47 protein-coding genes and 1 tRNA gene are annotated in these 56285 nt (G+C 74.1%); 19 read left to right on the top strand and 29 right to left on the bottom strand.

Annotation, left to right across the window (positions count from 1 at the left end; translation table 11 throughout):
- Positions 1–27: 27 nt before the first annotated feature.
- Positions 28–990 carry an ATP-binding cassette domain-containing protein gene (locus tag ABZ621_RS09450; protein WP_360602388.1) on the top strand — a complete coding sequence of 321 codons (963 nt, stop codon included), beginning with the start codon at positions 28–30 and terminating at the stop codon, positions 988–990.
- Between the two features lies 1 nt (position 991).
- Here the strand turns inward: ABZ621_RS09450 and ABZ621_RS09455 are convergent, their stop codons facing one another.
- Positions 992–2104, bottom strand: coding sequence for an alpha/beta hydrolase-fold protein (locus tag ABZ621_RS09455; protein ID WP_360602390.1), 1113 nt, complete (start codon positions 2102–2104; stop codon positions 992–994).
- Between the two features lie 160 nt (positions 2105–2264).
- Between ABZ621_RS09455 and ABZ621_RS09460 the strand changes: the two genes are divergently transcribed.
- From ABZ621_RS09460 to ABZ621_RS09485, 6 genes are all read left to right on the top strand, one after another.
- A complete protein-coding gene (locus tag ABZ621_RS09460) occupies positions 2265–4109 on the top strand; it encodes a phosphatidylglycerol lysyltransferase domain-containing protein (protein WP_360602393.1) in 1845 nt (614 codons plus the stop codon).
- Positions 4110–4146: 37 nt separating this feature from the next.
- Entirely contained in the window at positions 4147–5010 is an 864-nt protein-coding gene (gene folP / locus ABZ621_RS09465; protein ID WP_360602395.1) for a dihydropteroate synthase, read from the top strand.
- Positions 5007–5492 (top strand): nuclear transport factor 2 family protein, encoded by a 486-nt coding sequence (locus ABZ621_RS09470; protein WP_360602397.1) that lies wholly within the window; start codon positions 5007–5009, stop codon positions 5490–5492. The genes folP and ABZ621_RS09470 overlap by 4 nt, the downstream gene beginning before the upstream one ends.
- Before the next feature lie 110 nt (positions 5493–5602).
- The gene (gene folB / locus ABZ621_RS09475; RefSeq protein WP_015034453.1) at positions 5603–5962 is read left to right on the top strand and encodes a dihydroneopterin aldolase; all 360 of its coding nucleotides are present in this window, start codon (positions 5603–5605) and stop codon (positions 5960–5962) included.
- The gene (folK, locus tag ABZ621_RS09480) at positions 5959–6558 is read left to right on the top strand and encodes a 2-amino-4-hydroxy-6-hydroxymethyldihydropteridine diphosphokinase (protein ID WP_360602399.1); all 600 of its coding nucleotides are present in this window, start codon (positions 5959–5961) and stop codon (positions 6556–6558) included. Before folB ends, folK begins: the two co-directional genes overlap by 4 nt.
- A gap of 48 nt (positions 6559–6606) precedes the next feature.
- On the top strand, positions 6607–7086 hold the full coding sequence (locus ABZ621_RS09485) for a DUF3180 domain-containing protein (RefSeq protein ID WP_360602401.1): 480 nt from the start codon (positions 6607–6609) through the stop codon (positions 7084–7086).
- Between the two features lie 18 nt (positions 7087–7104).
- Here ABZ621_RS09485 and folE read toward each other — a convergent pair whose 3' ends face one another.
- From folE to dacB, 6 genes are all read right to left on the bottom strand, one after another.
- A complete protein-coding gene (gene folE, locus ABZ621_RS09490) occupies positions 7105–7710 on the bottom strand; it encodes a GTP cyclohydrolase I FolE (protein WP_360602403.1) in 606 nt (201 codons plus the stop codon).
- Between the two features lie 100 nt (positions 7711–7810).
- On the bottom strand, positions 7811–9823 hold the full coding sequence (gene ftsH / locus ABZ621_RS09495; RefSeq protein WP_360602405.1) for an ATP-dependent zinc metalloprotease FtsH: 2013 nt from the start codon (positions 9821–9823) through the stop codon (positions 7811–7813).
- A 191-nt stretch (positions 9824–10014) separates the two neighbouring features.
- Entirely contained in the window at positions 10015–10554 is a 540-nt protein-coding gene (hpt, locus tag ABZ621_RS09500) for a hypoxanthine phosphoribosyltransferase (RefSeq protein ID WP_067161225.1), read from the bottom strand.
- A gap of 41 nt (positions 10555–10595) precedes the next feature.
- Positions 10596–11612 carry a tRNA lysidine(34) synthetase TilS gene (tilS, locus tag ABZ621_RS09505; RefSeq protein WP_360602407.1) on the bottom strand — a complete coding sequence of 339 codons (1017 nt, stop codon included), beginning with the start codon at positions 11610–11612 and terminating at the stop codon, positions 10596–10598.
- 240 nt (positions 11613–11852) lie between these two features.
- Positions 11853–12992 (bottom strand): zinc-dependent metalloprotease, encoded by a 1140-nt coding sequence (locus ABZ621_RS09510; RefSeq protein WP_360602409.1) that lies wholly within the window; start codon positions 12990–12992, stop codon positions 11853–11855.
- 82 nt (positions 12993–13074) lie between these two features.
- Positions 13075–14499, bottom strand: a complete 1425-nt coding sequence (gene dacB, locus ABZ621_RS09515; protein ID WP_360602411.1) for a D-alanyl-D-alanine carboxypeptidase/D-alanyl-D-alanine-endopeptidase — start codon at positions 14497–14499, stop codon at positions 13075–13077.
- Positions 14500–14601: 102 nt separating this feature from the next.
- On the opposite strand from dacB, the gene ABZ621_RS09520 reads away from it, so the two are divergent.
- Together ABZ621_RS09520 and ABZ621_RS09525 are read left to right on the top strand one after the other, a co-directional pair.
- Positions 14602–15093, top strand: a complete 492-nt coding sequence (locus ABZ621_RS09520; protein ID WP_360602413.1) for an inorganic diphosphatase — start codon at positions 14602–14604, stop codon at positions 15091–15093.
- 133 nt (positions 15094–15226) lie between these two features.
- Positions 15227–16882: a threonine/serine exporter family protein gene (locus ABZ621_RS09525; RefSeq protein ID WP_360602996.1), complete on the top strand. Its 1656-nt coding sequence runs from the start codon at positions 15227–15229 to the stop codon at positions 16880–16882.
- An 8-nt stretch (positions 16883–16890) separates the two neighbouring features.
- Here the strand turns inward: ABZ621_RS09525 and ABZ621_RS09530 are convergent, their stop codons facing one another.
- Positions 16891–18060 (bottom strand): VTT domain-containing protein, encoded by a 1170-nt coding sequence (locus tag ABZ621_RS09530; RefSeq protein ID WP_360602415.1) that lies wholly within the window; start codon positions 18058–18060, stop codon positions 16891–16893.
- Positions 18061–18232: 172 nt separating this feature from the next.
- Here ABZ621_RS09530 and ABZ621_RS09535 point away from each other — a divergent pair, with 172 nt between their 5' ends.
- From ABZ621_RS09535 to ABZ621_RS09545, 3 genes are all read left to right on the top strand, one after another.
- Positions 18233–18601, top strand: a complete 369-nt coding sequence (locus ABZ621_RS09535) for a YbjQ family protein (RefSeq protein ID WP_189980198.1) — start codon at positions 18233–18235, stop codon at positions 18599–18601.
- Between the two features lie 159 nt (positions 18602–18760).
- Positions 18761–20038, top strand: coding sequence for an ion channel protein (locus ABZ621_RS09540; protein ID WP_360602417.1), 1278 nt, complete (start codon positions 18761–18763; stop codon positions 20036–20038).
- A 91-nt stretch (positions 20039–20129) separates the two neighbouring features.
- A complete protein-coding gene (locus ABZ621_RS09545; protein ID WP_360602419.1) occupies positions 20130–21551 on the top strand; it encodes a glutamate decarboxylase in 1422 nt (473 codons plus the stop codon).
- On the opposite strand, the gene ABZ621_RS09550 is transcribed toward ABZ621_RS09545, so the two are convergent.
- The 7 genes from ABZ621_RS09550 to ABZ621_RS09580 form a co-directional block, all read right to left on the bottom strand.
- A complete protein-coding gene (locus ABZ621_RS09550) occupies positions 21545–22768 on the bottom strand; it encodes a sialidase family protein (protein ID WP_360602421.1) in 1224 nt (407 codons plus the stop codon). The genes ABZ621_RS09545 and ABZ621_RS09550 overlap by 7 nt on opposite strands.
- A 150-nt stretch (positions 22769–22918) precedes the next feature.
- Positions 22919–23683 (bottom strand): ABC transporter permease, encoded by a 765-nt coding sequence (locus tag ABZ621_RS09555; RefSeq protein ID WP_360602423.1) that lies wholly within the window; start codon positions 23681–23683, stop codon positions 22919–22921.
- Positions 23680–24636 (bottom strand): ATP-binding cassette domain-containing protein, encoded by a 957-nt coding sequence (locus ABZ621_RS09560; RefSeq protein WP_360602425.1) that lies wholly within the window; start codon positions 24634–24636, stop codon positions 23680–23682. Before ABZ621_RS09560 ends, ABZ621_RS09555 begins: the two co-directional genes overlap by 4 nt.
- 87 nt (positions 24637–24723) lie before the next feature.
- Positions 24724–25356 (bottom strand): PadR family transcriptional regulator, encoded by a 633-nt coding sequence (locus tag ABZ621_RS09565; RefSeq protein ID WP_360602427.1) that lies wholly within the window; start codon positions 25354–25356, stop codon positions 24724–24726.
- A 42-nt stretch (positions 25357–25398) separates the two neighbouring features.
- On the bottom strand, positions 25399–25950 hold the full coding sequence (locus tag ABZ621_RS09570; protein WP_360602429.1) for a DinB family protein: 552 nt from the start codon (positions 25948–25950) through the stop codon (positions 25399–25401).
- Between the two features lie 91 nt (positions 25951–26041).
- A complete protein-coding gene (locus tag ABZ621_RS09575; protein ID WP_360602431.1) occupies positions 26042–27499 on the bottom strand; it encodes an aldehyde dehydrogenase family protein in 1458 nt (485 codons plus the stop codon).
- A 94-nt stretch (positions 27500–27593) separates the two neighbouring features.
- Entirely contained in the window at positions 27594–28451 is an 858-nt protein-coding gene (locus tag ABZ621_RS09580; protein ID WP_360602998.1) for a helix-turn-helix transcriptional regulator, read from the bottom strand.
- Positions 28452–28826: 375 nt separating this feature from the next.
- Between ABZ621_RS09580 and ABZ621_RS09585 the strand changes: the two genes are divergently transcribed.
- Positions 28827–29324 (top strand): ATP-binding protein, encoded by a 498-nt coding sequence (locus ABZ621_RS09585; protein WP_360602433.1) that lies wholly within the window; start codon positions 28827–28829, stop codon positions 29322–29324.
- Positions 29325–29403: 79 nt separating this feature from the next.
- On the opposite strand, the gene ABZ621_RS09590 is transcribed toward ABZ621_RS09585, so the two are convergent.
- The 3 genes from ABZ621_RS09590 to ABZ621_RS09600 form a co-directional block, all read right to left on the bottom strand.
- Positions 29404–29616, bottom strand: coding sequence for a DUF397 domain-containing protein (locus ABZ621_RS09590; RefSeq protein WP_030219358.1), 213 nt, complete (start codon positions 29614–29616; stop codon positions 29404–29406).
- A 289-nt stretch (positions 29617–29905) separates the two neighbouring features.
- Positions 29906–31969, bottom strand: a complete 2064-nt coding sequence (locus ABZ621_RS09595; RefSeq protein ID WP_360602434.1) for an FUSC family protein — start codon at positions 31967–31969, stop codon at positions 29906–29908.
- 59 nt (positions 31970–32028) lie between these two features.
- On the bottom strand, positions 32029–33177 hold the full coding sequence (locus tag ABZ621_RS09600; RefSeq protein WP_360602436.1) for a DUF2786 domain-containing protein: 1149 nt from the start codon (positions 33175–33177) through the stop codon (positions 32029–32031).
- Positions 33178–33361: 184 nt separating this feature from the next.
- Here ABZ621_RS09600 and ABZ621_RS09605 point away from each other — a divergent pair, with 184 nt between their 5' ends.
- Both ABZ621_RS09605 and ABZ621_RS09610 read left to right on the top strand, forming a co-directional pair.
- Positions 33362–34135, top strand: coding sequence for an ABC transporter ATP-binding protein (locus ABZ621_RS09605; RefSeq protein ID WP_360602438.1), 774 nt, complete (start codon positions 33362–33364; stop codon positions 34133–34135).
- Positions 34129–36204 carry an ABC transporter permease gene (locus ABZ621_RS09610; protein WP_360602440.1) on the top strand — a complete coding sequence of 692 codons (2076 nt, stop codon included), beginning with the start codon at positions 34129–34131 and terminating at the stop codon, positions 36202–36204. Before ABZ621_RS09605 ends, ABZ621_RS09610 begins: the two co-directional genes overlap by 7 nt.
- 207 nt (positions 36205–36411) lie before the next feature.
- On the opposite strand, the gene ABZ621_RS09615 is transcribed toward ABZ621_RS09610, so the two are convergent.
- Complete coding sequence (locus ABZ621_RS09615; RefSeq protein WP_360603000.1) at positions 36412–37338, bottom strand: NADP-dependent oxidoreductase; 927 nt, start codon at positions 37336–37338, stop codon at positions 36412–36414.
- Between the two features lie 171 nt (positions 37339–37509).
- On the opposite strand from ABZ621_RS09615, the gene ABZ621_RS09620 reads away from it, so the two are divergent.
- Entirely contained in the window at positions 37510–38757 is a 1248-nt protein-coding gene (locus ABZ621_RS09620) for a LuxR C-terminal-related transcriptional regulator (RefSeq protein ID WP_360602442.1), read from the top strand.
- Between the two features lie 73 nt (positions 38758–38830).
- Positions 38831–40534 carry a bifunctional 3'-5' exonuclease/DNA polymerase gene (locus tag ABZ621_RS09625; protein ID WP_360602444.1) on the top strand — a complete coding sequence of 568 codons (1704 nt, stop codon included), beginning with the start codon at positions 38831–38833 and terminating at the stop codon, positions 40532–40534.
- A gap of 30 nt (positions 40535–40564) precedes the next feature.
- Here ABZ621_RS09625 and ABZ621_RS09630 read toward each other — a convergent pair whose 3' ends face one another.
- Positions 40565–41905, bottom strand: coding sequence for a hypothetical protein (locus tag ABZ621_RS09630; RefSeq protein WP_360602446.1), 1341 nt, complete (start codon positions 41903–41905; stop codon positions 40565–40567).
- 80 nt (positions 41906–41985) lie between these two features.
- On the bottom strand, positions 41986–42495 hold the full coding sequence (locus ABZ621_RS09635) for a SigE family RNA polymerase sigma factor (protein ID WP_360602448.1): 510 nt from the start codon (positions 42493–42495) through the stop codon (positions 41986–41988).
- A gap of 185 nt (positions 42496–42680) precedes the next feature.
- Here ABZ621_RS09635 and ABZ621_RS09640 point away from each other — a divergent pair, with 185 nt between their 5' ends.
- Positions 42681–43064 (top strand): DUF6479 family protein, encoded by a 384-nt coding sequence (locus tag ABZ621_RS09640; RefSeq protein ID WP_360602450.1) that lies wholly within the window; start codon positions 42681–42683, stop codon positions 43062–43064.
- Between the two features lie 12 nt (positions 43065–43076).
- Entirely contained in the window at positions 43077–43847 is a 771-nt protein-coding gene (locus tag ABZ621_RS09645; protein ID WP_360602452.1) for a sigma factor-like helix-turn-helix DNA-binding protein, read from the top strand.
- Here the strand turns inward: ABZ621_RS09645 and ABZ621_RS09650 are convergent.
- From ABZ621_RS09650 to ABZ621_RS09685, 8 genes are all read right to left on the bottom strand, one after another.
- Entirely contained in the window at positions 43844–44518 is a 675-nt protein-coding gene (locus ABZ621_RS09650) for a pyridoxamine 5'-phosphate oxidase family protein (protein WP_360602454.1), read from the bottom strand. The genes ABZ621_RS09645 and ABZ621_RS09650 overlap by 4 nt on opposite strands.
- A gap of 66 nt (positions 44519–44584) precedes the next feature.
- Positions 44585–44658: transfer RNA gene (locus ABZ621_RS09655), tRNA-Thr, on the bottom strand.
- A gap of 96 nt (positions 44659–44754) precedes the next feature.
- Positions 44755–46314, bottom strand: coding sequence for an alpha/beta hydrolase (locus tag ABZ621_RS09660; protein ID WP_360602456.1), 1560 nt, complete (start codon positions 46312–46314; stop codon positions 44755–44757).
- A gap of 192 nt (positions 46315–46506) precedes the next feature.
- A complete protein-coding gene (locus ABZ621_RS09665; protein ID WP_360602458.1) occupies positions 46507–47709 on the bottom strand; it encodes a DNA polymerase III subunit delta' in 1203 nt (400 codons plus the stop codon).
- A gap of 163 nt (positions 47710–47872) precedes the next feature.
- Positions 47873–51118 carry a dTMP kinase gene (gene tmk, locus ABZ621_RS09670; protein WP_360602460.1) on the bottom strand — a complete coding sequence of 1082 codons (3246 nt, stop codon included), beginning with the start codon at positions 51116–51118 and terminating at the stop codon, positions 47873–47875.
- 126 nt (positions 51119–51244) lie between these two features.
- Positions 51245–54076, bottom strand: coding sequence for a type I DNA topoisomerase (gene topA, locus ABZ621_RS09675; RefSeq protein ID WP_360602462.1), 2832 nt, complete (start codon positions 54074–54076; stop codon positions 51245–51247).
- A 214-nt stretch (positions 54077–54290) separates the two neighbouring features.
- Entirely contained in the window at positions 54291–54488 is a 198-nt protein-coding gene (locus ABZ621_RS09680) for a hypothetical protein (protein WP_360602464.1), read from the bottom strand.
- Positions 54489–54638: 150 nt separating this feature from the next.
- A complete protein-coding gene (locus ABZ621_RS09685; RefSeq protein WP_360602466.1) occupies positions 54639–56192 on the bottom strand; it encodes a methyltransferase in 1554 nt (517 codons plus the stop codon).
- Positions 56193–56285: the final 93 nt, after the last annotated feature.

Raw genomic sequence — 56285 nt, forward strand, 5'->3', positions numbered from 1 at the left:
CGGATGACGAGGGGACACAATGGGCCCATGATCCGGTTCGAACAGGTGACCAAGCGCTATCCGGACGGCACCACCGCGGTCGACGACCTCTCCTTCGAGGTCGCCGAAGGTGAGCTCGTCACGCTCGTGGGCCCCTCGGGCTGCGGCAAGACGACCACGATGATGATGGTGAACCGGCTGGTCGAGCCGACCGCCGGCCGCGTCCTCGTCGACGGCCACGACATCGCCGGGGTGGACCCCGTCGCCCTCCGCCGCAAGATCGGCTACGTCATCCAGCAGGTCGGGCTCTTCCCCCACCGCACGGTCCTCGACAACACCGCGACCGTCCCCGCCCTCCTCGGCTGGAAGAAGGCCGCCGCACGCGCGCGTGCCGCCGAACTCCTCGAACTCGTCGGCCTCGACCCCGCCGTCCACGGCACCCGCTACCCCGCGCAGCTCTCCGGCGGACAGCGCCAGCGCGTCGGCGTGGCCCGCGCGCTCGCCGCCGACCCGCCGGTCCTCCTCATGGACGAGCCCTTCGGCGCCGTCGACCCCGTCGTCCGCGAACGGCTCCAGAACGAGTTCCTCGCCCTCCAGGCCACCGTCCGCAAGACCGTCCTCCTCGTCACCCACGACATCGAGGAGGCCGTCCGGATGGGCGACCGCATGGCCGTCTACGGACAGGGCCGCATCGAGCAGTTCGACACCCCGGCCACCGTCCTCGCCTCCCCCGCCACCCCGTACGTGGCCGACTTCGTCGGCGGCGACCGCGCCCTCAAGCGCCTCGCCGTCACCCCCGTCACCGCCGACGACCTCGACCCGCTGCCGGACGACGCGGCGCGGGACGGGGACCCCCGCTCCGTCCCCCTCGGCGGCAGCCTCAAGGAGGCGCTCGCGCTGCTCCTCCAGGACGACTCCGGACACCTGACGGTCACCGGCGCGGACGGCCGGGCGCTCGGCACCCTCACCCCCGCCGGAGTCCACCGCGCCCTGCGCCGCAGCACCGCGTAGGTCAGTCCGCCCGCAGCTTCCCGCTCATCCACACCAGGCCGGGCGGGATCTCCCGGTTCCACGTGGTGAAGTTGTGCCCGCCGCTCTCCAGCGTGATCGAGGAGACCCGCGCCGGGCTCTTCACCTTGCGGACGAACTCCCGGGTCCCCTTCAGGTTCCCCTCGCCCTGCTTCGACGTCGTCACCAGGAACGACGACGCCGGCTGCGGCCGGTGGTCCAGGCTCCACAGCAGGTCCGACCGGCGCCTCAGCTCCCGGTCCCCGTGGAAGAGGTCACCGGTCGTCACGTCCTCCGCCGCCCGGTAGTACGCCGAGAACCCCGCCCCCGCCACGAACCGGTCCGGGTGGTGCAGCGCGATCTTCAGCGCGCAGTAACCCCCCGTCGAGTTCCCCATGAACCCCCAGTTCCGCGGCTTCGACCCCACCCGGTACGACTCCGAGACCGCCCGCGGCAGATCCTCCGCGAAGAAGGTCTCCGTCTTCGGGCCGCCCGGCACGTCCACGCACTCGGTGTCCCGCGGCGGCGCCACCGTCGGGCGCAGCATCACCAGGACCATCGGCTGCATCCGCCCCTCCTTCGCCTGGAGGTACGCCGTCCGGGGGTACTTCAGCCCCTTGATCAGGTTCTCCGCCGTGCCCGGATACCCCGTCAGCACCACCGCCGCCGGGAACGACCGCTTCGCGTACCGCTCCTGGAAGTACTCCGGCGGCAGATAGACGAAGGCCGGCGAGGTGATCCCCGACCGGTCGCCCCGCACCACCACCTCCTGGATCTGCCCGCCCACCGCGGGCCGCGCCCCGCCCGGCACGTCCACGGCCCGCGTCCCCACCACCCGGACGTCCTTCGCGGCGGCGCCGTGGTCGACGACCACCCCCATCTCCTGCTCCTGGCCGAACAGATCGGCCCAGGAGCCGTAGAAGAGGAAGGAACGGTTCGCCGCCAGCCCCACCGCCGCGAACAGCGCCAGCTGCGTCGCGAACAGCAGCCCCACCCTGCCGAGCACCGGCCGCCACCCCCGGCGGGCCAGCCGCGGCCACAGCACCACCGTGACCGCGAACAGCGCGAGGGCCGCCGCCACCGCCGTGACCAGCGCCGCGCCACTCGTCAGACCCATCAGACGTCCGCACCTTCCCGCATACGACTTCCCGGACGTCCCGACGACTTCCTGAGAATTTCCTGTGCCCGAATGAACCCGCCCCCGCGCAGCCCCGTCCTAAGGAGCGCCCCGAACAGGGCCGAAAACGACCACGGAAGCACGGGAAGCGCAGGAAGCGATGTCTGTCACGGTAGATGGGGACAAAACATCATCGGTTCCGGTTCGGGTCCGCCGAATTCTCCGCGGCCCACGACCGGAACGGGTCCCCTCCCTCATCGGCACGGCCTGCACCCTCGTCGGACTCCTCGACATCGCCGCCGGAGTCTTCCCCCGCTTCCGCGCCAGCCGCGTCCACGCCCTCGCCGAAGTCCTCCCCGGCACCCTCGGCCCCCTCTCCGCCGCCGTCTCGCTCTCCGCCGGCGTCCTCCTGCTCCTCCTCGCCCACGGCCTCAAACGCCACAAACGCCGCGCCTGGCGCGCCGTCGTCCTCCTCCTGCCGCTCGGCGCCGTCGCCCAGTTCGTCTGGCGCCACTCCGTCCTCGGCTCCCTGCTCTCCCTCGCCCTGCTCGCCCTGCTGCTGCGCCACCGCGACCAGTTCGCCGCCCTCCCCGACCCCCGCAGCCGCTGGCGGGCCCTCGCCAACTTCGTCGTCCTGGGCGCAGGTTCCCTCGCCCTCGGCCTCGTCGTCGTCAGCGCCCACCCCCGCCGCGTCGTCGGCGACCCCAGCCTCACCGACCGCCTCGAACACGTCCTCCTCGGACTCGTCGGCGTCGAAGGCCCCGTCGCCTACACCCACGGCGTCGACTGGACCGTCGGCTACTCCCTCGGCGCCCTCGGCATGCTCACCGCCCTCACCACGCTCTACCTCGCCCTCCGCCCCGAACACCCCGCCGCCCGCCTCACCGCCGACGACGAGACCCGGCTCCGCGCCCTCCTCGACCGCCACGGCGACCGCGACTCCCTCGGCCACTTCGCCCTCCGCCACGACAAGGGCGTCGTCTTCTCCCCCAGCGGCAAGGCCGCCGTCTGCTACCGCGTCGTCTCCGGCGTCATGCTCGCCAGCGGCGACCCCATCGGCGACGTCGAAGCCTGGCCCGGCGCCATCGAACGCTTCATGGACGAGGCCCGCGCCCACTCCTGGACCCCCGCCGTCATGGGCTGCTCCGAGACCGGCGGCCAGGTCTGGACCCGCGAGACCGGACTCGACGCCCTCGAACTCGGCGACGAGGCCGTCATCGACGTCGACGCCTTCTCCCTCTCCGGCCGCGCCATGCGCAACGTCCGCCAGATGGTCAAGCGGATCGAACGCGGCGGCTACACCACCCGCGTACGCCGGGTCCGCGACCTCTCCGACGACGAACTCGACCGCATCCGGAAAGCCGCCGCCGCCTGGCGCGGCACCGACACCGAGCGCGGCTTCTCCATGGCCCTCGGCCGCATCGGCGCCCCCGGCGACGGCGACGCCGTCATAGCGACCGCCCACCTCGCCGACCCCGACCGGCCCGACGGCCCCTACGGCGACCTCAAAGCCATGATCCACTTCGTGCCCTGGGGCCCCGACGGCATGTCCCTCGAACTCATGCGCCGCGACCGCTCCGCCGACCCCGGCATGAACGAACTCCTCATCGTCGCCGCCCTCCAGGCCGCCCCCGGCCTCGCCATCCGCCGCGTCTCCCTCAACTTCGCCATGTTCCGCTCCGCCCTCGCCCGCGGCGAACGCATCGGCGCCGGACCCGTCCTCCGCCTCTGGCGCGGCCTCCTCCTCTTCCTCTCGCGCTGGTTCCAGATCGAGTCCCTCTACAAGTTCAACGCCAAGTTCCAGCCCCGCTGGGAACCCCGCTTCGTCGTCTACCGCGCCGGCCGCGACCTCCCCCGCATCGGCCTCGCCGCCATGCAGGCCGAAGGCTTCCTCACCCTCGCCCTGCCCCGCCCCTTCACCCGCCGCCGCCCCGCCAGGACCCCCCGCCCCTGCGCCCACGTCGTCCCCCAGCGCACCGCCCGCGAAGAGGTCGGCGCCGCCTGAGACCGCCCCCGCCCCCGCCGGGCCCTACGCTGGTCGTATGAGTACGACGATCGACCGGGGCGCTCCCCTCGGCCTCCCCGAGTGGGACCGCTGCGCGGTCATGGGCGTGGTCAACGTGACCCCGGACTCCTTCTCCGACGGCGGCCGCTGGTTCGACACCACCACCGCCGTCAAGCACGGCCTCGACCTCGTCGCCCAGGGCGCCGACCTCGTCGACGTCGGCGGCGAGTCCACCCGCCCCGGCGCCACCCGCGTCGACGAGGAGGAGGAGCTCCGCCGGGTCGTCCCCGTCGTCCGCGGCCTCGCCGCCGAAGGCGTCACCGTCTCCGTCGACACCATGCGGGCCTCCGTCGCCGCCGCCGCCGTCCAGGCCGGCGCCGTCCTCGTCAACGACGTCAGCGGCGGCCTCGCCGACCCCGGCATGGTCCCCGCCGTCGCCGCCGCCGAGGTCCCCTTCGTCGTCATGCACTGGCGCGGCTTCAGCGAGAACATGAACAGCCTCGCCGTCTACGACGACGTCGTCACCGAGGTCGTCACCGAACTCCGCACCCGGATGGAGGCCGTCGTCGACGGCGGCGTCGCCCCCGAGCGGATCGTCCTCGACCCCGGCCTCGGCTTCGCCAAGCTCGCCCCCCACGACCTCGCCCTCGTCGCCCACCTCCCCGAACTGCGCGCCCTCGGCCGCCCCCTCCTCGTCGCCGCCTCCCGCAAACGCTTCCTCGGCCACGTCCTCACCCGCGGCCCCGGCGCCACCCCGCCGCCCGCCCGCGAACGCGACGCCGCCACCGCCGCCGTCTCCGCCCTCGCCGCCCACGAGGGCGCCTGGGCCGTCCGCGTCCACGAGGTCCGCGCCACCGCCGACGCCGTCCGCGTGGCCCGCGCCGTCGAAGGAGCCCGGTGACCACCGGACGCGAAGCCGACCTCGCCGCCGTCGAGGCCGTCAACACCGCCTTCTACGCCGCGATGGAGGAAGGCGACTTCGACCGCCTCGAAGACCTCTGGCTCGACGACGGCGCCACCGGGATCTCCTGCGTCCACCCCGGCTGGCCCGTCCTCACCGGCCACGGCGAGGTCCTCCGCTCGTACGCGCTGATCATGGCGCACACCGACTACATCCAGTTCTTCCTCACCGACGTACGGGTCTCCCTCGCCGGCGACACCGCCCTCGTCACCTGCACCGAGAACATCCTCAGCGGCGGCCCCGCCGAGGACGGCGCCGAGCTCGGCCCCCTCGTCGGCCAGCTCGTCGTCGCCACCAACGCCTACCGCAGGACCCCCGAAGGGTGGCGGATCTGGTCCCACCACGCCTCCCCCGTCATCGCCGAAGCCGACGCCGGCACGCCCCCCGCGGCCCCCGACGACGACACCGGACCCTCCATCTGACGGCCCCGACAGCAAGCGCTGTCGGTGCCCGCAGGTAGATTCGATGGAGGACACCCGGCCGTCCGCACCCGGCTGCGTGCCCGCCACCTACGACAGCAGGAGTGATTCGCGTGGATCGTGTCGCGCTGCGCGGCCTCAAGGCCCGAGGTCACCACGGCGTCTTCCCCAAGGAGCGCGAGGAGGGGCAGACCTTCATCGTGGACCTGGTCCTCGGCCTGGACACCCGCCCGGCGGCCGCCGACGACGACCTCACCAAGACCGTCCACTACGGCGTCGTCGCCGAGGAGGTCGTCGACGTCGTCCAGGGCGAGCCCGTGGACCTGATCGAAACCCTCGCCGAGCGCATCGCCCAGCAGTGCCTCAGCCACGCGGGCGTGCAGGAGGTCGAGGTGGTCGTCCACAAGCCGGACGCCCCCATCACCGTCCCCTTCGACGACGTCACCATCACGATCACCCGGAGCCGACGATGAAACCGAGCCAGAGCGACCCCACCGTCCAGCCCGTGCCGGCCTCCGTCGTCGCGACCGTCGACGCCGCCGACACCACCCTCTCCAACCCCCGATGGGCCGTCGTCGCCCTCGGCGCCAACCTCGGCAACCGCCTGGAGAACCTCCAGGGAGCCGTCGACGCCCTCGCCGACACCCCCGGCCTCCGCGTCAAGGCCGTCTCCCCGGTCTACGAGACCGCGCCCTGGGGCGTCGAGCCCGGCAGCCAGCCCTCGTACCTCAACGCCGTCGCCGTCGTACGGACCACCCTGCCGCCCTCCTCCCTCCTGGAGCGCGCCCAGGCCGTCGAGGAGGCCTTCCACCGCGTCCGCGACGAGCGGTGGGGCGCCCGCACCCTCGACGTCGACATCGTCACCTACGCGGACGTGGTCTCCGACGACCCCGTCCTCACCCTCCCGCACCCCCGGGCCCACCAGCGCGCCTTCGTGCTGGCCCCCTGGCACGACGTGGACCCCGAGGCCCAGCTCCCCGGCCACGGCCCCGTGGCCGCCCTCCTGGCCGCCCTCGGCCGCGAAGGCCTGACACCCCGCCCCGACCTGGAACTCCGTCTCCCCGAGTAATCGTTACGCTACGTGGCAGACCACCCGCGACCACGTGAAGGACACCCGGTGAAACAACTGCGGCTCAAGGTGCTCGCCGGACTCTTCCTGGTCGCCGGCATCCTCTCCTGGGGTGGCGCCCGCCTCTGGGACTCGGTCGGCACGCTCCCCAGCGTGCCGCTCGCCGCGCCCATCGTCCTGGCCGTGATCGCGGTGGTCCTCACCGCCACCGCCCTCTCGATCCGGGTCCGCCTCAAGGCCCAGCGCGAGCGCCGCCCCGGCGCCAAGGGCGTCGAACCCCTGATGGCCGCCCGCGCGGTCGTCTTCGGCCAGGCCAGCGCCCTGGTCGCCGCCCTCGTCGCCGGCCTCTACGGCGGCGTGGGCGTCTTCCTCCTCGGCTCCCTCGACGTCCCCGCCCGCCGCGACCAGGCCCTCTACGCCGCCGCCGCGGTCGTCGCCGCCTTCGGCGTCATCGCCGCCGCCCTCTTCCTGGAACGCGTCTGCAAGCTCCCGGAGGACGACGAAGGCCCGGGCGGAGCCCGGGCCTGAGAGCGTCGCCGGCGCGCGTCAGCGCGCCATGACGAGGCTCATCGCCTCGGCACGGGTCGCGGGGTCGCGCAGCTGGCCGCGGACCGCCGAGGTGATGGTCTTGGCGCCCGGCTTACGGATGCCGCGCATCGACATGCACATGTGCTCGCACTCGACGACCACGATGACGCCGCGCGGCTCCAGGATCTCCATCAGAGAATCCGCCACCTGAGTGGTGAGACGTTCCTGCACCTGGGGCCGGCGGGCGTAGACGTCCACCAGCCGGGCCAGCTTCGACAGGCCCGTGATCTTGCCCGTGGTGGACGGGATGTACCCCACGTGGGCCAGCCCGCGGAACGGGACGAGGTGATGCTCACAGGTCGAGTACACCTCGATGTCCTTGACCAGCACCATCTCGTCGTGGCCCAGGTCGAACGTGGTCGTCAGGACGTCCTCGGGCTGCTGCCACAGCCCGGCGAATATCTCCTTGTACGCCCGCGCCACGCGCGCAGGCGTCTCCCTGAGGCCCTCGCGGTCCGGGTCCTCGCCGACCGCGATGAGGAGCTCTCGTACGGCGTTCTCGGCGCGCTTCTCGTCGAACTCGCCGATCGTGCCTTCGCCGTCCAGCGTCACCGGGTCGGTCATCTGTGCCTCGTTCCGTCTGGTCTGACATGGCGCGCAAAAAGCCGCGCCCCCACAGGCTAGAACCTGTGGGGGCGCGGCTTCCATTCCGGGGGGCCGGGGCTCAGGGCTCCGGGGTGTCCTCGGGGGCGATGTCGATGCCCTTGGTGGTGTCCACCGAGGCCGTGCCGTTCGCGCTGTTCGTCAGGGCCAGCTCCTTGGGGGAGAGGACCGGCGGGCGCGTGGACGGGGTGCGGCGGGCCGAACCGGTCCAGGCCGGGCGGGCCGGGCGCTTGACGATCGGGGCGAAGATCTCGGCGATCTCCTCCTTGCCCAGGGTCTCCTTCTCCAGGAGGGCCAGGACCAGGTTGTCGAGGACGTCGCGGTTCTCGACCAGGATCTCCCACGCCTCGTTGTGCGCGGTCTCGATGAGCTTCTTGACCTCTTCGTCGACCAGCGCGGCGACCTCTTCCGAGTAGTCGCGCTGGTGGGACATCTCGCGGCCGAGGAAGGGCTCGGTGTTGTCGCCGCCGAACTTGATGGCGCCGAGCCGCTCGGTCATGCCGTACTGCGTGACCATCGCGCGGGCGGTGGCCGTGGCCTTCTCGATGTCGTTCGCGGCGCCCGTGGTCGGGTCGTGGAAGACGAGCTCCTCCGCGGCGCGGCCGCCCAGCATGTAGGCGAGCTGGTCGAGCATCTCGTTGCGCGTGGTGGAGTACTTGTCCTCGTCCGGGAGGACCATCGTGTAGCCCAGGGCGCGGCCGCGGGACAGGATGGTGATCTTGTGGACGGGGTCGGCGTTCGGGGAGGCCGCCGCGACCAGGGCGTGGCCGCCCTCGTGGTACGCGGTGATCTTCTTCTCCTTGTCCGACATGATCCGGGTCCGCTTCTGCGGGCCCGCGACCACACGGTCGATCGCCTCGTCCAGAGCCTTGTTGTCGATCAGCTTCTGGTCGCTGCGGGCGGTGAGGAGCGCGGCCTCGTTGAGGACGTTGGACAGGTCCGCGCCGGTGAAGCCGGGGGTGCGGCGGGCGACGGCGCCGAGGTCGACGTCCGGCGCGACCGGCTTGCCCTTCTGGTGGACCTTGAGGATCTCCAGGCGGCCCTGCATGTCGGGGCGGTCGACGGCGATCTGCCGGTCGAAGCGGCCCGGGCGCAGGAGGGCGGGGTCGAGGATGTCGGGGCGGTTGGTGGCGGCGATCAGGATGACGCCGCCCTTGACGTCGAAGCCGTCCATCTCGACGAGCAGCTGGTTGAGGGTCTGCTCGCGCTCGTCGTGTCCGCCGCCGAGGCCGGCGCCGCGGTGGCGGCCGACCGCGTCGATCTCGTCGACGAAGACGATGGCCGGGGCGTTCGCCTTGGCCTGCTCGAAGAGGTCGCGGACGCGGCTGGCGCCGACGCCGACGAACATCTCGACGAAGTCGGAGCCGGAGATCGAGTAGAAGGGCACCCCGGCCTCGCCGGCGACGGCGCGCGCGAGGAGCGTCTTGCCGGTTCCGGGCGGGCCGTAGAGCAGGACGCCCTTGGGGATCTTGGCGCCGACGGCCTGGAACTTGGCGGGCTCCTGGAGGAATTCCTTGATCTCGTGGAGTTCCTCGACGGCCTCGTCCGAGCCGGCGACGTCCGCGAAGGTCGTCTTGGGCGTGTCCTTGGTGATGAGCTTCGCCTTGGACTTGCCGAACTGCATGACGCGGGAGCCGCCGCCCTGCATCTGGTTCATCAGGAAGAGGAAGACGACCACGATGAGGACGAAGGGGAGGAGCGAGAGCAGGATCGAGACGAAGGGCGACTGCTTCGTCGGGGAGACGGTGTAGCCCTTCTCGATCTGTCCGGCCTCGAACTTCTCCTGCAGCTTGTCGGCGAGGTCAGCGCCCTGGGTGCCGATGTAGCTGGCCTGGACCTTGCTGCTGCCGTCGATCTTCGTGTCGCCGGTGAGCTCGATCTTGACGATCTGCTCGTCACCGGTGGTGATCTTTGCCTGCTTGACCTGGTTCTTGTCGATCGCCTGGACGACCTTGCCGGTGTCCACCGTCTTGTAGCCCTCGGACGAGCCGACGACCTGCATCAGCACGACCACGGCGAGGACGGCCAGCACGATCCACATGACCGGCCCACGGAAGTATCGCTTCACGTCCATCCATACGGAGCGAGAATCGCCCCGTCCCTCCTGCCCGTAGGTAAATGCCGCTGTATGAGAAAAGCTGTGCGAAAAGCACGGTGTGAGAAAAGCTGTTCTTCGGACGGTACCTCAGCATCGTCGCCCGCGACCGCCTTCCCGTGGTTCAACGGGGGGAAGGCGGTGCGGGTTCCCCGCCGCGCGGGGGTCGCTCAGCCGCCGTAGACGTGCGGGGCGAGCGTGCCGACGAACGGAAGGTTCCGGTACTTCTCGGCGTAGTCGAGGCCGTAGCCGACGACGAACTCGTTGGGGATGTCGAAGCCGATCCACTTGACGTCGATGGCGACCTTGGCGGCGTCCGGCTTGCGCAGCAGGGTGCAGACCTCCAGGGAGGCCGGCTCGCGCGAGCCGAGGTTCGACAGGAGCCAGGACAGCGTCAGGCCGGAGTCGATGATGTCCTCGACGATCAGGACGTGCTTGCCCTTGATGTCGGTGTCGAGGTCCTTGAGGATGCGGACGACGCCCGAGGACTGGGTGCCCGCGCCGTAGGAGGAGACGGCCATCCAGTCCATGGTGACGGGGGTGGACAGGGCGCGTGCCAGGTCCGCCATCACCATCACGGCGCCCTTGAGGACTCCGACGATGAGCAGGTCCTTGCCCGCGTATTCCGCGTCGATCTTGGCCGCCAGCTCGGCCAGCTTGGCGTCGATCTCTTCCTTGGTGATGAGCACCGACTGGAGGTCGGTGCCCATGTCCTTCTCGTTCACCCGGGTCACTTTCGTTGCAGCGTGCGTCAGCCTTGCCGGATGACCAGTCTGCCACCCTGGCGGCGGGCTTCGACGCGACCGGGCAGGTTGATGGCGCCCTGACCGCGCCAGCCGGTGATGAGCCGGTCGAGTTCTTCGATGTGGCGGGCGAAGAGGGAGCCGGCCGGGGCGCCCTCGGCGATGACGGCGCGGCGCAGCACGCGGCGGCGTACGGCGGGGGGCAGTCCGAAGAGCTTGGCGCATTCGAGGGCGCCCGCCTCGTCGCGTACGGCGTTCTCGGCGTCGGCGGCCCAGGTGTCGAGGGCGTCGGCGTCGTCGCGGGAGAGCTGGGCCGTCCGGGCGAGGGCTTCGACGACGCCCTTGCCGAGGGCCTTCTCCAGGGCGGGGAGGCCTTCGTGGCGCAGCCGGGAGCGGGTGTAGGCCGGGTCGCTGTTGTGGGGGTCGTCCCAGACGGCGAGTTCCTGGGCGATGCAGGCCTTGCGGACGGTCTGGCGGTCGAGCTGGAGGAAGGGGCGGCGGTAGCGGCCCTGTGTTCCGGAGACGGCGGCCATGCCGGAGAGGGAGCGGATGCCGGAGCCGCGGGCGAGGCCGAGGAGGACGGTCTCGGCCTGGTCGTCGCGGGTGTGGCCGAGGAGGATCGCGGTGGCGCCGTGGCGCTCGGCGGCGGCGTCGAGGGCGGCGTAGCGGGCGTCGCGGGCGGCGGCCTCGGGGCCGCCTTCGCGTCCGACCGTGACGGCGACGGCTTCGACGGGGCCGAGGCCGAGGGCGGTCATGCGGTCGGCGACCTCGTCGGCGCGGCCGGAGGAGCCGTCCTGGAGGCCGTGGTCGACGGTGATGCCGCCGGCGCGGACGGGGAGTTTGCGGGCCTCGAAGGCGAGGGCGGAGGCGAGCGCCATGGAGTCGGCTCCGCCGGAGCAGGCGACGAGCACGAGGGGGTGCGTGTCGCGGGGGGCGGCGGGGTCGGCGGGGTGCTCGGTGAGGACGTCGTGGAGTACGCGGCGGACCGCCAGGCGTATCGCCGCGACCGCAGGATGGGGACCCATGGTTCGGTGCCCTTCGTGGATGGGGTGGGGTGCCTCGGTCGGAGTCTTAACGGTCGGAATGGGGTGTTCGGTCACTCAGAGTGCGTCGATGGTGACAGAAACGTGGCCCTTACCCGAGCATTGCACGCCTCACCCCACGCTCAGGGTCCCTCGGATGGGTGATTGGTGGCGCGTTCCGTCGCGTTTCGGTGCCGTCCGCCGCTTCCGCCCCAGGAGTCTGCCTTACGGTGCTTCGCCGCCTCAGGATTCCGCCCTGCGGTGGACCCGGGCGATCCAGTCGGCGGGGGCGGCGATCTCGCTCTTGGTGGGGAGGGTGTTGGGGGAGGTCCAGACGCGGTTGAAGCCGTCCATGCCGACCTGCTCGACGACGGCGCGGACGAAGCGCTCGCCGTCGCGGTACTGGCGGAGCTTGGCGTCGAGGCCGAGGAGCTTGCGCAGCGCGAGGTCGAGGCGGGAGGCGCCGCGGGCGCGGCGGGCCTGGAACTTCTCGCGGATCTCGGCGACGGAGGGGACCACCTGGGGTCCGACGCCGTCCATGACGTAGTCGGCGTGGCCTTCGAGGAGGGACATGACGGCGGTGAGGCGGCCGAGGATCTCGCGCTGCTCGGGGGTCTGGACGAGTTCGACGAGGGAGGGGGAGGGGTCGCCCTCCTCGGCCTCGGGGCGGCCGCCGGCGAGGCTCTGGGCGGCTTCGCGGAGGCGTTCGACGAAGGTGCCGGGGTCGACCTCGGTGGCGGCGAGGAATGACTGGATCTCGCCCTGGAGGTGGTCGCGGAGCCAGGGGACGGCGGTGAACTGGGTGCGGTGGGTCTCCTCGTGGAGGCAGACCCAGAGGCGGAAGTCGTGGGGGGAGACGCCGAGTTCGCGTTCGACGTGGACGATGTTGGGGGCGACGAGGAGGAGCCGGCCGCCGCCTTCGGGGGCTCCGGGGAGGTCGCGGGTGACGGGGGCGAAGGTCTCGTACTGGCCGAGGATGCGGGAGGCCAGGAAGGAGAGCAGCATGCCGAGCTCGACGCCGGTGACCTTGCCGCCGACGGCGCCGAGGACGGTGCTTCCGGGGCTGGTGGTGCGGCGCTCCTGCATCTTGCCGAGGAGCGGGGTGAGGAGTTCGCGGAAGCCGGCGACGTTGGCCTTGATCCAGCCGGCGCGGTCGACGACGAGGACGGGCGTGTCGTGGGCCTCGGTGCCCTCGGGGAGCATCCGGGTGTAGGCGCGGACGTGCTCCTCGGCGGCCTTGGCGTGGCGGCGGAGCTCGGCGACGACGGCGCGGGCCTCGTCACGTCCGACGTCGGGGCCGGGGCGGACCAGCCTGGTCGCGGTCGCCACCGCGAGGTTCCAGTCGACCATTCCGGACGTGCCTGCACCACCGATGCTCGTCATGGGTCAACGGTACGGGTTCGGGCCCGGTTCGGGTCCGGTCCGGAGGGTGGCGCCGGGGGTCGGTTCCGGTCGGTCTCGGGGGTCACTTCTGGCCGGTGAGGGCGGCGGAGAGGCGGTCGAGGGCGGGCTGGGCCAGGTCCGGGGAGGGGGTGCGGCCGGCGAGGAACGCGAAGGCGAGGAGGCGGCCTTCGGCGGTGACCACGGTGCCGGCGAGGGTGTTGACCCCGGTGAGGGTGCCGGTCTTGGCGCGGACGAGGCCGGCGCCGGCGGGGGCCTGGCCGTAGCGGCCGGCGAGGGTGCCGGTGAAGCCGCCGACGGGGAGGCCGGTGAGGAGCGGGCGCAGTTCGGAGTCCGACGCGGCGCGGGAGAGGAGGGTGGTGAGGAAGAGCGCGGAGACGCGGTCGCGGCGGTCGAGGCCGCTGCCGTCGGCGAAGCGGGCGCCGGTGACGGGGAGCGCGCGGTGGGCGAGTTCGGCGCGGACGGCCTTCTCGGCGCCGGCGAAGGAGGCGGGCTGCTTGCGGGCGAGGGCGGTCTGCCGGGCGAGGGCCTCGGCGAGGTCGTTGTCGCTGTGGGTGAGGGTGCGCTCGACGAGGTCGGCGAGGGGGGCGGAGTCCGTACGGGCGAGGGGGGCGCCCTTCGGGGTGCGGCCGGGGGCGGGGGCGCCGGTGACCTTGACGCCGGCGTCGGCGAGGTGGGCGGCGAAGGCGGTGGCGGTGTCGCGGGCGGGGTCGCCGGAGCGGGGGGCGGGTCCGGTGGTGCTGTCGTCGAGGCGGCCGCCGCGGGTCATGAGGGCGGTGACGGGGGCGAGGTTCTCGTTGGGGCCGATCGGGTGGAGGACGGGTCCCCGGTAGAGGCCGGTGTCGTAGGCGAGGCGCACGGAGGTGTGGCCGCGCTCCCTGAGGGCGCGGGCGGTGTCGCCGGCGAGGGCCTTCAGGCGGGTCTCGTCGAGGGTGGGGTCGCCGCCGCCGGTGAGGGTGACGGCCTTGCCGTCGGGGGTGGCGGTGACGGTGGTGGCGATCCGGTGGTCGGTGCCGAGGGCGGAGAGGGCCGCGGCGGCGGTGGCGAGCTTGACGGTGGAGGCGGGCGTCATGGGGGTGACGGCGCCCTCTCCGTACAGCTGTCTGCCGGTGGCGGCGTCGACGACGGAGGCGGTGCGGGCGGTGCCGAGGCCCGGGTCGGCCAGGAGGGGGACGAGGGTGCGGGCGAGGTCGGCGGGGAGGGTGCCGTCGTCCGGTCCCGAGATCCGGGCGAGGACGTCGGGGGCGCTGGGCGCGGGGGCCGGTTCGGGGCGCTGGGGGGCGGCGGGGGCGGCGGCCGGGGCGGGGGTCTGCCCGGGGGTCTGCCCGGGGTGACGCTCGCCACCCGCCGCGGGGGCGGCGGCGCGGGCCCGCTCGGCCGTACGCTGGCCTCCGTCCCAGGGGCCTGCCGCGGTCGCCGCCGCGGCGGCGAGAGCCAGACCGAGCACGGCGGAGCCCGCCGTGAGCTGCCACACCCTCGGCTCCGGCATTGCTGACCAGCCCCTTTCGCGATCACGTACCTGCGTGAGAGACACTTAATCACCGCGCGCCGTCGCGAGCATTCACTTGTGTTGATTCAGGAGGAGCCACCCGTGGAGTTCGACGTTCTCATCGAGATCCCCAAGGGATCGCGGAACAAGTACGAGGTCGACCACGAGACCGGTCGTATCCGTCTGGACCGTCGCCTCTTCACGTCGACGGCGTACCCGACCGACTACGGCTACGTGGAGAACACCCTCGGCGAGGACGGCGACCCGCTCGACGCGCTGGTCATCCTCGACGAGCCCACCTTCCCGGGCTGCGTCATCAAGTGCCGCGCCATCGGCATGTTCCGCATGACGGACGAGGCCGGCGGCGACGACAAGCTGCTGTGCGTGCCGGCGACGGACCCGCGCATGGAGCACCTGCGCGACATCCACCACGTGCCGGAGTTCGACCGCCTGGAGATCCAGCACTTCTTCGAGGTCTACAAGGACCTGGAGCCGGGCAAGTCGGTCGAGGGCGCCGACTGGGTCGGCCGTGAGGCCGCCGAGGCCGAGATCGAGAAGTCGATCCAGCGCGCCAAGGAGCAGGGCGCTCACTGACGCCCCGGTCCGATGGACCGCATGAAGGCGGTGCACCCCCCGGGGTGTACCGCCTTTCGCGCATCCGCCTTTCGCACGTCCGTCTGACGCCCATACTGGAATCCACGATTCCCTGGGTGTGAGCGGAGAGAGAGTGGTGGCGGAGCCGGCGGGCCCCGAGGAGGCTCCGGAGGACCGGAAGCCCCTGTCGGACGAGGCGACCTCGGAGTTCGCCCTGCCCGAGGGGATGGTTCCGGAGCCGCCACCGGAGCCGGAGGGCTCGGCGTTCGTGGTGCCGGAGGGGCTGGCCGCCGAGCCGGCGTCCCCCGAGCCGGAGGGCTCCGCCTTCGCGACGCCGTCGACGTACTCCGCCAAGGACTCCCCGCCGGCCTTCACCCCGGCGTACGGGGTCCCCCTGGCGCGGCTGCCGCACAACGCCCCGTGGCAGGACCGGATGCGGACGATGCTGCGGCTGCCGGTGGGTGACCGGCCGGTGCCGGAGGCGCCCGCGTCGAAGGACGAGACGGGCCCCTCGGTGCCGCGCGTGCTCGACCTGACGCTCCGCATCGGCGAGCTGCTGCTCGCGGGCGGGGAGGGCGCGGAGGACGTCGAGGCGGCGATGTTCGCGATCTGCCGCTCGTACGGCCTGGACCGCTGCGAGCCGACGGTGACGTTCACGCTGCTGTCGATCACCTACCAGCCGTCGCTGGTGGACGACCCGGTGACGGCGAACCGGACGGTACGCCGCCGGGGTACCGACTACACCCGTCTGGAGGCCGTCTACCAGCTGCTCGCGGACATCAACGCGCCGGCGCACGAGGTGTCGCCGGAGGAGGCCTACCGGCGCCTGGCGGAGATCCGGCGCAACCGGCACCCGTACCCGGGGTGGGTGCTGACGGCCGCGGCGGGCGTCCTCGCGGGGGCGGCCTCGACGCTGCTCGGCGGCGGTCCGTGGGTCTTCTTCGTGGCCGCGCTCGGCGCGGTGCTCGGCGACCGGCTCGCGTGGCTGTGCGCGGGGCGCGGGCTGCCGGAGTTCTACCAGTTCCTGGTGGCGGCGATGCCGCCGGCCGCGATGGGGGTGCTGCTGACGCTGCTCCACGCGGATCTGCGGCCGTCGGCGGTGATCACCGGTGGCCTGTTCGCGCTGATCCCGGGGCGGGCGCTGGTGGCGGCGGTGCAGGACGGCCTGACCGGTTTCTACATCACGGCCTCGGCGCGGCTCCTGGAGGTCGCCTACTTCTTCGTGGCGATCGTGGTGGGCGTGCTGTCGGTGCTGTACGTGGCCGTGCAGTTCGACGCCCAGCTCAATCCGGAGGGGGCGCTGAGCCCGGCCGAGCGGCCGGTGACGCAGATCGTGTCGTCGATGGTGCTGTGCGCGACCTTCGCCATCCTGTTGCAGCAGTCGCGGGGGACGGTGCTCTTCGCGACGCTGAACGGCGGGGTGGCCTGGGTGGTGTACGCGTCGATCGCGGTGACCGCGGAGGGGTCGACGGTGATGGCGACGGCGTTCGCGGCCGGCCTGGTGGGTCTCTTCGGGCAGCTGATGGCCCGCTACCACCACACGTCCTCGCTGCCGTACGTGACGGCGGCGATCGGGCCGCTGCTGCCGGGTTCGGCGACGTACTTCGGGGTCCTCGCGATCGCCCAGAACAACCTGGACCAGGGCTTCGCCTCGCTGGCGAAGGCGGCGGCCCTGGCCCTGGCGATCGCGATCGGGGTGAACCTGGGAGGCGAGCTGGCCCGCCTCTTCATGCGGGCTCCGGGCGCCGGATCCGCCCGCAGCGCGGCGAAGCGGACCCGGGGCTTCTAGCCGGGGGACTAGCGGGGGGTGTGCGGCGGCGGGTTCTGGCCGTCGTAGCCGGCCTGACCGTCGTAGCCGCCCTGACCGTCGTAGCCGGCCTGCCCGTCGTACCCGCCCTGGCCGTCGTAGCCGCCGTAACCGGGCTGCGCGGGCTGCTGGCCGTAGCCGGGCTGCTGCTGGGCGGGCTGCCGGCCGTAGCCGTAGCCGGGCTGCTGCTGGGCATAGGCCTGGCCGTCGTAGCCGGCCTGACCGGCGTACCCGGCCTGGTTGCCGTATCCGTAGCCGCCCTGATCGGCGTAGCCGCCGCCCTGGTTGCCGTACCCGCCCTGGTGGCCGTACCCGCCCTGCTCGCCGTAGCCGTCCTGGGTGCCGTGGCCGTAGCCCTGGCCGGTGTAGCCGCCCTGGTTCGCGTAGCCGTCCTGGTGGCCGTAGCCGTCCTGGTGGCCGTACCCGCCCTGGCCGCCGTAGCCGTCCTGGCCGGCCTGGTCGCCGGGGGGCGTCGGGTCGGCGGGGGCCGCCGGGGCGGCGGGGGGCGTGCCCTCGGCGGCGGCCCGGGCCGCGGCCTTCTTCGACTGGGAGCGGGCCTTGAGGTACTCGATCACGATCGGGACGACCGAGATGAGGACGATCGCGATGAGGATCGCCTCGATGTGCCGGTGCACGAAGTCGATCTTGCCGAGGGAGGCGCCGAGCAGGGTCACGCCCGCGCCCCACAGCACGCCGCCGATGATGTTGAAGGTGATGAAGGAGCGGTAGTTCATCCGGCTGACGCCGGCGATGATCGGCGTGAAGGTGCGGATGATCGGCACGAAGCGGGCCAGGATGAGGGACTTCGGGCCGTGCTTCTCGAAGAACTCGTGCGCCTTCTCGACGTTCTCCTGCTTGAAGAGCTTGGAGTCGGGGCGCCGGAAGAGCGAGGGGCCGACCTTCCGGCCGAAGAGGTAGCCCACCTGGTCGCCGAGGATCGCCGCGGCCACGACCAGCGTGCAGACCAGCCACAGCGGGGAGTCGAGCTTGCCCGTGGTGACGAGGAGGCCGGTGGTGAAGAGCAGCGAGTCGCCGGGGAGGAAGAACCCGATGAGGAGACCGGACTCGGCGAAGACGATGGCGAGGACGCCGATCAGGCCGAAGGTCTGGATCAGGTAGTCCGGATCCAGCCAGCTCGGTCCGAGGGCAAGCGTGTTCACGGTTCCGGGCTCCTGCGGTTCGGGGTGGGGGCATGTCGAGGTGCGGGCGGGACATGCCTGCGGCGCGCCCCAAGCTATCAACGCGGAAGGGTGGGCCCCGGTTCCATCGGGTGGCCGGGGATGCGGGACGGCCGGCTTCCGGCGACCCTGGGTGACCAGGAGGTGATGGCCGATGGGCATCGAGGAGTACGGAGGCGGTCAGGGACCGCACCCCGATGTGCTGGTGGTGACGACGAACGACGTCCCAGGCTACGAGGTACGCCAGGTGATCGGCGAGGTCTTCGGATTGACGGTGCGCTCCCGGCACCTGGGCAGCCAGATCGGCGCCGGTCTGAAGTCGATGATCGGCGGCGAGCTGAAGGGCCTGACGAAGACCCTGGTGGAGACCCGCAACCAGGCGATGGAACGCCTGGTGGAGCAGGCCAGGGCGCGCGGCGCCAACGCGGTGCTGATGTTCCGCTTCGACGTGACCGAGGCGGCGGACGTCGGCACCGAGGTCTGCGCGTACGGCACCGCCGTCGTCATCGCGCCGCGGGCCTGACCCCGGGCGGTACGGGAGGCGGCGGCGGTGGGCCCCGGCGAGGGCCACCGCCGCCGCCACCGCCGCCGCCGGCCCCGGTCCTGACGTGACGTGAGCTACACGCCCGCATGCCCGGCCTTTCGAGGTGTTGTGCGGCATTTGCTCACTTATGGTGGGGCGGTGGCCACCGATCATGACGCGACCGCCCCCGTCGAAGCCCCGGTACGGATCCTGCTCCCACAGGTGCTGCCCGCCCTCGTGGTGGGCGTCGGATCGGGCCTCCTCTTCCTCGGCATCAGCACGCTCGCCGAGGAGCTCCAGTCGGTGCTCTGGGAGACCGTGCCCGACGCCCTGGACATCGGCCGGTACTCCTCGCTGTGGATGATCACCGTCCTCACCGTCACCGGAGTCGCCGTCGGACTGGTCGTCTGGAAGGCGCCCGGGCACGCCGGGCCCGACCCGGCCTCCGAGGGGCTCGGCGGGCCGCCGCTGCCGCCCCTCGTGGTGCCCGGCCTCCTCGTCGCCTCCATGCTCGCGCTCGCCGGCGGCGTCAGCCTCGGCCCCGAGCAGCCGACGATCGCCGCCGCGATCTCCCTGGCCGCCTGGCTGGGCCTGCGGGCCGCGCCGGACGTGCCGGGCGCCTTCTGGGTCTCCCTCGCCGTCGCCGGCACCTTCGGCGCCCTCTTCGGCACGCCCGTCGCCGCCGCCCTCGTCCTCTCCGAGGCGCTCACCGGGCAGCCCGGCCGGGGCTCCCTGTGGGACCGGCTCTTCGCGCCGCTCCTCGCCGCCGGCGCCGGCGCGATGACCACCCAGCTCCTCTCGGACCCCAGCTTCGCCATGGGCCTGCCGCCGCTGACCGACCCCGGCTGGGAGGACCTGCTCGCCGCCCTCGTCGTGGCCACCCTCGGCGCCCTCTTCGGCCTCCTCGGCTGCTACGCCTTCCCCCCTCTCCACCGGGCCTTCGGCAGGCTGCGGCACCCGATGCTGATGCTGCCCCTCGGCGGACTGGTCCTGGGCCTGCTCGGCGCCCTCGGCGGGCACCTGACCCTCTTCAAGGGCCTCCACGAGACGAAGGAGCTCGTCGGCTCCATCGGGGTGTACTCCTCCGGGGAGCTGGCGAAGCTGGCCGTGGTGAAGCTCGCCGCCCTGCTGGTGGCCGCCGCCTGCGGCTTCCGCGGCGGCCGGGTCTTCCCCGCGGTCTTCCTCGGCGCCGCCTTCGGCCTCGTCGCCCAGGCGCTCGTCCCCGAGATCCACCCGGCGGTCGCCGTCTCCTCCGCCGTCCTCGGCGTCCTCCTCGCCACCACCCGGCAGGGCTGGGTGAGCCTCTTCATCGCCGCCGTCATCGCCTCCTCCCCCGCGATGCTCTCGCTGCTCTGCCTGGCCACCCTGCCCGCCTGGCTGGTCGTCACCGGCCGCCCGCAGCTCGAACTCGACCACCAGGGCAAGTCCCTCCGCTGAACCCCCGCCCGTCGCCGCCCGTCGCCGCCCGCAGCCGCCCTCAGCCGACCGCCGACCGCCGACCGCCGACCGCCGCAGAAGGAGCACCCCGATGGCCCCCCTCCACAAGGGAACCGACGTCACCGACAGCGAGCACTTCCGCCGGCTCGCGCTCAACCCCTTCTTCGGCGAGGCCGACCCCGTCGGCGGGATGACCGAGGCCCCGCCGCGGCACCGGATGCCCGAGGGGCCGCTGGCGCCGTCCAGCGCCTACCAGCTGGTCCACGACGAGCTGATGCTGGACGGCAACTCCCGGCTCAACCTCGCCACCTTCGTCACCACCTGGATGGAACCCCAGGCCGGTGTCCTCATGGCCGAGTGCCGCGACAAGAACATGATCGACAAGGACGAGTACCCGCGCACCGCCGAGCTCGAACGCCGCTGCGTCGCCATGCTCGCCGACCTCTGGCACGCGCCCGACCCGGCCGCCGCCGTCGGCTGCTCCACCACCGGCTCCAGCGAAGCCTGCATGCTGGCCGGCATGGCGCTCAAGCGCCGCTGGGCCAAGAAGAACGCCGACCGCTATCCGGCCACCGCCCGCCCCAACCTGGTGATGGGCGTCAACGTGCAGGTCTGCTGGGAGAAGTTCTGCGACTTCTGGGAGGTCGAGCCCCGGCTCGTCCCCATGGAGGGCGACCGCTACCACCTCGACGCCGCCTCCGCCGCCGCCCTCTGCGACGAGAACACCATCGGCGTCGTCGCCGTCCTCGGCTCCACCTTCGACGGCTCCTACGAGCCCGTCGCCGAGATCTGCGCCGCCCTCGACGAGCTCCAGGCCCGCACCGGCCTCGACGTCCCCGTCCACGTCGACGGCGCCTCCGGCGCCATGGTCGCCCCCTTCCTCGACGAGGACCTGGTGTGGGACTTCCGGCTCCCCCGCGTCTCCTCGATCAACACCTCGGGCCACAAGTACGGACTCGTCTACCCCGGCGTCGGCTGGGCCCTGTGGCGCGGCGTCGAGGAACTCCCCGAGGAGCTGGTCTTCCGGGTCAACTACCTCGGCGGCGACATGCCGACCTTCGCCCTCAACTTCTCCCGCCCCGGCGCCCAGGTCGTCGCGCAGTACTACACCTTCCTGCGGCTGGGCCGGGAGGGCTACCGGGCCGTCCAGCAGACCAGCCGGGACGTCGCCCGCGGCCTCGCCGAACGCATCGAGGCCATGGGCGACTTCCGTCTCCTCACCCGCGGCGACCAGCTGCCCGTCTTCGCCTTCACCACCGCCCCCGACGTCACCTCCTTCGACGTCTTCGACGTCTCCCGCCGGCTGCGCGAACGCGGCTGGCTGGTGCCCGCCTACACCTTCCCCGCCCACCGCGAGGACCTCTCCGTCCTGCGGATCGTCTGCCGCAACGGCTTCTCCGCCGACCTCGCGGGCCTCCTCGTCGAGGACCTGCACCGCCTCCTGCCCGAACTCCGCAGCCAGCCCCACCCCTTCACCCGGGACAAGGCCGCCGCGACCGCCTTCCATCACTGACCGGGATCGTCCTCCGCGCCGCACGCCAGCCGGAACTCCGACCAGCGGACCCCGTCGCGCGTCAGCTCGTACCGGCAGCGCGCGTCCTCCCGCAGGAGTCCGGCGCCGGTGCGGCGGACGTACGCGGTGCCGTCGTCCAGCTCCCGGAAGGTGCGGCCGCCGTCCAGGCTGACGTGTCCGGACCCCTGGGCGGCGAGTTCGACCCGGCCGCCGGGGCCCGGCACCGGCAGCCCCGCCAGGGAGCGCGGCTCCCCCTCCGGGCCGGCGGTCCACACCCGCCGCCAGCTCCCGCCCCCGTCCGCGGAGCGGTACAGCGCCCGCAGCGGGTCGGGTACCGGCTCGCCGCCCGGCACCTCTCCCACCTCCGCCGCGTACACCGCGTCCGGGCCCACCACCACCGCCGTGCGCCGGGGCGGGGTGCCGGCCGGGCTCGGCAGCGGGCTCACCGACCAGCTGCGGCCCGCGTCCCGGGAGACCGCGACCGCCGGCCGCCCGGTGCCCGGCACCACGCCCGACGCCCACCAGGACCCGTCCGGCTCCACGACCTCCGCCGGCCGGGGGTGCGCGCCGAGCCCCGGCTGTGCCACCAGCTCCCGCCGCCGCCCGTCCCGGGGCGAGATCACGACGAGCCGCTCCCGGTCGCACCGCTCCGCCGGCGCGCCCGGGTCCGTGGCGCACTCGGCGGTGAGCGCCGCGCCCTCGGGGATGTCCGGGGTGCGGCCGGCGAGGCGCGGGTCGACGCTCCGCCAGCTCCGTCCGCCGTCCCCGCTGAACCAGCCCCGCGACGGCTCCTCGCCGCCGCCGTCCTCGATCAGCGCCCGCCCCGGGCCGAGCGTCCGCAGCCGCGCCGACACCCCGGCCGTGCCGCGCAGTTCGGGCAGCGGCGAGGCGCGCAGCTCCCAGCGCTCCGCGCCCCGGTCGAGGACCGCGATCCGCTGGCGGCAGAAGCCGTTCGCGGGCGCGGCCGGGTCGCTCACGCACTCGGCGAGCAGGGCGAAGCCGCTGCCGTCGGCGGCGAGTTCGAGTCCGGCGACCCAGCCGGGCAGTCCCGCGCCGTCGCCGATCCGGGGCGGGGCGCCGAACGCGCCGTCGTCGCCGGGCCGTTCGCCGCCCGGGTCCGGCTCCGGGCCTCCGGTGCAGGCGGCGAGCGTCCCGGCCAGCAGCAGTGCGGCGAACGCGCGGAGCGGAGCCGGCGCCCGGGAAACGGGAACGCGCATCGGACCTCCCCCTGTCCCTCGGGCGCCATTCTCCTCCGGACTCCCCGGATACGACCCCGGGTTCACCGCCCCGGTTCACGGCCCCGGGTTCACCGCCCCGGTTCACGGCCCGGGGTTCACCGCGCCCGGGGGTTCACCGCGCCCGGGGGTTCACCGCCCGAGCCGGCGGAACCTCCGTACCGCCAGCGGGAAGAACACCGCGAGCAGGGCCAGCGGCCACAGCACCGCCGCCGTCACCCACCCCGGCTCGCCGCCCGGGTTGCCGAAGAGGTCCCGGACCGCCGTGGCCGTCGCCGACATCGGGTTCCACTCCACGGCCGCGCCCAGCCAGCCCGGCATGGAGTCCGGCGAGGCGAAGGCGTTGGAGAGGAAGCCGACCGGCCAGACCAGGATCTGCACGGCCTGCACCAGCTCCGGCTTCCCCGCCACGAGCGCCAGGTGGATCCCGATCCACAGCATCGCGAAGCGCAGCAGCAGGAGCAGACCGAGGGCACCCGCGAAGGCCGCCGGGCCGCCCCGGGCGCTCCAGCCCATCGCGTATCCGACGCCGACCATCACGAGCAGTCCGGCCGCCGACTGGAGCATGTCGGCCGCCGCCCGGCCGACGAGGACGGCGCCGTCGGCCATCGGCATGGAGCGGAAGCGGTCGACGACCCCCTTGTCCAGGTCCCGGGTGACCGCCGTCATCGTCCCTTCGAGCCCGAAGACCATGGTCAGCGTGAGCATCCCAGGCACCAGGAAGTCGACGTACTCCCCCTGGACGGCCCGGCCGCCGCCGACCAGGTAGCCGAACATCAGCAGCATCATCACCGGGAAGACGAGCCCGACGACGACCGCGACCGGCTGCCGCGCCCAGTGGGCCAGCTCGCGGCGGGTCATCGTCCAGCAGTCGCTCAGCGCGTACGCGGCGCTCATGCCGCCACCTCCTTCTTCCCGCCGGTCAGGCGCAGGAACGCCTCGTCCAGCGTCGGGCGCCGCAGCGCCACGTCCTCGGCCTCGATCCCGGCCGCCTCCAGGGCCCGTACGACCTCCGCGAGCGAGGCCATCCGGTCCCGTACGGGCGCGCTGATCAGCCGCCGGTCCCGGTCGACGTCCGTCTCGTCGGCGCCGAAGGGCAGCGCCCGTACGGCCTCGTCGAGGCGGTCGGCCTCCCGGACGACGACGTCGATCCGGTCCCGGCCCGCCCGGGACTTCAGCTCCCCGGGGGTGCCCTCGGCGACCACCCGGCCGTCGTCGACCACCGAGATCCGGTCGGCCAGCCGGTCCGCCTCCTCCAGGTACTGGGTGGTCAGGAGCACGGTCGTCCCGCCGTCGACGAGGGAGCGCACGGCCTCCCAGACCTCGCCGCGCCCGCGCGGGTCGAGTCCGGTGGTCGGCTCGTCCAGGAAGAGCACCTCCGGCTCGGTGATGAGGGAGGCGGCGAGGTCGAGCCGCCGCCGCATGCCGCCGCTGTACTGCCGGACCGGCTTGCGGCCGGTGCCGGCGAGCCCGAACCGCTCCAGGAGCGCGTCGGCGCGCAGCCCCGCGCCCCGGGCGCCGAGGTGGAAGAGGCGGCCGAACATCTCCAGGTTCTGCCGGCCGCTCAGCTCCTCGTCGAGCGCCGCGTGCTGCCCGAGCAGCCCGATCCTGCGGCGGACCTCGGCGGCCTCCTTCCGCACGTCGTGGCCCGCGACCCGCACCCGGCCCCCGTCGTGCCGGAGCAGGGTCGCCAGGACCCGTACCGTCGTGGTCTTGCCGGCCCCGTTGGGGCCGAGCAGGCCGTGGACCGTGCCGCGCCGGACGGCGAGGTCGAGGCCGTCGAGCGCCCGCTTGTCCCCGTACCGCTTGCGCGCGCCCTCCATGAGGATCGCGTCTCCACCCACGGACATCCGTTTCCTCCCGCTATCGCTCTAGTCAAATTTGATCAGCACCGGAGCGGAGAGGGTATGCCCGCCGAAAGGGCTAGTCAAACTTGATTAATCCTGTTCGGCGTCGCCGGTCGCGTACGGGTTCTCCTGCCCCTCCGCGAGGACGCCCACGAACGGCTCGCCCTCCCCCGCGAAGGTGTACGCCCCGCCCTCGATCCGCTCGATCAGCCCGAGCGTCCACTCCCGGCCGGCGTCCGCCGAGTGCACCCAGAGGTGCATGATCTCGCCGATGTGCCCGAGCTGCCCCGGGCCGCCCTCCGGCGTGTAGTACTCCGTCACCGAGGTCCGCCAGGCGTCGAGCCCGCGCAGCCGCTCCCGCAGCAGCTCCACCGCCTCCGCCCGCGGCAGGTCCACGACGAAGCCGACCGCCGCCGACAGCACGTCCATCTGCTGGTCGTAGGTGGCCAGCGCCTCCCGGAGCAGCCGCAGGTACTCCTCGCGGCCCGCCTCGGTGATCTCGTACTCGACCCTGGGCGGACCGCCGACCGTACTCGGCGCCAGCTCCTCGGCGCGCAGCAGTCCCTGCTTCGCCATCTGCTTGAGCGCGTGGTAGATCGAGCCCGGCTTGGCGTTGGACCACTCGTGCGCGCCCCAGTACTCCAGGTCGTTGCGCACCTGGTAGCCGTGGGCGCGGCCGTGCTGCTTCACCGCGCCCAGGACGAGAAGGCGGATCGCCGACATGCCCACGTACCCCTCTGGTCGATTCCGACCAGAGTAGGCGGGTCACGGCCCCGCGGTACGCCCGCTCTCCTCGGCGATCAGCGCGAAGGAGACCTTGCCGTCGAGGGACTCGCGGATCACGTCCGCGTGCCCGGCGTGCCGGGCCGTCTCCTGCACGAGGTGGAGCAGCATCCAGCGGACCGACACCCGCCCCTCCGCCGGGAACCAGGGCGCGGGCGGCAGCGGGAAGGTGTCGTCCAGGCTCGGGACCGTACGGACGAACTCCTCGGTCTCCTCGGCCACGCCGTCCCAGAAGGCGAGGATCCCGGGGATCGTCTCGCCGTCGACGAGCCGGAAGGCCTCGCCCCAGGTCTCCTGGCTCCGCTGCTTCTCGTTCGGCTTCTCCTGCGCGAGCCGGAGCCAGTTCAGCTCGACCTCGGCCACGTGCTTGACCAGGCCGGAGAGGCTCAGCTCGCTGGCGCTGGGCCGGCTCGCCGCCTGCTCCTCGGTGAGGCCGAGGAGGGCGCGGCGGAGCGCGGCGCGCTGGACCTCCACGAAGTTGAGGAACGCGCCGCGCTCGTCGCCGGGGGCCTCCGAGGGAACAAGAGCCACCATGATGGGTCCGCCTTCCGTCCGTATCTCTGCCACTGTCGCTGTCGCTGTCGGGCAGGACCCACGTTACGGACGGAGTAGGACAGAAACCGTCCTAGAAGGGGAACCGGCTCCGGCCGTGCTGGATGGAGATCCACTTCTGGGTGGTGAAGGCCTCGATCATCGCGTCGCCGTTGAGCCGGCCGATGCCCGAGTGCTTCTCGCCGCCGAAGGGGACGATCGGCTCGTCGTGCACGGTGCCGTCGTTGATGTGGATCATGCCGGTGTGGATGCGCTTGGCGACCCGCACGCCCCGCTCCACGTCGGCGGTGTGGACGGCGCCGCTGAGCCCGTACGGGGTGTCGTTGGCGATCCGCACGGCCTCCTCCTCGCCGTCGAAGGGCAGGATCAGGGCGACCGGGCCGAAGATCTCCTGGGAGAGGACGGGGGCGCCGGCGGGGATGCCGGTCAGCACCGACGGGGAGACGACGTTGCCCTCCACCCCGCCGCGCAGCAGCGCGGTGGCGCCGGCCGCGACGGCCTGCTCGACGGCCCCGTCGACCGACTCGGCCTGCTGGGAGTTGATGAGCGGGCCGATGTGGGTGGCGGGGTCGGCCGGGTCGCCGACGCGCAGGGTCTTCACCTTCGCCACGAACTTCTCGGTGAACTCCGCCTCCACCCGCCGGTCGACCAGGACCCGGTTGGCGGCCATGCAGACCTGGCCCTGGTGCACGAAGCGGCTGAAGACGGCGGCGTCGACGGCGTAGTCGAGGTCGGCGTCGTCGAGGACGATCAGGGCGCTGTTGCCGCCGAGTTCGAGGACGGCGTGCTTGAAGTTCCGGGCACAGACCTCGGCCACGTGGCGGCCGACCTTGTCGGAGCCGGTGAAGGAGATGACCTTCGGGACCGGGTGGGTGAGGAGCGCGTCGCCGATCTCGGCGATGTCGGTGACGACGACGTTGAGCAGACCGGCCGGGAGGCCCGCCTCCTCCAGGATCTTCGCGACCAGCGTGCCGCCGCAGACCGGCGTGTTCTGGTGCGGCTTGAGGACGACGGCGTTGCCGAGCGCGAGCGCGGGGGCGACCGACTTGAGGGAGAGGAGGAAGGGGAAGTTGAAGGGGGAGATGACGCCGACGACGCCGACCGGGAGGCGGTAGACGCGGTTCTCCTTGCCGTCGACCGGCGACGGCAGGATGCGGCCCTCGGGGCGCAGCGCCAGCTGGACCGCCTCGCGCAGGAACTCCTTGGCGAGGTGCAGCTCGAAGGCGGCCTTGAGGCGGGTGCCGCCGAGCTCGGCGACGATCGTCTCGGCTATCTCGTCCTCGCGGTCCTCGACGATCCGCAGGGCCCGCTCGAAGACGAGGCGGCGGGCGTAGGGGTTGGTCTCGGCCCAGGCGGTCTGCGCGCGCTCGGCGGCCCGGTAGGCACGGTCCACCTCCTCGACGGTGGCCACCGTGATCGAGGCGAGCTTCTCCCCGGTGTACGGGTTGAAGTCGATGATGTCCCAGGAGCCGCTGCCCGGCTTCCACTCGCCGTCGATGAACTGGTGGGCCAGGTCGGTGAAGTGCGACATGGACGGTGAACCCCTCTGCCGGCTGCCGGTCACCCGGGCGCGCGCGGGCGCCCGGCCGCCGGGGCTACTGATGCGCCGTCATCGTACTGATGTATCAGGAGAGTTGGAGGAGACCCCGGAGAAGATCACGGCTTTCGGCCGGATCCGGACTGTCCTTCGCCAGCTTCTCCATCACCGTGGCGTACTGGGCGACCTCCTCGCGCTTGTCGAGGTAGAGGGCGCCGGTGAGCTGCTCCAGGTAGACGACGTCGGAGAGGTCGGACTCAGGGAAGCTGAGCATGGTGAAGGCACCGCTCTCGCCGGCGTGCCCGCCGAAGCTGAAGGGCATCACCTGGAGCGTCACGCCGGGCTGCTCGGAGACCTCGATGAGGTGCTTCAACTGCCCCCGCATGACGGCCCGGTCGCCGTAGGGGCGGCGGAGCGCGGCCTCGTCGAGGACGACGTGGAAGTGCGGGGCGCGCTCGGAGACGAGGACCTTCTGGCGTTCGAGGCGGAGGGCGATCCGGCGGTCGATCTCGGCGCGCGAGGCACCGGGCATGCCCCGGGAGACGACCGCGTGGGCGTACTCCTCCGTCTGCAACAGGCCGTGCACGAACTGCACTTCGTAGACGCGGATGAGGGAGGCGGCCGCTTCGAGGCCGATGTAGGTCTGGAACCAGCCCGGCAGGACGTCGCCGAAGCTGTGCCACCAGCCGGCGAGGTTGGCCTCGCGGGCGAGACCCAGGAGCGCGCCGCGCTCGGTCTCCTCGGTGACTCCGTAGAGAGTGAGCAGATCCTCTATGTCCCTGGCCTTGAAGCTCACCCTTCCCAACTCCATGCGGCTGATCTTGGATTCGGAGGCGCGGATCGAGTAGCCGGCGGCCTCGCGGGTGATACCCCTCGATTCGCGCAGGCGCCTCAGCTGGGAGCCCAGCAGAATCCGTCGGACGACGCTCCCGCCCGCTCCGTTCATTTCGCCTGCGGTCACGGCTCCAGCCTTCCCTTCACGGTGACGAGCCCCCGTTCGAGCCCCGGATTCTGCCATCAAACGCTTCAGCGCGTACACATCCGATTACGGAAGGGGATGCGCAGGGGTGAGATCCGGACGGAAGGCGGCGCGCCCCTGTCAAGAAGATTTCCACAGATTCGCCACAGGGTCGGACAGGTCCGGCACCCGCCCCTCGCGTGCACGTGCATCTGCCCTTGCATCCCGTCGGCGCATTCGGAACCATGGACCCCGCGCAGCCGCGTACTCGTTCGCGTTGTCGTGTTGTCGCAATGTTTCGCAATGTTTCGCACTGCTTGCACCGTTGTCGCACCACCACCGCGATTCCCGGGAGTGCCTCGCATGGGGACGAATGGATCGACCGTGCTCGAGCCTTTACGGCAGGGTCTCCCGCCGATCGATCCCGGCGCCGTCTCCACCTCCGCCTCCTGCGCCCTTCCCGCACGGTACGAAGCCGTGCGCGGGGCACGGAAGTTCACCAGCGCCACGCTGGACAGCTGGGACCTCGCCGACCGCTTCGACGACGTGGCCCTCGTGGTCTCCGAACTCGTCACCAACGCCCTGCGGCACGCCGTCCCCGACGGCGGCACCGAGGACCCGCAGACGCCGCAGGTGCGCCTGCACCTGATGCGCTGGGCCTCCCGCCTGGTGTGCGCGGTGCGCGACCCCAGCCGGCAGAGCCCGGAGGCGCGCGAGGGCGAGGAGGACTTCTCGGCCGAGTCGGGCCGGGGCCTGTTCCTCGTGGAGTCGTTCAGCGACAGCTGGGGCTGGCACCCGCTCGCCGGGACCCTGCAGGGCAAGGTGGTGTGGGCGCTGTTCCGGGTCGGACCGGAGGAGTAGGGACGTCCCGAACGCGTGGAAGGGCCCCGGCGGATGACCGCCGGGGCCCTTCCCTTTGTCAGGTGTGGGGGCCGTCGGGTCAGACGAGGTGGTCGAACTCCCCGTCCTTGACACCCAGCAGGAGCGCCTCGATCTCGGCCGGCGTGTAGACGAGCGCCGGGCCGTCGGGGTGGCGGGAATTGCGCACGGCAACGTTTCCCCCCGGCAGTTTGGCGAACTCGACGCAGGAGCCCTGGGAGTTGCTGTGCCTGCTCTTCTGCCAGACGACGCCTCGCAGCTCCGTCGCCGCCATGCCGTTGTACGCGTGGTGCGCGTGGTGCACTGGTAGCTCCCCGAGTTGCTTGGTACAGGTGTCAACTTCCCCGGATCATAGCTGCGTTCATATGCGGATGCATGAGCAGATGCACGTGCACGAGGCGTGGCGTAGCCGCTACGCGACTCAGCGTGCGACCGCGGGGAAGTCCCCCGTGATCTTCCCACCCGGGTGGACGGGAACGCGGGGGAGGTGGTTCCCCGCGTTCCCGTCCACCCGGCGCTCGGGCACCGCCCGCCCGGCCGCTCGGACCCCGTCCCCCGGCGGCTCAGGCCTCGGCGAGGGCCGCCGACAGGTCGTCCAGGGCGGCCAGGAGCAGCCGGGCCGCCTTGCGCAGCAGCGGGTCGGTGACCTCGGTGTCCCAGGCGGCGACGGTCTCGCGGAGGTCGTCCCAGGCGGGGACCCGGCGTTCGCGGACCGCCTTCGCGCCGCGTTCGGTGGCCTCGCGCAGCGCCTCCGCGAGGTCCGCGGCGGCCGGCAGGGGCGGGACGCCGGGCTCGGGGAGGTGGGCCTCCAGGAGCATGGCGGCCCGCCCGAACTCGGCGATCGCGTGGCCCGCGCCCTCGGCGGCGGCGTGCGAGAGCCCCCGGTGCCGCACCGGCTCGTGGGTGGCCCGGCCCAGGGCGTCGTGCCAGGCCACGCGCGCGGCGCGGGCGGAGAGCAGGGCCTCGCGGACGTCGGGGCTGCCGGGGCCCGCGGGGTCGGCGTACCGGGCGGCGACGGCGGCGGCGGCGTACCGCCCCGAGGTGGTGAGCCAGTCGGCGAGCCGGCCGCGCAGCCGGGGCGTCTCCCAGGCGGGGTAGACCGCGTAGGAGAGCATCGCGAGGAGGCCGCCGAGGAGGGTGAGCAGGACCCGGTCCCGTACGGTCTGGGCCGCCCCCGAGCCCTCCATGCCGAGCAGGAAGACGACGTACGCGGCGACGCAGACCTGGCTGACCGCGTACCCCGTCTTCATCAGCAGGTACATGCCGAAGGCGCAGAGCACGGCGAGACCGGCGGAGAGGTACGTCCCCGGGTGCGCGGTCTGCACGACGGCGGAGGCGAGCCCGACGCCGACGAGCGTGCCGCCGAAGCGGGCCACCGAGCGGGAGTACGTCTGCGAGAAGTCCGGCCGCATCACCATCACGGAGGTCATCGGCGCCCAGTACCCGTGCCCGAACGGCAGCACCAGGCCGAGGAGGTAGCCGGCGGCGGTGACCGCGGAGACGCGCAGCGCGTGCCGCAGGATCGCCGAGCCCGGCCTCACCTCGGCCCGCATCCTCGCGACGACGAGCGGCAGGAGCCGCAGGAGGGTGGGGCGGGCACGGGGAGCGGACGGGTGCGACGGCTCCGGGCCGGCCGTCTCCGTGCGGGGTTCCGCCGTCTCGACGACGTCGCCGAGGAGGGCCGCGAGGCGCAGGGCGACGCGGTGGGAGCGGTCGGAGAGGATCGTGCCGGTGTCGGGGGTGCGGAGGGCGGCGACGGCGGCCGGGGGCAGCCGGACGGGTCCGCCGTGCCGGATGGCGTGCGCGGCGGCGTCGAGGACCTCGCCCGCCGCGGCGAGCAGCTCGCGCACCCGGTCGCGCTGCGGCCCCTCCGCGGGGGCGCCGACGGCGGGGTCCGCGAGCGAGGCGAGGACGGGCCGGATCCGTTCGGCGAGCCGCCGGGGCCCGTGGAGTTCGACGGGCCGGCGGCGGGCCTGCCACGGGGTGACGGCGGCGGCGCTGCGGGCGGTCATCAGCGGCACCGGGTCGAAGGAGGCGACCGGGTCGTGGCGGAGCCGGCGGGCGTAGTCCGCCTCCGCGGCGAGCGCGTCGGCGAGCGCGTCGCGCTGGGCGCCCCAGGGCCGGACGGGCAGCAGCACGACGAGCGCGGCCTGCACGACCCCGCCGGTGAAGATCATGGCGGCGTGGCCGGCGGCGGTGGCGACGGAGGTCGGCAGGGTGACCGTGACCAGCATGATCGCGACGTTGGAGGAGGCGATGATGCCGGCGGTGGGCCCGGCGGCCCAGGCGAGCCCGGAGAGGAAGGTCCACAGGACCAGCAGGGCGAGGAAGAGGACGGTGTGCGCCCCGGTCAGGTACCCCAGGAAGGTGGAGACCGCGAGGCTGCCGCCGGAGGCGAGCGCGAGGGTGGGCCGGGGCCGCCACGACCGCTGGAAGGTGGCGATGGCGGCCTGGAAGGCGCCGAACGCGGAGGACGCGGCGACGGCCGGCCCGAAGAAGGCCAGCGAGAAGCCGACGACGAGCGCGAGCCCGAGCGCCCCGCGGGCCGCGACGACCGGAGCGAGCCGCCGCCGCTCGACGGTGAGTCCGGAGCGGGCGGTCTCCCTCAGCGCCCGGAGCCAGCTCATGATCCGAGCGTAGCGACGATCACCCCGTATGCCCCGCGACACGGCATTTCGCCCGGGGTTCAGCCCCTGTCGAGGCGGGCCCGGTCCGGGGTCAGGGTGGCGGACTCGGCGGCGGTGGCGCCGTGGTTCCAGCCGTCCTCGTCCCACATCGCGCGGACCCGGGTGGCCCTCGTCTCCGGGAAGAGCTCGTCCGTGCGGGCCGTCACCGCGGCCTCGCGGGAGGCGAGGACCGGGAGCAGCGTCGGGGCCTCGGCGGCGACCCGCCGCGAGGTCGCCTCCAGGCGGGCGCCGAGCCGGTTCGCGTACGCGAGCAGGAAGGACTGCCGGAAGGACTTGGTGCGCTTGCGGCCGCCCTTGCGCTGCTCGGCCTCCGCGCGGGTCATCGCGGCCGTCCCCTGCACGAGCAGCGAGGTGTACAGCAGCTCGACGGGGTCGAGGTCCGCCTCGAATCCGACGACGGTCGAGAAGCCGTACGTCTCGTTCCACACGGCCCGGCAGTGGTTGGCGCCCGCCACCGCGTCCAGCAGGATCGCCTTCGCCTGCTCGTACGGCGGCTCCACGCCGACCCGGATCGCCCCCGGCGTCCGCGGCGACGGCGCGCCTGCGGCGAGCCCGGCCTCGTCGAGGCTGTGGCGGGCCATCAGCTCCTGCGCCTTCGCGGTCAGCGCCTCGGCCTCCTCCGGGTAGCCGGTGGCCTCCGCCTTGGCGAGCAGCGCCCGGATCCGGGTGAGCATCCGCGGCTCCCCGACGGCCGCCGGCGGCAGCGTCTCGCCGGGCACGGGCCCCACCGCGTCGAGCCGGGGCAGCCGGACGAGCAGCCGGTACAGCTCCAGGACGGCGGTCGCGTACGAGAAGCGGTCGGCGGGCCCGGCGCCCTCCCCCGGCCCGTCGGTCAGCACGTCGATCTGCTCGCGCCAGCGCCGGGGCAGCGTCGCGTACCGCCCGGTCTCGGCCCGCACCAGGCCGCCGAGCAGCCGCAGGTGCTCCTCCGCCAGCTCGCGGCGGACCGTCCGGCCGAGGTCGGCGGGCTGCCAGCCGCGCTCCCACAGGGTCCGTACGAACTCCTCGCCGCGCCGCGCCAGCCCGGCGTCGGCCCCCGGGTCGGCGGCGAGCAGGGACGCGGCGGTGTCGAGGGACCGGTCGTCGCGGCTGTGCAGCGCCTCCGCCAACGCCCGCCCGACCGTGGACTCCCGCGCCTCCTCCTGCATGACCGCGCCCTCTCTCCGCATGGCCTGACGGCCTCGTGCCTCGTGGCCCCGTGACCGGGACCCGTCCTCCGATGGTCTCAGGGGGTGCGGGGGCGGGCGGAGGTCCGGGGGTATGTCCGGCCCTACCCCCGGACGCCCGGCAGACGGCGTGACCCGGGGGCGGGCGGAACGGTTCGCTGGAGCCATGACCAGGACCCTTTCTCCTTCCGCCCCCGCCGCCGCCGTGCGGCTCGGGGGGCTCGTCCGGCGGCACGGGGACGTCCGGGCCCTCGACGGCGTCGACCTCGACGTCGCCACCGGCACGTTCACGGCCGTCATGGGCCCCTCCGGCTCCGGGAAGTCCACCCTGCTGCGCTGCGCCGCCGGACTCGACCGCCCGGACGCGGGGCGCGTCGAGGTGGCGGGCACGGCCCTGGAGGGGCTGAGCGAGCGGCGGCTCACGCTGCTGCGGCGGGACCGGATCGGCTTCGTCTTCCAGTCCTTCAACCTGCTGCCGACGCTCACCGCCGCGCAGAACGTGGCCCTGCCCCTGCGGCTCGCCGGCCGCCGCCCGGCGCGCGGCGAGGTCCGGGCGGCGCTCGCCCGGGTCGGGCTCGCGGGGCGCGAGCGGCACCGGCCCGCCGAGCTCTCCGGCGGCCAGTGCCAGCGGGTCGCCATCGCCCGGGCGCTGATCACGCGCCCCTCGGTCCTCTTCGCCGACGAACCGACCGGCGCGCTCGACTCCACGACCGGCGCCGAGGTGATGGACCTGCTCAGGGCCCTCGTGGACGAGGAGGGCCGCACGCTGGTCATGGTGACCCACGACCCGCTCGCCGCCGCCCGCGCGGACCGGGTCGTCTTCCTCGTCGACGGCCGTCTGGCGGACGAGCTCGCCGCGCCGACGGCGCACGAGGTGTCGGCCCGGCTCGCGTCCCTGCGCCCCTCGGGAGCGGCGGGAACGGCGGGTGTGACGTGCTGAGCCTCGTCGTCGGGGGGCTGCGGACCAGGTGGGCGTCCCTCCTCGGCGGGTTCCTGGCGCTCGCGCTCGGGGTCGGGATGCTGACGGCGACCGGGCTCGGGCTCGCCGCCGCGCTGGACCCGCCGCCGCGCGCGCCCGAGCGGTTCGCGTCCTCGCCCGTCGTCGTCCTCGGACAGGACCGGCTGGCCGTGGAGGTCCGGCGCGGCCCCCGCACCGAGCTCACCTACCGGCCGCTCGACCGTCCACAGCCTGTGGACACCGGTGTGCTGCGCGCACTTGAAGCGCGCTGGACGCTGACGCGCACGGGACCCGGCGCCCCGGACGCCGTCGGGCTCGACGCGCCCGCCGCCGAGGTCAGGGCGGTCGTCGGCGACCGGGCGCAGGTGCTCACCGGCGACGGGCGCCGCCGCGCCGACCCCGGCCACGAGGACGACACCCGGGAACTCACCGGCCTGAACGCGCTCCTCGGCACCGCGGGCGGCGTCGCCGCCTTCGTCTCCGTCTTCGTCGTCGCCTCCGTCTTCGCCTTCTCCGTGGCGCTGCGGCGCCGCGAGTTCGGGCTGCTCCGCACCGCCGGCGCCACCCCCGCGCAGGTCCGCCGGCTGCTGCTCGCCGAGGCGGCGGTGCTCGGCGTCACCGCGTCCGCCGCCGGCTGCGCGCTCGGCGCCCTCGCCGCGCCGCCGATGGCACGGGCGCTGGTCGCCCGGGAGCTGGCACCCGCGTGGTTCGCGGGCGCGGCGGGCACCAGCGCCGGATGGCCGTACCACGTGGCCTTCTGGACGGGGCTCTGCGTCGCGCTCGCCGGCGCGGCCGCCGCCGCCCACCGCGCCGGGCGGACCGGCCCCACGGCCGTGCTGCGCGAGGCGGACGTCGACCGGGACGTGCTGCCGCCGGGCCGGGCGCTGCTCGGCGCCGGACTGCTCGCGGCCGGCCTCGGCCTGCTGGTCTGGACGTACGCGACGGAGCCCGAGGCGCTGCTGAAGCGGAAGACGTACACGACCCTGCCGATGCTCCTGATCGGCGGCGCGGCCCTGCTCGCCCCGCTCCTCGTGCGCCCCGTGGCCCGGCTGCTGCCGGTCCCCGGCGGCGGGGCGGTCGGGCTCCTGGTCCGGTCGAACGCCGCGGCCGCCGTGCGCCGCACCTCCGCCGTCGCCGCGCCCGTCCTGGTGACCGTGGCCCTGGCGGGGACGCTCTTCGGCGCCTCGGAGAGCGTGGCGCGCGCCAAGGAGACGGAGGCCCGGGAGCGGACGGCGGCGGCCTCGGCGGAGGCCGGCCCGACCTCCCTCTTCGTACGGGACGGGGCCGAGGCGGTCGTGAAGTACCGGGCCCGCGCGGTCGCCGACCCGGCGGCCTTCGCGGATCTGGCGCGGCTCCCGGTGGTCGCGGGCGACCTGCGGGACCTGGACGACCGGTCGATCGTCGTCAACGAGGAGTTCGAACGGCGGCGGGTCGGCGAGGAGGTCGAGGTGTGGCGGGCGGACGGCAGCGGGCCCGTACGGCTCCGGGTGGCGGCGGTCCTGGCGCGCGGCACGGGCGACAACGGCCCCTACGTGACCCGCGCCCAGGCCCCGGACACGGCACCCGGCCACGTGGAGCGGGGCAGCCTGAAGGAAGTCGGCTCCGCACCCGACCGCCTGACCCCGGGCTCCGCGCCGGACCGTCTGGAGCGGGGCGAGGCGCCCCGGCCCGTGAACCGGGCGGCCAGGACCGGCCTCCGTCTGCTCCTCGTCCTGACCCTCCTCTACACGGTGATCGCCCTGGCGAGCACCCTGCTCATGGCCACCTCGGTACGCGGCGGGGAGCTGGCCTCCCTCCGGCTGGCCGGCGCCACCCGCGCGCAGGCCCTGCGGGCGGTCACGGGCGAGGCGCTGCTCGCGGTGGCCGTCGGCACGGTCCTCGGCCTCGCGGTGACGGCAGCCGTCCTGGGGGCCCTGGGCGCCGCCCTGGGCGCGCTCTCGGCCCCGGTGACCCTGGCCCTGCCCTGGGCGGAGACGGGCGCGGCGGCCGCCGTCTGCGCGGTCGTGGCCGTCGCCGCCTCGGCCCTCCCCGCGTGGCGCCTCACCCGCTGACCGGGGAAGGTGGGACAGGGCGGTGGCCGGGGTCGGAGCCGGGCCACCGCCCACCCCCGGGCGGGCACACGGGACGGCGCGCTCGGCCGCGCCCGGGCTCCGGTGCCCGCACCCGCACCGGCATCCGCACCCGCACCCGCCGTACGGCGCACGACCGGTGCGGGTCCGTACGCGGGAGCGGAGGCACCCGCGGAGGGTGCCGGCGCGCTACGGAAGCAGGACCAGCTTGCCGCGGACGTGGCCGGCTTCGCTGAGCTCCTGGGCCCGGGCCGCCTCCTTCAGGGGCAGCGTGTCCGCGTGGCGGAGCCGCAGCGTGCCCGCGAGGACTCCCTCCGCCTGCGCCCGCAGCCACCCGCGCACCCGCCCGAAATCCGGCTCGGGCACGCTGAAGAGGACCCCGTGCTCGTCCGCGTCCGTCGCGGCGATGGTCACGACCCGCTCCTTCCCCGCCAGCTCGATCGCGAGCGGCAGCACCCCGTACCCCGCCGCGTCGAAGACCGCGTCGACGCCCCCGGGCGCCGCCGCCCGCACCCGGTCCGCGAGCCCGTCGCCGTACGCGACGGGGATCGCCCCGAGGCCGCGCAGGTAGTCGTGGTTCGCCTCGGACGCCGAGCCGACGACCGTGACGCCGGCGGCGACCGCCAGCTGGACGGCGATGGTGCCGACGATGCCCGCCGCGCCGTGCAGGAACAGCGTCTCCCCCTCCCGCACCCCGAGCTGCTCCAGGACCCGCGCCGCCGTCTCGCCGGCGACCGGCAGACCGACCGCCGCCTCCCAGGACAGCCCGGCCGGCTTCGGCAGTACGTCACCGGACTCGCCGCCGCCGGCCAGCGCGTACTGGGCGTACCCGCCGCTCTTCGCCCAGCCGAACACCTCGTCGCCGACGGCGAGTCCGGTGACGCCCTCGCCGACCGCGTCGACCGTGCCGGCCACCTCGATCCCCGCCACGGCGGGGAACGTCGTCGGGTGGATCTCCTTCATCAGACCGCTGCGCGTCTTCCAGTCCACCGGGTTGACGCCCGCCGCCGCGACCCGCAGCCGCACCTCGCCGGGCCCCGGCTCCGGCACCTCGGCAGCGGTCTCGTACCGCAGCACCTCGGGTCCGCCGAACTCCTCGAACACGATCGCGTCCATCGTCGCCGTCGCCATGTCGCCCTCCGTATCAGCGCGTTCGCTTCACCGCGTCCGCTTCTCGACGGGCTCAAGCCTCCGTCGGCCCGCGGCTGTTCCCCGCCCTCCCTCCGGCCAGTCCCACCTGTCCGAAAGACCAGCCGCCCTCCCCAAGTCCCTGACTAGGCTGGCGTCATGGACGTGCCCACGCTGACCGCCGCGTACGAGATCCTCCGCAGACCGCTCGACGGGGTCCTCGCGCAGCTCTCCGCCACGCTCGCCCCGGTCGTCCCGCACCTCGGCGCGGCCGAACTCTCCACGCACTGCGCGCACTCGCCGTTCAAGACGGCCGGCGGCGCGGCCGACGGACTCACCCCCGCCGACCTGGCGCCGCTGCTCGCCGCCGGGATCCCCGGCGAACCCTGGCAGGGGACGGTCCGGCTCTCCGGGCGCCCCCGCCCGGTCCTCGCGGTGACGAGCGACGCCACCGCCCGGCGCTCCCTCCTGGTCCTGCTCCGCGAGGACGGCTCCGCGCCCGCGGGACCGGACGGACTCGCCCTGGCGCAGGCCCTGTGGAACCTGGTGACCGGCCATCTCGACCGGTTCGCGGTCGAGGCCATGCCGGGGGCGCTGGCCCGCTCCCGCACCGCCGCCGACACCCGCGCGCGGGTCATCGCCGAGCTGACCACCTCCCACGCGGCGGCCGTCTCCGGCGTCCTGTCGGTGCTCCGCAGCCGGAACCTCGACGACGCGACGGCCCGCGCGGCCGCCACCGATCTCGCCGCCTCCGCGCTCCTGGAGATCCGGTCCGTGCGGCAGCGGGACCGCGCGGTCGCGGAGGAGTCGGCGCGCGCCGCCTTCGCCCGGCTCGCCGACGAGCTGCGGACGGTCTTCCGGCACCACCCGGCGCGGCTCGAACTCGGCCCGCCGGACAGCGACCTCTCGCTCCCCGCCGACCTCGCGCACAGCGCCCGCGCGATCGTCCGCGCGCTGCTGGCGATCGTCCTGGACCAGGACGGCGTGAACCGGGTGCACGTCGGCTGGCGGCTCACCGGGCAGGAGCTGCTCGCCACCGTCCGCGACGACGGCCCGGGCGCGCTCGCCGCCTGCGACGTCGGCGCGGGCACGGTGCGGGACCGGCTCGACGTCCTCGGCGGCCGGATCGACCTGGAGACCGTCCCCGGCTGGGGGACCACGATGACGGCGGTCCTGCCGCTGGCCACCCCGGACGCCCCGGCCGGGGCGGCGCATCCGCTGGCGACCCTGGGCGAGCGGGAGATCGAGGTCCTGCGCCACCTGGCCCAGGGGCACCGCAACCGCCACATCGCCGGGCAGCTGCACATCAGCGAGTCCACGGTGAAGTTCCACGTGGCGAACATCCTCGGCAAGCTCGGCGTCGCCTCCCGCGGCGAGGCGGCGGCCCTCTTCCACGCGGCGGCGTGAGGCACCTCCGGGTGCCGCGTGATCCGGATGTCGTGACCGTCCCCTGTCAGTGGCGGATGTCAGACTCGCACCCATGAGCGAGAGGTGGGCGCTGGCACCGGAGCCGGAAGGGGAGGGCGCGGTCCTCGTCCCGCTCCGGCCGGACGGCGCGCCCGCCGGGGAGGTGCGCCGCGAGCCGTCGCTCGTCGCCGCCGTCCGGGCCCGCCCGGAGGTGGCGCGCTGGGTGTGGCGGTCGACGGCCGAGGTCTATCCGCGGCTGCTCGCCGCCGGCGTCCGCGTCGAGCGGTGCTACGACGTGGAGGACGCCGAGCAGCTCCTCCTCGGCCACGAGGGCCGGCTCGGCGAGCCCCGCTCGGCCGCCGCCGCCTGGGCCCGGCTGCGGAACGGCCCGGTGCCGTCCGACCCGCCGCCGCGCACGGCCGAGCCCGGCTCCCAGGACTCGCTCTTCGAGCCGAGACCGGCCGTCTCCGTCCCCTTCGAGGGCCTCCTGGAGGTGTACGCGGAGCAGCAGCGCCGTCACGACCGGGCCGAGCACCCGGGCAGGATGCGGCTGCTGACCGCCGCCGAGTCGGCCGGGATGCTCATCGCCGCCGAGATGCACCGGGCGGGGCTGCCGTGGCGGGCCGACGTGCACCGGGAGCTGCTGCACGAGCTGCTGGGCGAGCGGTACGCGGGCGGGGGCGAGCCGCGCCGCCTCGCGGAGCTGGCGGACGAGGTGTCGGCCGCCTTCGGCCGCCGGGTCCGGCCCGATCTGCCCGCGGACGTGATCAAGGCCTTCGCGGGGGCCGGGATCCGGCTGCGGTCCACCCGCCGCTGGGAGCTGGAGGAGCTCGACCATCCGGCGGTGGCGCCGCTGATCGCGTACAAGAAGCTGTACCGGATCTGGACGGCGCACGGCTGGTCGTGGCTGGCGGACTGGGTGCGCGAGGGCCGCTTCCGGCCGGAGTACCTCCCGGGCGGCACGGTCAGCGGCCGCTGGACCACCAACGGCGGCGGGGCGCTCCAGATCCCGAAGGTGATCCGGCGGGCGGTCGTCGCCGACGCGGGCTGGCGGCTCGTCGTCGCGGACGCGGACCAGATGGAGCCGCGGGTGCTCGCCGCGATCTCCCGCGACCCGGGCCTGATGGAGGTCGCCGGCCATCCGGACGACCTCTACACCCGGCTTTCGGACCGGGCGTTCTCCGGCGACCGCGAGCACGCCAAGCTCGCCCTGCTCGGCGCGATCTACGGCCAGACCAGCGGCGACGGCCTGAAGAACCTGGCGGCGCTGCGCCGCCGCTTCCCCCGCGCGGTGGCCTATGTCGACGAGGCGGCGAAGGCCGGCGAGGAGGGCCGGCTGGTCCGCACCTGGCTGGGCCGCACGAGCCCGAAGGCGGTCGGCGCCGGTGACGACGGCGAGGCGGGCCTCCCGCAGGACGGCCCCGAGACGGGCGCCGCGGAGGACGTCTACGGCTTCACGCCCGGGTACGCCTCGAACAACGCCCGGGCCCGCGGCCGCTTCACCCGCAACTTCGTCGTCCAGGGCAGCGCCGCCGACTGGGCCCTGCTGATGCTGGCGGCCCTGCGCCGCACCCTCTCCGCCGCCGGAATGCGCGCCGAGCTGGTCTTCTTCCAGCACGACGAGGTGATCGTGCACTGCCCGGCCGAGGAGGCCGCGGCGGTGACGGAGGCGATCCGGGCGGCGGGCGACGAGGCGGGCCGGATCGCCTTCGGCGCGACCCCGGTCCGCTTCCCGTTCACGACGGCGACGGTGGAGCGGTACGCGGACGCCAAGTAGCGCCCGCGCACCGCCCGTCCGGACCGTCCGTCACTTCGCAGGCAGCTTCGCCCACTTCGGGTCGAGGGCGATCGCCTTCAGCCGCTCCATGGTGAGCGCGGGCTCGGCGCGGGTGGCCGCCTCGTGCTGCGCGCCGGTGTTGAAGGCGCCGACGACGACCCGGAAGCCGTCCTTCGTCATGGTGTCGGCGGTCCACCAGACGACGCCCGCGCCGCCCTTCTCGCCGGGCTGCTGGGTGAGCTTCACCTTGCGGCCGTCGGGGAGGGTGGTGACGTCGCCGGAGCCGAAGAGCTGGTCGGCGACGTCGCCCATGCCGTACTGCACGTTGATCTGGACGAGGCTCTTGCCCTTGCCGTCGTCGACGACGACGAAGCCGAACTCGCCCTCCCCGCCCTTGTCGACGACGGTGAGCCCCTTGGGCATCAGGCCGCGCAGGGTGTTGGTCACCCCGTTGCCGGTGATCTGCGGCGGCGCCTGGCGGACCTTGCCGGGCGCACCGGCCTTGCCGGGCCCGGCGGCGGGCGCGGTGGGCAGCGGCGGGATCTGCTTGAGGAGCGGCCGCCACGCCTCGGCGGTGACGATCGTCTTGAGCTGCTCCGCGGAGAAGGGCGGGTTCTCGCGGCTGATCTCGGCGTCCTTCGCGGCGGGCGCGTTGTACTCGCTGACGTCGACGAGGAAACCGTCCTTGGTGAGCAGCACGGCCCGCCAGTTCTTGGTCTCGACGCGCTTGTCGGGGTACTCGTACCCCTGGAAGACCATCCACCGGGAGCCGTCCCCGAGCCGGCCCTCGTCGCAGTCGTCATAGGGGACGTACGCCTTCTCGGGACAGGTCACCATGTCGAGGCCCGCGTCGGGCTCGCGGCCGGCGCGGGAGAGGAAGGCGCTGACGGCGGCTTCGCCCTGCCCGTCGTCGAAGTACCCGCCGACGCCCTGCCCGGTGCCTTCGAGGCCGTCGAACCGCCACTGTCCGGCGGGGGCGTTGGCCTTGAGGACGTCGGCGATCTCGGAGAGCGGGATCTTTGCCTCGCCGGGCTTGAGCGTCCCGGCGTCGGAAGTCGCCGCCCCGCCGGTGCCGGGCGTCGGCGTCACGCCGGTCTGGGGCGCCGACGCCACGGAGGCCTTGTCGGCCTGCTTGGCGGGGGTGACGACGGAACCGGCGTACACGCCGCCGACGCCGATGGCGGCGAGCGCGAGGGCGCCGCCGGTGACGGCGAGCCTGCGGCGCAGCAGCCGGCGGCGGCCGCGGGCGAGGCCGCCGGAGACGAGCTCGGGCCGGCTGTCGACGGGGAAGCCCTCGCCGGTGGCGCGCAGGGCGGAGCCGAACTCGCCGAGGAACTCCGGGTCGTGGTCGTGGTGTTCGTTCTGGGGCATGACGAAGTAGCCCTCTCTGCTGGTGAGTACGGGAAGCCGGTGGGGTACCGGGAAGCGTGACGGGTGCGGCGGAGCGCCGCTCAGCGCAGGGCGAACTCGGCGATGCTGCCGCCGAGTCGCTGCCGCAGTTTGCCGAGCGCCCGGGTAAAACGGGTGCGGACGGCCGCGGAGCTGGTGTGCAGGGCGTCGGCGGTCTCCTCGACGCTGCGGTCCTCCCAGTAGCGCAGCACGACGACCGCCCGGTCCTTCGGGGGCAGTGCGGCGAGCGCGTCGAGGAGGGCGATCCGCAGCAGCGGGTCCCGGCCGTCGTCCGGGGTGTGGTCGGGCAGTTCGCCCAGCGGGCGCTCGGTGGCGGAGCGGCGCCGCTGGTGGCTGAGGAACGTACGGACGAGCACGGTCTGGGCGTACGCGGCGGGGTTGCCGATCCGGGACACCCTCCCCCAGAGCACGTACATCTTGCCCAGCGTCTCCTGCGTGAGGTCCTCGGCGAGGTGGACGTCCCCGCTGGTCAGCAGGCAGGCCGACCGGAACAGCTGGCCGGTGCGCGCCGAGGCGAACTCCAGGAACTCGTCCGCGCGGGACGTTCTCATGTCCCTCCTCTCCGTGGCGGTGGGTGCGGCGGCCGGTCGCGAGTGGTCACCGGCGGTCGCCCTGTGCGACCGTCGAGCTCGCTGTCGTGCCGTACACCTCTTCGACGCGACGGAGCCGGGGAAATGTTTCATCGAACTCGCCCTCGAACGCATCCAAAGAAGCGGAATCGGGTAATCCTGTTGGTATGAACACTCTCAGCGCAGAGATCCTGGCCGCTGGGGTCTGGCAGTCAGGTCTGGCACAAGTACTCGGCGGCCTCGTGCTCGTCGCCATCCTCATCGGGGCCTTCTGGTTCGGTTTCCGCGTCCGCACCCGCGAGCCCCGGCCACCGAAGCCCGACGAGCAACCGCACCGCCCGGACACCGGCGCGCTCCCCGGCGAGATGTCGGAGTACCGCCGGGGCACCGAGATGCCGCACACCGACGGCGCGCACCGGCTCATGCCGTACCAGCTCAAGGACGGCGGCGGCACGGAGACCTCCCCGACCCCGCCGAGCGAGGAGAAGCGCAAGTGGGGCGGGATCTCCAGTGGCGGCTTCGGCAGCGGAGGCACCGGACACGGCGACTGAACGGCGACCGACGTGCACGCCACCACACGCGGGCGGCTGAGGGCGATGGCCCTCGGCCTGCTCGGCTCCGCCGCCGAGGCGGACCGGGCGGTACGGACCACGGAACGCGCCCTCGCCGCCTACGGCCCCGGCCCGAGGGCGCGCCGGGGTCCGGGCCCCGTCCCCGATCCCGGCCCACCGCCGGAAGCCGTCCTGGCCCGGATCTGCCTGGGCCGGCTCCGGGCCCGTGAAGCCCGCCGCACCGACCCCTGGGACCCCTGGGCGGACGCGCCCGACGCCCCCGGCCTGACCCCGGCGGAACGACTCGTCCTCGTCCTCCACGACCTCTACGGCGTCCCGTACGAGACCCTCGCCACCGTCCTGGAACGCGCCCCGGCGGCCGTCCGCCAGATCGGCGCCCGCGCCAGGGCCCGCGTCAGGGGCACCGAGGAGATGCCCGCCCCCGATCCCGTACGCCTCCGGGCCGCCGTGGACGCCGTCCTCGCCGCCGCCCGCGAGGGCGACACCGCGGCGCTGCGCGCCCTCCTCGACCCCGACGCGGTGCTGCGCGCCGACCCGGGAGCCGTACGCGGCGGAGTCCGCCCCGCCCACGGCGCCCCCGCCGTCGCCCGCGTCCTCGCGGCCCGCGCGGCGGTCGCCCGCCCGATCCTGGTGGACGGCGCCCCCGCCCTGGTCGCCGCCCCGGACGCGATCTACGTCTTCACGGCGCCGGCCGGCCCGATCACCTCGGTCGACGTCCTCGCGGACCCGCCCCACGTCTCCCGCCTGGCGATCACCGGCTAGGCCCCGTCGGTCCTCCGCCCGGCCCGCTCCGCGATGTGCTCCGGCACGGCCGCGGCGAGACCGGCGGGGAGCGCCGGGTCGGGCACCGGCGTCCCGAAGGAGGTCACGACCGGCAGCACCCCCGCCCACAGCCCCAGCCCCGCGTCCTCGGAGTCACCGTCGTCCGGCGGCCCGCTCCGCGTCTTCACCGAGGCCTCGGTGAGGTCGAGCGCGAGCAGCGAGGTCGCGGCCAGTTCCTTCCGGCTGGGCTGCCGGACGTACTCCCACTGCCCCGGGCTGCTCTGCTCGGTCAGCGCCCGCAGCCCCCGCAGCTTCTCCTCCGGATCGGTGACGGGCGCGGGAACGCCGTAGATCATCGCGCACCGGTAGTTCACCCCGTGCTCGAACACCGACCGCGCGAGCACCAGCCCGTCCACGTGCGTCACGGTCACGCACACCGTGCTCCCCGGCGCCCGCACCAGACTCCGGCTGGCCACGGACCCGTGCACGTACAGCCGGTCGCCGTCGACCCCGTACGCCGTCGGCACCACCATCGGCACCCCGTCCACGGTCACCCCGAGATGGCACAGCCACCCGGCGGCCAGCACGGCGTCCAGGTCCTCCCGCCGGTACGACCCCTTCTCCCGCATCCGCCGCAACCGAGTCCGCTCGGTCACCTCGATCTCGTCCATGCTTCCCCCCTGTCTCGCACAACAGAAAAGGCCCGATCGGACGATGTCCGGTCGGGCCCTCTTCTGAGCCGCCTTCGGGATTCGAACCCGAGACCTACGCATTACGAGTGCGTTGCTCTGGCCAACTGAGCTAAGGCGGCGCCGCGTACAGCACCATGGTCGGTGCAGCAGCGTCGCCAAGTCTACACAGTTTCCGGGAGTGCTTTGACCAGGGGCGGAGCGGGCGGGCGCGGGGGCTACGAGCAGCGCTTTCCGTCGGTGGGCGGGGTGCCTTCGAGGAGGTAGGTGTTGACGGCGGTGTCGACGCAGTCGCTGCCGCGGCCGTAGGCGGTGTGGCCGTCGCCCTCGTAGGTGAGGAGGGTGCCGGAGGAGAGCTGGCCGGCGAGGGACTCGGCCCACTTGTAGGGGGTGGCGGGGTCGCGGGTGGTGCCGACGACGAGGATCGGCGCGGCGCCGTCCGCGGTGATGCGGTGGGGGCGGCCGGTGGCCTCGGCGGGCCAGTAGGTGCAGTTCAGGGCGGCCCAGGCGAGGCCGGTGCCGAAGACCGGGGAGGCCTTGTCGAAGGAGGGGGCGGCGGCCTGCGCGCCGGCCGGGTCCCGGTAGGCGGGCGGCAGGTCGAGGCAGTTCACGGCGGCGTTGGCGAACATGAGGTTCGCGTACGAGCCGTCCGGCTCCCGCTCGTAGTAGCTGTCGGCGAGCGCGAGCAGCGCCGAGCCCTCGCCGCCGATCGCCCGGGTCAGGGCCTCCCGCAGCTGCGGCCAGGCGCCCTCGTCGTACATGGCCGCGATGACGCCGGTGGTCGCCAGGGACTCGCCGAGCTCGCGGCTCTCGCCGGTGGGGACGGGGGTGGCGTCCGTGGTGCGGAAGAAGGTCTTCAGGGCCTCTCCGGCCGCCGCGGCCGACTCGGTGCCGAGGGGGCAGTCGGGCCGGGTGACGCAGTCGGCGGCGAAGGCCCGGAAGGCGGTCTCGAAGCCGGCCGTCTGGTCCCGGTTGAGGTCGAGCGCCGAGAGCGACGGGTCCATCGCCCCGTCGAGGACGAGCCGCCCCACACGGCCGGGGAACAGCTCGGCGTAGGTGGCGCCGAGGAAGGTGCCGTACGAGGCGCCGACGTAGTGCAGCCTCGCGTCGCCCAGGACCGCCCGCAGGATGTCCATGTCGCGGGCCGTCTCCACGGTGGAGACGTGCGGCAGGACCGCGCCGCTCCGCTGCTCGCAGCCGGCCGCGAACCGCCGGAAGGAGGCGGCCAGCGCCTCGACCTCCGCCGCGTCGTCCGGCGTCTGGTCGACCTGGGTGTACGCGTCCATCTCCGGGCCCGTCAGACAGTCGACGGGCTCGCTGCGGCCGACCCCGCGCGGGTCGACGGCCACCACGTCGTAGCGGGCCCGCACCGGCTCGGGGTAGCCGATGCCCGCGTACCCCTGGAGGTAGTCGACGGCCGAGCCGCCGGGCCCGCCGGGGTTCACCAGGAGCGAGCCGATCCGCTCGCCGGGGCCGGTCGCCCGCACCCGGGAGACGGCCAGCCGCACCTCGCGCCCGGCGGGCTTCGCGTAGTCGAGCGGGGCCCTGAGGGTCGCGCACTGGAAACCGGGGACGCCGCAGTCCCGCCAGGACAGCTTCTGGCCGTAGTACTTCCTCAGCGCCTCGGGCGACGGCGCCGGGGAGGCGACCTGCCGCGCCGTGGCGGACCCCGGGCCCTCGGGGGCGGCGGCGCCGCTCCCGCCCGTACAGCCGGAGAGGATCAGCCCGGCCGCGGCCAGCGCCGTGGCGGAGATGCGGAGGAGACGCCTGGAGTCCATTCCCGGAGCGTATCCGGACGAGTACGGACCGTGTCCAATCGCGTGCCGACCCCCACGGGCCCGGACCCGGCCGTCCGGGCCGGTCGCGGGCGTCCGGGGCCGGTCGTCGGCGTCCGGAGTCGGTCGCCGCGACGCCGCGACTGACGTCGGACGTCGGAAACTGAGCCGGTCAGTCGCCGGCGTCCGAGGGGTTCAGTCGCGGAGCGCCATCGTCATCGCCTCGACCGCGAGCAGCGGCGCCACGTTCCGCTCCAGGGCCTCGCGGCAGGCGAGGATGGCCTCCACCCGGCGCAGGGTCCGCTCCGGGGTCGTGCCGCGGGCGATCCGCTCCACCGCGTCCCGCACGTCCTCGTTGGCCAGCGCGGAGCCCGTGGCCAGCTGGAGCGTCAGCACGTCCCGGTAGAAGCCGGTCAGGTCGGTGAGCGCGAGGTCCAGGCTGTCGAGCTGGGTGCGGCGGCCGCGGCGCTTCTGCTTCTCCTCCAGCTCCTTCATCATCCCGGCGGTGCCGCGCGGCATCCGCCCGCCCTGGACGGCCCCGAGCGCCGCCTTCAGCTCCTCGGTCTCCTTGGTGTCGACCTCCTCGGCGACCTGCTTCGCGTCCTCCGCCGCCGCGTCCACCAGCTCCTGCGCGGCCTTCAGACAGCCGCCGATGTCCGCCACCCGCAGCGGCAGCTTCAGGACGACGGCGCGGCGGGCTCTGGCCCGCTCGTCCGTGGCGAGCCGGCGGGCCCGGTCGACGTGGCCCTGGGTGGCGCGGGCGGACGCGTGGGCGAGCTCCGGCTCGATGCCGTCGCGCCGGATCAGCACGTCCGCGACGGCATCGACCGGCGGGGTGCGCAGGGTCAGGTGGCGGCAGCGGGAGCGGATCGTCGGCAGCACGTCCTCGACGGAGGGCGCGCAGAGCAGCCAGACCGTGCGGGGGGCGGGCTCCTCGACGGCCTTCAGGACGGCGTTGGCCGACTTCTCGTTGAGCCGCTCGGCGTCGGCGACGAGGATGATCTGCCACCGGCCGTTGGCCGGGGAGGTGAAGGACTTGCGGACGGTGTCGCGCATGTCCTTGACGAGGATCTCGGTGCCGACGGCGGCGACCGTCGTCACGTCGGCGTGCGTGCCGACGAGGGCCGTGTGGCAGCCGGTGCAGAAGCCGCAGCCCGGCGCCCCGCCGAGCGCCCGGTCCGGGCTGACGCACTGGAGGGCCGCCGCGAAGGCGCGGGCGGCGTCGACCCGGCCCGCGCCGGGCGGGCCGGTGAAGAGCCAGGCGTGCGTCATCTTCGACGCCTCCGGGGCGGGCTCGCCCGCGGCCTGGGCGGTGACCAGCGCGTCGGCGTCCCGCGCGGCGGCGGTGAGCTGCGCCTCGACCCGCTCCTGTCCGACCAGGTCGTCCCATACGGCCATGTCTGCCCCTCCTGAAGGTACGTCCTCCATTGTGGGGCAGCGGACCGACAACCCGGCCCGGAGCGGGGCGGCGACCGGTGCCCGGGCGGGCCGGATCCCCCGGTCCGCCCTAGTCCTCCCGGTCCGCCTAGTCCTCCCGGTCCGCCTAGTCCTCCCGGTCCGCCTAGTCCTCCCGGTCCTCGTAGCCGCCGAAGAGCTCGTCGGCGAGGGTCGGCAGGTCGTCCAGCGGGGTCTCCTCGGCCCAGTCCGAGCGGCGGCGCGGCCGGCCGGCGTCGTCGAGCTGGGGCAGCTCGCGGGTGACGTCGTTCGCCCCCTCCGCGCCGGTCCCGTCGCGGAAGAAGTCCTGCGGCACCCGGTCCGCCGGGTCCGCCGCCGGCCGCGCGTCCCGTACGGGCGGGAGCACGGCGGTCTCGTCGACGCCGCGGTCGCCGATCTGCGGCAGGACCGCGGTCTCGGCCTCGGGCCGGCGCGGGTCCTCCGGACGGACGACCGGCGTCGCCACGGTGACCTCGTTCGGCGAGACGGCGCCCTTCGGTGCCCTCGGGTCCTCGGCCCGGGCGGGGTCCTTCGCCGGGACGGGGTCCTTGCCGAGGTTCACGACCGGCGTCTCGACGGTGACCTCGGCGGCCGACGCCTCGGCCGCGGCACGCTCGGCGGCGGCACGCTCGGCGGCGGCCTTCCGCTCCACCGCCCGCTCGGCGGCCGCGCGCTCGGCGGCGGCCTTCCGCTCCGCCGCCTCCGCCTCGGCGGCGGCGCGCTCCGCCGCGGCCCGCGCCGCCGCCTCCTCGGCCGCCTTCGCGGCGGCCGCGGCGGCCGCGGCCCGGCGGGCCTCCTCCGCGCGGAGCAGGGCCTCCTCGGCCTTGCGCTGCTTCTCCTGGCGGAGCGCCTCGGCCTCGGCACGGAGCCGGGCCTCCTCCTCGGCCTGCTTGCGGAGGCGTTCCTCCTCCTCGCGGCGGGCCTTCTCCTCGGCCGCGCGCCGGCGGGCCTCCTCCTCGGCGGCGATCCGGGCCTCCTCGGCCTTGCGCCGGGCCTCCTCCGCCTGCCGCTCGGCCTCCAGCCTGCGGGCCTCTTCCTCCTCGCGGCGCTTGCGCTCCTCCTCCTCGGCGCGCAGCTTCGCGAGCTGCTCCTGGCGCTCGCGCTCCAGGCGCTCCTCCTCGGCCTTGCGGGCGGCCTCTTCCTCGGCCTTGCGCCGGGCCTCCTCCTCGGCCTTCCGGCGGGCCTCCTCCGCGGCCTTCACCTCGGCCTCGGAGAGCGGCAGCATCCGGTCGAGCCGGTGGCGCACGACGGTGGTGACGGCCTCGGGCTCCTGCCCGGCGTCGACCACGAGGTAGCGCGAGGGGTCGGCGGCGGCGAGGGCGAGGAAACCGGCCCGCACGCGCGCGTGGAACTCCGGCGGCTCCGACTCCAGCCGGTCGGGGGCCTCGGTGAACCGCTCCCGGGCGGTCTCCGGGGAGACGTCGAGGAGGACGGTCAGGTTCGGGACGAGGCCGCCGGTCGCCCAGCGGGAGATGCGGGCGATCTCGGTCGGCGAGAGGTCGCGGCCCGCGCCCTGGTAGGCGACGGACGAGTCGATGTACCGGTCGGTGATGACGATGGCGCCCCGCTCCAGGGCGGGCCGGACCAGGGAGTCGACGTGCTCGGCGCGGTCGGCGGCGTACAGCAGCGCCTCGGCGCGGTTCGACAGACCCGCGGAGGAGACGTCGAGCAGGATCGAGCGGAGCCGCTTGCCGATGGGGGTGGCGCCGGGCTCGCGGGTGACGACGACCTCGTGGCCCTTGGCGCGGATCCAGTCGGCGAGCGCCTGGACCTGGGTGGACTTGCCGGCGCCGTCGCCGCCCTCCAGGGCGATGAAGAAGCCGGTGGCGGACGGGGCCTGGGCGGGGTCGGCGCCGCGCAGCGCGTCGCGCAGGTCGCGGCGGAGCGGGACGCCCGCGCGGTCGTCGGTCCTGGCCAGGACGAGCGCGGCGACGGGCAGCAGCAGCGCGCCGACGAGGGCGAGCGTGAAGGCGGCGCCGCCGTGGTCGAAGACGAACTTCCCGGAGTCGGAGACGAGCCGGTGCGGGCCGATCGCGGCGGCGAGCAGCGGCGCGGCGAGCGCGCCGACGGCGATGCCGACGCGCGCGGTGGCCTGGAGGTGCGCGGTGGTGCGCTCCCGGGCCGGCTCCTCGGTCTCCTGGTCGATGAGGGTGTGTCCGGTGTGGGCGGCGACCCCGGCCGCGTAGCCGGCGAGCGCGGCGAGGAGCAGCACGGTCGCGGTGTCGGGCACGAGGCCGACGGCGATCAGGGCGACGCCCGTGACGGCGAGGGCGAGGGCGAGCAGCCGGCGCCGGGAGAGCACCGGGAGCACGGAGCGGGCGGTGCGGATGCCGACGGCGGTGGCGCCGCTGAGCGCGAGGACGAGCAGCGCGTACGTGACGGGCCCGCCGTCGAGGTCGACGGCGTGCAGCGCGGCGAGCGAGGCGGCCGCGCCGATGGCGCCGGCGACGGTGGCGCAGGCCAGGACGAGCAGCGGTACGGCTCCGGTGCGGCCCTTGCCGGCCGTTCCGGTGCGGCGCAGGCCCTCAAGGGGCGAGCGGGGGCGCGGGGTCTGCCCGCCGGGCAGGGTGATCGCGGCCAGGACGCTGACGGAGGCGGCGAAGAGGCCGGCGGCGACGTACGAGCCGAGGGCGGCCTGGTGGAGCGTGAACCAGTCGATGCCGGAGCCGAGCAGGTTGCCGATCAGGGTGGCGGCGAGCAGGACGGCGGCGGCGGCCGGGACGGCGAGGAAGGCGGTGCGCTGGTTGAGCGTGCGCAGCGCGCCGAGGTGGTCGGGGAGCGGCCGGACGGCGTCGCCCTCGACGGGCGCGGCGGGCAGCAGCGCGGGCGCGGCGCCGTCGCGGCAGACGGTCCAGAGGCGCTCGGCGGCGCCGGTCAGGAAGACGGTGCCGAGCAGGAACCACAGGGCGCTGCCGGGGGTCCAGTCGATCCACAGGGGCGCGATGACGAGGAGCGCGATCCGCAGCCCGTCGGCGCCGATCATGGTCCACCGCCGGTCGAGGGCGGCGCCGGGCGCGGTCAGGGTGGTGAGCGGGCCGAGCAGGACGGCGCCGAAGAGGACGGTGGCGAGCAGCCGGGCGCCGACGACGGCGGCGACGGCGAAGGCCGCGCCCCGGTAGCCGCCGCCGAAGGCGCCCTCGCCGAGCGCGGCCTGGAGGCCGAGCAGGACGAGGACGAGGAGGGCGAGGGCGTCGCCGACGCCGCCGACGACCTGCGCGCTCCACAGCCGGCGCAGCGGCTGGTGGCGTACGAGGGCCTTCACGGCGCGCTCCCGGGAATCCGCGACGAGGGCCGCGTCGAAGACGGGGGCGGCGCCGGGGGCGGGTGCGGCTTCGGAGTCGCCCAGAAGCTCTGGCTGCTCTGCTCGCGTCATCCGTCCACCCTATCCGGACGGCCTGGCTCACCGGGGCCTCGGCCGAACAAACGTAGGAAGGGCGAGAGCCTCGCTCCCGCCCTTCCTCCCGTACGACCCGCCGGGACCACTCCTGCCCGGGGAGGTCTACTCCGGCTTGGCCGCGGCCGCCTTCTTGGCGGCGGCCGTGGTCTTCTTCGCGGCGGTGGTCTTCTTGGCCGCCGTCGTCTTCTTCGCCGCCGTGGTCTTCTTCGCGGCGGTCTTCTTCGCCGCCGTCTTCTTGGCCGCGGTCTTCGCCGGGGCCTTCTTGGCGGTCTTCTTCGCCGGGGCCTTGGCGCGCTTCTCGGCGAGCAGCTCGTAGCCGCGCTCCGGCGTGATCGTCTCGACGCTGTCGCCGGTGCGCAGGGTCGCGTTGGTCTCGCCGTCCGTCACGTACGGGCCGAAGCGGCCGTCCTTGACGACCACGGGCTTCTCGCTGACGGGGTCGGTGCCGAGCTCCTTCAGCGGCGGCTTGGCGGCGGCCCGGCCGCGCTGCTTGGGCTGGGCGTAGATCGCGAGGGCCTCCTCCAGCGTGATGCTGAAGAGCTGGTCCTCGCTGGTCAGCGACCGGGAGTCGGTGCCCTTCTTGAGGTACGGGCCGTACCGGCCGTTCTGCGCGGTGATCTCGACGCCCTCGGCGTCGGCGCCGACCACGCGCGGCAGCGACATCAGCTGGAGGGCCTCCTCCAGGGTGACGGTGTCCAGGGACATCGTCTTGAAGAGGGAGGCGGTGCGCGGCTTGACCGCGTTCTTGCCGGTCTTCGGGGTGTCCTCGGGGAGGATCTCCGTCACGTACGGGCCGTACCGGCCGGCCTTGGCGACGATCTGGTGGCCGCTGACCGGGTCGGTGCCGAGCTCGAAGTCGCCGCTCGGCTTGGCGAGCAGCTCCTCCGCGTACGCCACGGTGAGCTCGTCGGGCGCGAGGTCCTCGGGGACGTCGGCCTTCTGGTAGCCCTCCTGCTCCCGCTCGCCGCGCTCGACGTAGGCGCCGTAGCGGCCGACGCGGAGCACGATGCCGTCGCCGACGGGGAAGGACGAGATCTCGCGGGCGTCGATGGCGCCGAGGTCGGTGACGAGCTCCTTGAGGCCGCCGAGGTGGTCGCCGTCGCCGTTGCCGGCGTCGGCGGCGGCGCCGGACCCCTCGCCCTCGCCGAAGTAGAAACGCTTCAGCCACGGCACGGACTGGGCCTCGCCGCGGGCGATGCGGTCGAGGTCGTCCTCCATCCTCGCGGTGAAGTCGTAGTCGACGAGCCGGCCGAAGTGCTTCTCCAGGAGGTTGACCACGGCGAAGGAGAGGAAGGACGGCACGAGGGCCGTGCCCTTCTTGAAGACGTAGCCGCGGTCGAGGATGGTGCCGATGATCGAGGCGTACGTCGACGGGCGGCCGATCTCGCGCTCTTCCAGCTCCTTGACCAGGGTGGCCTCGGTGTAGCGGGCGGGCGGCTTGGTGGCGTGGCCGTCGGCGGTGATCTCCTCGGCGGCGAGCGCGTCGCCCTCGGCGACCTGCGGCAGGCGCCGCTCGCGGTCGTCGAGCTCGGCGTTCGGGTCGTCGGCGCCCTCCACGTAGGCCTTCATGAAGCCGTGGAAGGTGATCGTCTTGCCGGAGGCCGAGAACTCGGCGTCGCGGCCGTCGGCGGAGGTGCCGCCGATCTTGACGGTGACCGAGTTGCCGGTGGCGTCCTTCATCTGGGAGGCGACGGTCCGCTTCCAGATGAGCTCGTACAGCTTGAACTGGTCGCCGGTGAGACCGGTCTCCGCCGGGGTGCGGAAACGATCACCCGAAGGCCGGATCGCCTCGTGCGCCTCCTGCGCGTTCTTGACCTTGCCCGCGTAGACGCGCGGCTTCTCCGGCAGGTAGTCGGCGCCGTAGAGCTGCGTCACCTGGGCGCGGGCCGCAGCGACGGCGGTGTCGGAGAGCACGGTGGAGTCCGTACGCATGTAGGTGATGAAGCCGTTCTCGTACAGCTTCTGCGCCACCTGCATGGTCGCCTTCGCGCCGAAGCCGAGCTTGCGGCTGGCCTCCTGCTGGAGGGTGGTGGTGCGGAAGGGCGCGTACGGGGAGCGGCGGTACGGCTTCGACTCGACCGAGCGGACGGCGAAGCGGGTGTCGGCGAGGGCGGCCGCGAGCGCGCGGGCGTTCGCCTCGTCGAGGTGGAGCACGCTGTCGCTCTTCAGCCGGCCGTCGGCGCCGAAGTCACGGCCCTGCGCGACGCGCTTGCCGTCGACCGCGGCGAGGCGGGCGGTGAGGGAGGACGGGTCGGAGGGGTCGCCGGCGCGGCCGGTGGAGAAGGTGCCGGTGAGGTCCCAGTACTCGGCGGAGCGGAAGGCGATGCGCTCGCGCTCGCGCTCGACGACGAGCCGGGTGGCGACGGACTGCACGCGGCCGGCGGAGAGGCCGCGCATGACCTTCTTCCACAGGACCGGGGAGACCTCGTAGCCGTACAGCCGGTCGAGGATGCGGCGGGTCTCCTGGGCGTCGACCATCCGCTTGTTCAGCTCGCGCGGGTTGGCGACGGCGGCCTGGATCGCGTCCTTGGTGATCTCGTGGAAGACCATCCGGTGGACGGGGACCTTGGGCTTGAGGACTTCCTGGAGGTGCCACGCGATGGCCTCGCCCTCGCGGTCCTCATCGGTGGCGAGGAAGAGCTCGTCGGACTCGGCGAGCAGGTCCTTGAGCTTCTTGACCTGCGCCTTCTTGTCCGCGTTGACGACGTAGATGGGCTGGAAGTCGTGCTCGACGTCGACGCCGAGGCGGCGCACCTCGCCGGTGTACTTCTCCGGCACCTCGGCGGCGCCGCTGGGAAGGTCACGGATGTGCCCGACGCTCGCCTCGACGACGTAGCCGGGGCCGAGGTAGCCCTTGATCGTCTTCGCCTTGGCAGGCGACTCGACGATGACGAGTCGGCGGCCGCCGTGTGCGGTCTCGCTGGTCGGGGACAACTTCGCTCTTCTCTCCGGTCGACGCGGTCTGCGCTGGCACGCACGTCAGCGACACGCACGGTGACGCTGGCGTCGCTGCGGAGTGTGACGGTACAACCCGCCCCCGTGTCAAACAGGGAAAGCCCGCAACGGCCACTCGAACGGTAACCCGACTCCTGCCCTTCCTGCCGCCCGGACTGCCGGACCGGCGGGGCGGTTCACTGTGGGGCGGGTCTCAGACGCGGCCGAAGCACCAGAGGCCGAGGGCCAGGAAGAGCGCCCCGGCGAGGCCCGCGAAGGCGGCGGCCGCACGGGGCGCGACGCCGAGCGCGACCGGCTCGCCCTGCCGGACGCGGACGGTCGTCCACAGCAGCAGCGCGCCTCCGAACAGCGTGAACGCCGCTCCCGCGAAGATCGCCGGCCCGCTCTCCATGCCCGTACCCGCTTTCCGTCCCGGCGCCGTCCCGCGCGAAGTGTGTCTCCCGAGGGGAGGCTGACACCTCCCGGCGTCACGGACGCGAATTCCGGGTGAACGACGCGGGCCGGGCCGTCCGGTTTCACGAAGATGGCCGGTAGTGCCCGACTACTCCGAGGCCGGCTTCTCTTCCGGAAGGAGGGACTCCGGGGTGAGGAAGCCCTCCTCCACGAGGAGCCGGATGGCCTGCGGGGTGCGGTCCCGCAGCAGCACCGGGTCCTCGCCCATCAGCTGGGCGATCGCGTCGAGGATCCGGCCGGCGCTGAGGGAGCCGTCGCAGACGCCCGCGAAACCGGCGCCCACGTGGTCGACCCGGGTGGCGCGGCGCATGCCCCGGTTCTGCCGCAGGACGACGTGCTCGGGGTCCTCGGCGCCGGGCAGCCCGACCTGCTCCTGGACCACCTCGGGGGCGAGGGTGAAGCTGTCCGCGAGCAGGGCGGCGTCGTCATGGGTCCGCAGGTAGTCCTGGCGCTCGAAGTGGGCGCCGACCGTCGGGCCGAGCGGCTGCTCCACCGGGTGCGGCCACTCCTCGATCACGATCGACGGCTCGGCCTCGCCCGCCGCCACCGCCGGATGGCGCCGCAGCGTGATCCAGCCGAAGCCGATGGCCTTGGTCCCGCCGGCCTCGAAGGCGTCCAGCCAGCGGTCGTACGCCGCCCGGTACGCCTCGGGGTCGCCCCGGTGGTCGCCGCTGTCCCGCAGCCACAGCTCGGTGTACTGGGTGACGTCCTGCACCTCGCGCTGGACGATCCAGGCGTCGCAGCCGCGCGGCACCCAGGAGCGGAGCCGGTCCTGCCACTCCTCGCCTTCGACGTGCTGCCAGTTGGCGAGGAACTGCGCGTACCCGCCGTCGTTCAGCCGCTCGCCGGCCTGCTGGACGAGGGTCCGGCACAGGTCGTCGCCGCTCATCCCGCCGTCCCGGTAGGTGAGCCCGGCGCCGGGGGAGATCACGAACGGCGGGTTGGAGACGACCAGGTCGTACGTGTCGCCGTCCACCGGCTCGTACAGCGAGCCCTCCAGGAGCTCGGCCTCGCGGGCCCCGGAGAGCGCGAGCGTCAGCCGGGTGAAGTCCAGCGCCCGGGGGTTGAGGTCGGTGGCGGTGACCAGGGTGGCGTGCCGGGAGGCGTGCAGGGCCTGGATGCCGGAACCGGTGCCGAGGTCGAGCGCGGCGGCGACCGGGGTGCGGACGGTGATGCCGGCGAGGGTGGTGGAGGCGCCGCCGACGCCGAGGACGACCCCCTCCTCCCTGGAGCCGATCCCGCCGGCGCCGCCGACGGCGCAGCCCAGGTCGGAGACGATGAACCAGTCCTCGCCCTCCGGTCCGCCGTACGGCCGCACGTCGACGGTCGCGCGGACGGCACCGTCCTCCTCGGCCACCCAGCCGTCGGCCAGCGCCTCCTCCAGCGGGAGGGCGGCGGCGGCCCGGGCGGGCTCGACGGACTCCTGGAGCAGGAAGAGCCGGACGAGGGTCTCCAGTGGGGAGTCGCCCCGGGTGGCGCGCAGGGCGGGCACGGTCTCGCTGCGGGCGAGCGCCGCGTAGGCGGGGGCGCCGAGCCGGTCGAGCAGACCGTCGGCGGTGAAGTCCGCGGCGAGCAGGGCCTCGCGCAGTCGGGCGGCGTGCGCGGGCACCGGGAGGCTGGTGGTCAGGCTGGTCGTACTCACGTGCTCCATTGTGACGGCCGCCCCCGGCATCCCGGTCGACGACAGCCCGGCGAGGGGCGACCCGTCGGCGACGGACCGACGGCCGGCCCGGGA

Origin of the sequence: Streptomyces sp. NPDC007863, from assembly GCF_040633895.1 — a bacterium.
Taxonomy (GTDB): Bacteria; Actinomycetota; Actinomycetes; order Streptomycetales; family Streptomycetaceae; genus Streptomyces.

What these genes read in the sequence shown, in the direction of transcription:
- ABZ621_RS09620 (WP_360602442.1), top strand. Translation starts at nt 37,510, where the DNA reads ATGGACGTGCCCACGCTGACCGCCGCGTACGAGATCCTCCGCAGACCG.
- ABZ621_RS09565 (WP_360602427.1), bottom strand. Translation starts at nt 25,356, where the DNA reads ATGTCGGCGATCCGCCTTCTCGTCCTGGGCGCGGTGAAGCAGCACGGC.
- ABZ621_RS09640 (WP_360602450.1), top strand. Translation starts at nt 42,681, where the DNA reads ATGAACACTCTCAGCGCAGAGATCCTGGCCGCTGGGGTCTGGCAGTCA.
- ABZ621_RS09590 (WP_030219358.1), bottom strand. Translation starts at nt 29,616, where the DNA reads ATGGCGGCGACGGAGCTGCGAGGCGTCGTCTGGCAGAAGAGCAGGCAC.
- ABZ621_RS09580 (WP_360602998.1), bottom strand. Translation starts at nt 28,451, where the DNA reads ATGAACGGAGCGGGCGGGAGCGTCGTCCGACGGATTCTGCTGGGCTCC.
- hpt (WP_067161225.1), bottom strand. Translation starts at nt 10,554, where the DNA reads ATGGGCACCGACCTCCAGTCGGTGCTCATCACCAAGGAAGAGATCGAC.
- ABZ621_RS09635 (WP_360602448.1), bottom strand. Translation starts at nt 42,495, where the DNA reads ATGAGAACGTCCCGCGCGGACGAGTTCCTGGAGTTCGCCTCGGCGCGC.
- ftsH (WP_360602405.1), bottom strand. Translation starts at nt 9,823, where the DNA reads ATGGACGTGAAGCGATACTTCCGTGGGCCGGTCATGTGGATCGTGCTG.
- ABZ621_RS09510 (WP_360602409.1), bottom strand. Translation starts at nt 12,992, where the DNA reads ATGACGAGCATCGGTGGTGCAGGCACGTCCGGAATGGTCGACTGGAAC.
- ABZ621_RS09600 (WP_360602436.1), bottom strand. Translation starts at nt 33,177, where the DNA reads ATGCAGGAGGAGGCGCGGGAGTCCACGGTCGGGCGGGCGTTGGCGGAG.
- ABZ621_RS09570 (WP_360602429.1), bottom strand. Translation starts at nt 25,950, where the DNA reads ATGGTGGCTCTTGTTCCCTCGGAGGCCCCCGGCGACGAGCGCGGCGCG.
- ABZ621_RS09680 (WP_360602464.1), bottom strand. Translation starts at nt 54,488, where the DNA reads ATGGAGAGCGGGCCGGCGATCTTCGCGGGAGCGGCGTTCACGCTGTTC.
- ABZ621_RS09615 (WP_360603000.1), bottom strand. Translation starts at nt 37,338, where the DNA reads ATGGACGCGATCGTGTTCGAGGAGTTCGGCGGACCCGAGGTGCTGCGG.
- ABZ621_RS09605 (WP_360602438.1), top strand. Translation starts at nt 33,362, where the DNA reads ATGACCAGGACCCTTTCTCCTTCCGCCCCCGCCGCCGCCGTGCGGCTC.
- ABZ621_RS09595 (WP_360602434.1), bottom strand. Translation starts at nt 31,969, where the DNA reads ATGAGCTGGCTCCGGGCGCTGAGGGAGACCGCCCGCTCCGGACTCACC.
- folK (WP_360602399.1), top strand. Translation starts at nt 5,959, where the DNA reads ATGAAACCGAGCCAGAGCGACCCCACCGTCCAGCCCGTGCCGGCCTCC.
- ABZ621_RS09575 (WP_360602431.1), bottom strand. Translation starts at nt 27,499, where the DNA reads ATGTCGCACTTCACCGACCTGGCCCACCAGTTCATCGACGGCGAGTGG.
- ABZ621_RS09660 (WP_360602456.1), bottom strand. Translation starts at nt 46,314, where the DNA reads ATGGACTCCAGGCGTCTCCTCCGCATCTCCGCCACGGCGCTGGCCGCG.
- tmk (WP_360602460.1), bottom strand. Translation starts at nt 51,118, where the DNA reads ATGACGCGAGCAGAGCAGCCAGAGCTTCTGGGCGACTCCGAAGCCGCA.
- ABZ621_RS09625 (WP_360602444.1), top strand. Translation starts at nt 38,831, where the DNA reads ATGAGCGAGAGGTGGGCGCTGGCACCGGAGCCGGAAGGGGAGGGCGCG.
- ABZ621_RS09455 (WP_360602390.1), bottom strand. Translation starts at nt 2,104, where the DNA reads ATGGGTCTGACGAGTGGCGCGGCGCTGGTCACGGCGGTGGCGGCGGCC.
- ABZ621_RS09545 (WP_360602419.1), top strand. Translation starts at nt 20,130, where the DNA reads ATGGCCCCCCTCCACAAGGGAACCGACGTCACCGACAGCGAGCACTTC.
- ABZ621_RS09650 (WP_360602454.1), bottom strand. Translation starts at nt 44,518, where the DNA reads ATGGACGAGATCGAGGTGACCGAGCGGACTCGGTTGCGGCGGATGCGG.
- tilS (WP_360602407.1), bottom strand. Translation starts at nt 11,612, where the DNA reads ATGGGTCCCCATCCTGCGGTCGCGGCGATACGCCTGGCGGTCCGCCGC.
- ABZ621_RS09460 (WP_360602393.1), top strand. Translation starts at nt 2,265, where the DNA reads ATGTCTGTCACGGTAGATGGGGACAAAACATCATCGGTTCCGGTTCGG.
- ABZ621_RS09585 (WP_360602433.1), top strand. Translation starts at nt 28,827, where the DNA reads ATGGGGACGAATGGATCGACCGTGCTCGAGCCTTTACGGCAGGGTCTC.
- ABZ621_RS09535 (WP_189980198.1), top strand. Translation starts at nt 18,233, where the DNA reads ATGGGCATCGAGGAGTACGGAGGCGGTCAGGGACCGCACCCCGATGTG.
- ABZ621_RS09555 (WP_360602423.1), bottom strand. Translation starts at nt 23,683, where the DNA reads ATGAGCGCCGCGTACGCGCTGAGCGACTGCTGGACGATGACCCGCCGC.
- folP (WP_360602395.1), top strand. Translation starts at nt 4,147, where the DNA reads ATGAGTACGACGATCGACCGGGGCGCTCCCCTCGGCCTCCCCGAGTGG.
- dacB (WP_360602411.1), bottom strand. Translation starts at nt 14,499, where the DNA reads ATGCCGGAGCCGAGGGTGTGGCAGCTCACGGCGGGCTCCGCCGTGCTC.
- ABZ621_RS09450 (WP_360602388.1), top strand. Translation starts at nt 28, where the DNA reads ATGATCCGGTTCGAACAGGTGACCAAGCGCTATCCGGACGGCACCACC.
- folE (WP_360602403.1), bottom strand. Translation starts at nt 7,710, where the DNA reads ATGACCGACCCGGTGACGCTGGACGGCGAAGGCACGATCGGCGAGTTC.
- ABZ621_RS09630 (WP_360602446.1), bottom strand. Translation starts at nt 41,905, where the DNA reads ATGCCCCAGAACGAACACCACGACCACGACCCGGAGTTCCTCGGCGAG.
- ABZ621_RS09665 (WP_360602458.1), bottom strand. Translation starts at nt 47,709, where the DNA reads ATGGCCGTATGGGACGACCTGGTCGGACAGGAGCGGGTCGAGGCGCAG.
- ABZ621_RS09550 (WP_360602421.1), bottom strand. Translation starts at nt 22,768, where the DNA reads ATGCGCGTTCCCGTTTCCCGGGCGCCGGCTCCGCTCCGCGCGTTCGCC.
- ABZ621_RS09560 (WP_360602425.1), bottom strand. Translation starts at nt 24,636, where the DNA reads ATGTCCGTGGGTGGAGACGCGATCCTCATGGAGGGCGCGCGCAAGCGG.